The 57,671-nt window shown below is 41.4% G+C and carries 55 protein-coding genes, 3 pseudogenes and 1 other annotated feature (1 of these 59 cut by a window edge); of the genes and pseudogenes, 11 read left to right on the forward strand and 47 right to left on the reverse strand.

The window, feature by feature from the left end; all coding sequences use genetic code 11:
* From OMHG_RS11820 to OMHG_RS11845, 6 genes are all read right to left on the reverse strand, one after another.
* The coding region (locus OMHG_RS11820) for a YfcE family phosphodiesterase (protein ID WP_010651072.1) at positions 1-309 on the reverse strand (309 nt) is incomplete at its 3' end.
* 24 nt (positions 310-333) lie between these two features.
* Positions 334-927 carry an XTP/dITP diphosphatase gene (locus OMHG_RS11825; protein ID WP_010651073.1) on the reverse strand — a complete coding sequence of 198 codons (594 nt, stop codon included), beginning with the start codon at positions 925-927 and terminating at the stop codon, positions 334-336.
* A gap of 10 nt (positions 928-937) precedes the next feature.
* The gene (gene rph, locus OMHG_RS11830; protein ID WP_010651074.1) at positions 938-1,693 is read right to left on the reverse strand and encodes a ribonuclease PH; all 756 of its coding nucleotides are present in this window, start codon (positions 1,691-1,693) and stop codon (positions 938-940) included.
* Between the two features lie 175 nt (positions 1,694-1,868).
* Positions 1,869-2,936, reverse strand: a complete 1,068-nt coding sequence (locus tag OMHG_RS11835) for a GerMN domain-containing protein (protein WP_010651075.1) — start codon at positions 2,934-2,936, stop codon at positions 1,869-1,871.
* Between the two features lie 90 nt (positions 2,937-3,026).
* The gene (gene racE, locus OMHG_RS11840) at positions 3,027-3,851 is read right to left on the reverse strand and encodes a glutamate racemase (protein WP_010651076.1); all 825 of its coding nucleotides are present in this window, start codon (positions 3,849-3,851) and stop codon (positions 3,027-3,029) included.
* Positions 3,852-3,872: 21 nt separating this feature from the next.
* On the reverse strand, positions 3,873-4,319 hold the full coding sequence (locus OMHG_RS11845; RefSeq protein ID WP_390621681.1) for a MarR family winged helix-turn-helix transcriptional regulator: 447 nt from the start codon (positions 4,317-4,319) through the stop codon (positions 3,873-3,875).
* Between the two features lie 314 nt (positions 4,320-4,633).
* On the opposite strand from OMHG_RS11845, the gene OMHG_RS11850 reads away from it, so the two are divergent.
* Positions 4,634-4,858 (forward strand): helix-turn-helix domain-containing protein, encoded by a 225-nt coding sequence (locus tag OMHG_RS11850; RefSeq protein ID WP_010651078.1) that lies wholly within the window; start codon positions 4,634-4,636, stop codon positions 4,856-4,858.
* Positions 4,859-4,908: 50 nt separating this feature from the next.
* On the opposite strand, the gene OMHG_RS11855 is transcribed toward OMHG_RS11850, so the two are convergent.
* From OMHG_RS11855 to OMHG_RS11870, 4 genes are all read right to left on the reverse strand, one after another.
* Positions 4,909-5,349: an acyl-CoA thioesterase gene (locus OMHG_RS11855; RefSeq protein WP_010651079.1), complete on the reverse strand. Its 441-nt coding sequence runs from the start codon at positions 5,347-5,349 to the stop codon at positions 4,909-4,911.
* A gap of 78 nt (positions 5,350-5,427) precedes the next feature.
* The gene (gene sdhB / locus OMHG_RS11860) at positions 5,428-6,192 is read right to left on the reverse strand and encodes a succinate dehydrogenase iron-sulfur subunit (RefSeq protein WP_010651080.1); all 765 of its coding nucleotides are present in this window, start codon (positions 6,190-6,192) and stop codon (positions 5,428-5,430) included.
* Between the two features lie 17 nt (positions 6,193-6,209).
* Positions 6,210-7,961, reverse strand: coding sequence for a succinate dehydrogenase flavoprotein subunit (gene sdhA, locus OMHG_RS11865; RefSeq protein ID WP_010651081.1), 1,752 nt, complete (start codon positions 7,959-7,961; stop codon positions 6,210-6,212).
* Between the two features lie 27 nt (positions 7,962-7,988).
* Positions 7,989-8,609 carry a succinate dehydrogenase cytochrome b558 subunit gene (locus OMHG_RS11870; protein ID WP_010651082.1) on the reverse strand — a complete coding sequence of 207 codons (621 nt, stop codon included), beginning with the start codon at positions 8,607-8,609 and terminating at the stop codon, positions 7,989-7,991.
* Between the two features lie 312 nt (positions 8,610-8,921).
* Between OMHG_RS11870 and OMHG_RS11875 the strand changes: the two are divergent.
* A pseudogene (locus tag OMHG_RS11875) lies at positions 8,922-9,357 on the forward strand (YslB family protein).
* 112 nt (positions 9,358-9,469) lie between these two features.
* Here OMHG_RS11875 and uvrC read toward each other — a convergent pair.
* The 12 genes from uvrC to zapA form a co-directional block, all read right to left on the reverse strand.
* Positions 9,470-11,248, reverse strand: a complete 1,779-nt coding sequence (uvrC, locus tag OMHG_RS11880) for an excinuclease ABC subunit UvrC (RefSeq protein ID WP_010651084.1) — start codon at positions 11,246-11,248, stop codon at positions 9,470-9,472.
* A 117-nt stretch (positions 11,249-11,365) separates the two neighbouring features.
* Positions 11,366-11,680 carry a thioredoxin gene (trxA, locus tag OMHG_RS11885; RefSeq protein ID WP_010651085.1) on the reverse strand — a complete coding sequence of 105 codons (315 nt, stop codon included), beginning with the start codon at positions 11,678-11,680 and terminating at the stop codon, positions 11,366-11,368.
* Between the two features lie 240 nt (positions 11,681-11,920).
* Positions 11,921-12,892 carry an electron transfer flavoprotein subunit alpha/FixB family protein gene (locus OMHG_RS11890; RefSeq protein ID WP_010651086.1) on the reverse strand — a complete coding sequence of 324 codons (972 nt, stop codon included), beginning with the start codon at positions 12,890-12,892 and terminating at the stop codon, positions 11,921-11,923.
* A gap of 33 nt (positions 12,893-12,925) precedes the next feature.
* A complete protein-coding gene (locus OMHG_RS11895; protein WP_010651087.1) occupies positions 12,926-13,699 on the reverse strand; it encodes an electron transfer flavoprotein subunit beta/FixA family protein in 774 nt (257 codons plus the stop codon).
* Between the two features lie 22 nt (positions 13,700-13,721).
* Positions 13,722-14,495, reverse strand: coding sequence for an enoyl-CoA hydratase (locus OMHG_RS11900; RefSeq protein WP_044476929.1), 774 nt, complete (start codon positions 14,493-14,495; stop codon positions 13,722-13,724).
* Between the two features lie 44 nt (positions 14,496-14,539).
* Positions 14,540-15,127, reverse strand: coding sequence for a TetR/AcrR family transcriptional regulator (locus OMHG_RS11905; protein ID WP_010651089.1), 588 nt, complete (start codon positions 15,125-15,127; stop codon positions 14,540-14,542).
* 132 nt (positions 15,128-15,259) lie between these two features.
* Positions 15,260-16,957 (reverse strand): long-chain-fatty-acid--CoA ligase, encoded by a 1,698-nt coding sequence (locus tag OMHG_RS11910; RefSeq protein ID WP_010651090.1) that lies wholly within the window; start codon positions 16,955-16,957, stop codon positions 15,260-15,262.
* A 179-nt stretch (positions 16,958-17,136) separates the two neighbouring features.
* Positions 17,137-17,544, reverse strand: coding sequence for a DUF350 domain-containing protein (locus OMHG_RS11915; RefSeq protein ID WP_010651091.1), 408 nt, complete (start codon positions 17,542-17,544; stop codon positions 17,137-17,139).
* A gap of 80 nt (positions 17,545-17,624) precedes the next feature.
* Positions 17,625-19,970, reverse strand: a complete 2,346-nt coding sequence (locus tag OMHG_RS11920) for an endonuclease MutS2 (protein ID WP_010651092.1) — start codon at positions 19,968-19,970, stop codon at positions 17,625-17,627.
* 48 nt (positions 19,971-20,018) lie between these two features.
* Complete coding sequence (gene polX, locus OMHG_RS11925) at positions 20,019-21,737, reverse strand: DNA polymerase/3'-5' exonuclease PolX (RefSeq protein ID WP_010651093.1); 1,719 nt, start codon at positions 21,735-21,737, stop codon at positions 20,019-20,021.
* A gap of 115 nt (positions 21,738-21,852) precedes the next feature.
* Positions 21,853-22,404: a CvpA family protein gene (locus tag OMHG_RS11930; RefSeq protein ID WP_010651094.1), complete on the reverse strand. Its 552-nt coding sequence runs from the start codon at positions 22,402-22,404 to the stop codon at positions 21,853-21,855.
* A 3-nt stretch (positions 22,405-22,407) separates the two neighbouring features.
* The gene (zapA, locus tag OMHG_RS11935; protein WP_010651095.1) at positions 22,408-22,671 is read right to left on the reverse strand and encodes a cell division protein ZapA; all 264 of its coding nucleotides are present in this window, start codon (positions 22,669-22,671) and stop codon (positions 22,408-22,410) included.
* Between the two features lie 126 nt (positions 22,672-22,797).
* On the opposite strand from zapA, the gene rnhC reads away from it, so the two are divergent.
* Both rnhC and OMHG_RS11945 read left to right on the forward strand, forming a co-directional pair.
* Positions 22,798-23,724, forward strand: coding sequence for a ribonuclease HIII (gene rnhC / locus OMHG_RS11940; protein ID WP_010651096.1), 927 nt, complete (start codon positions 22,798-22,800; stop codon positions 23,722-23,724).
* Positions 23,725-23,763: 39 nt separating this feature from the next.
* Positions 23,764-24,461, forward strand: a pseudogene (locus OMHG_RS11945) (uracil-DNA glycosylase).
* Between the two features lie 155 nt (positions 24,462-24,616).
* Here the strand turns inward: OMHG_RS11945 and pheT are convergent.
* From pheT to OMHG_RS11960, 3 genes are all read right to left on the reverse strand, one after another.
* Positions 24,617-27,046, reverse strand: a complete 2,430-nt coding sequence (pheT, locus tag OMHG_RS11950) for a phenylalanine--tRNA ligase subunit beta (RefSeq protein WP_010651099.1) — start codon at positions 27,044-27,046, stop codon at positions 24,617-24,619.
* Between the two features lie 28 nt (positions 27,047-27,074).
* Positions 27,075-28,109, reverse strand: coding sequence for a phenylalanine--tRNA ligase subunit alpha (gene pheS / locus OMHG_RS11955; protein ID WP_010651100.1), 1,035 nt, complete (start codon positions 28,107-28,109; stop codon positions 27,075-27,077).
* A 369-nt stretch (positions 28,110-28,478) separates the two neighbouring features.
* Positions 28,479-29,216, reverse strand: a complete 738-nt coding sequence (locus OMHG_RS11960) for a TrmH family RNA methyltransferase (RefSeq protein ID WP_010651101.1) — start codon at positions 29,214-29,216, stop codon at positions 28,479-28,481.
* Between the two features lie 100 nt (positions 29,217-29,316).
* Between OMHG_RS11960 and sspI the strand changes: the two genes are divergently transcribed.
* From sspI to OMHG_RS19250, 6 genes are all read left to right on the forward strand, one after another.
* Positions 29,317-29,541 carry a small acid-soluble spore protein SspI gene (gene sspI / locus OMHG_RS11965; protein ID WP_010651102.1) on the forward strand — a complete coding sequence of 75 codons (225 nt, stop codon included), beginning with the start codon at positions 29,317-29,319 and terminating at the stop codon, positions 29,539-29,541.
* A 304-nt stretch (positions 29,542-29,845) separates the two neighbouring features.
* Entirely contained in the window at positions 29,846-31,351 is a 1,506-nt protein-coding gene (locus OMHG_RS11970) for a DUF6583 family protein (protein WP_010651103.1), read from the forward strand.
* A gap of 146 nt (positions 31,352-31,497) precedes the next feature.
* Entirely contained in the window at positions 31,498-32,676 is a 1,179-nt protein-coding gene (locus tag OMHG_RS11975) for an ABC transporter permease (RefSeq protein ID WP_161603063.1), read from the forward strand.
* Positions 32,673-33,806, forward strand: coding sequence for an ABC transporter permease (locus tag OMHG_RS11980; protein ID WP_010651105.1), 1,134 nt, complete (start codon positions 32,673-32,675; stop codon positions 33,804-33,806). The genes OMHG_RS11975 and OMHG_RS11980 overlap by 4 nt, the downstream gene beginning before the upstream one ends.
* Entirely contained in the window at positions 33,799-34,470 is a 672-nt protein-coding gene (locus OMHG_RS11985) for an ABC transporter ATP-binding protein (protein ID WP_010651106.1), read from the forward strand. Before OMHG_RS11980 ends, OMHG_RS11985 begins: the two co-directional genes overlap by 8 nt.
* Before the next feature lie 64 nt (positions 34,471-34,534).
* Positions 34,535-35,173: a lytic transglycosylase domain-containing protein gene (locus tag OMHG_RS19250; RefSeq protein ID WP_010651107.1), complete on the forward strand. Its 639-nt coding sequence runs from the start codon at positions 34,535-34,537 to the stop codon at positions 35,171-35,173.
* 111 nt (positions 35,174-35,284) lie between these two features.
* On the opposite strand, the gene OMHG_RS11995 is transcribed toward OMHG_RS19250, so the two are convergent.
* The 4 genes from OMHG_RS11995 to OMHG_RS18360 all read right to left on the reverse strand — a co-directional run bounded on the left by OMHG_RS11995 (position 35,285) and on the right by OMHG_RS18360 (position 38,300).
* Positions 35,285-36,268, reverse strand: coding sequence for a ring-cleaving dioxygenase (locus tag OMHG_RS11995; RefSeq protein WP_010651108.1), 984 nt, complete (start codon positions 36,266-36,268; stop codon positions 35,285-35,287).
* Between the two features lie 218 nt (positions 36,269-36,486).
* Positions 36,487-37,563 (reverse strand): M42 family metallopeptidase, encoded by a 1,077-nt coding sequence (locus OMHG_RS12000; protein ID WP_010651109.1) that lies wholly within the window; start codon positions 37,561-37,563, stop codon positions 36,487-36,489.
* Positions 37,564-37,615: 52 nt separating this feature from the next.
* The gene (locus tag OMHG_RS12005; protein ID WP_010651110.1) at positions 37,616-38,101 is read right to left on the reverse strand and encodes a dUTP diphosphatase; all 486 of its coding nucleotides are present in this window, start codon (positions 38,099-38,101) and stop codon (positions 37,616-37,618) included.
* Between the two features lie 31 nt (positions 38,102-38,132).
* Positions 38,133-38,300: a dsRNA-binding motif domain-containing protein gene (locus OMHG_RS18360; protein ID WP_154648234.1), complete on the reverse strand. Its 168-nt coding sequence runs from the start codon at positions 38,298-38,300 to the stop codon at positions 38,133-38,135.
* A 78-nt stretch (positions 38,301-38,378) separates the two neighbouring features.
* Here OMHG_RS18360 and OMHG_RS12010 point away from each other — a divergent pair, with 78 nt between their 5' ends.
* Positions 38,379-38,771 carry a hypothetical protein gene (locus tag OMHG_RS12010; RefSeq protein WP_010651111.1) on the forward strand — a complete coding sequence of 131 codons (393 nt, stop codon included), beginning with the start codon at positions 38,379-38,381 and terminating at the stop codon, positions 38,769-38,771.
* Between the two features lie 25 nt (positions 38,772-38,796).
* Here the strand turns inward: OMHG_RS12010 and OMHG_RS12015 are convergent, their stop codons facing one another.
* The 18 genes and pseudogenes from OMHG_RS12015 to mdh form a co-directional block, all read right to left on the reverse strand.
* A complete protein-coding gene (locus OMHG_RS12015; protein ID WP_010651112.1) occupies positions 38,797-39,387 on the reverse strand; it encodes a TVP38/TMEM64 family protein in 591 nt (196 codons plus the stop codon).
* Between the two features lie 89 nt (positions 39,388-39,476).
* Positions 39,477-39,755 carry a DUF1294 domain-containing protein gene (locus OMHG_RS12020; RefSeq protein WP_010651113.1) on the reverse strand — a complete coding sequence of 93 codons (279 nt, stop codon included), beginning with the start codon at positions 39,753-39,755 and terminating at the stop codon, positions 39,477-39,479.
* Positions 39,756-39,876: 121 nt separating this feature from the next.
* On the reverse strand, positions 39,877-40,233 hold the full coding sequence (rplT, locus tag OMHG_RS12025; RefSeq protein ID WP_010651114.1) for a 50S ribosomal protein L20: 357 nt from the start codon (positions 40,231-40,233) through the stop codon (positions 39,877-39,879).
* A gap of 65 nt (positions 40,234-40,298) precedes the next feature.
* A complete protein-coding gene (gene rpmI / locus OMHG_RS12030) occupies positions 40,299-40,493 on the reverse strand; it encodes a 50S ribosomal protein L35 (protein WP_010651115.1) in 195 nt (64 codons plus the stop codon).
* A 45-nt stretch (positions 40,494-40,538) separates the two neighbouring features.
* Positions 40,539-41,042: a translation initiation factor IF-3 gene (infC, locus tag OMHG_RS12035; protein WP_010651116.1), complete on the reverse strand. Its 504-nt coding sequence runs from the start codon at positions 41,040-41,042 to the stop codon at positions 40,539-40,541.
* 69 nt (positions 41,043-41,111) lie between these two features.
* Positions 41,112-41,238, reverse strand: a sequence feature (ribosomal protein L20 leader region).
* Between the two features lie 199 nt (positions 41,239-41,437).
* Positions 41,438-43,384: a threonine--tRNA ligase gene (gene thrS, locus OMHG_RS12040; RefSeq protein WP_010651117.1), complete on the reverse strand. Its 1,947-nt coding sequence runs from the start codon at positions 43,382-43,384 to the stop codon at positions 41,438-41,440.
* A gap of 377 nt (positions 43,385-43,761) precedes the next feature.
* On the reverse strand, positions 43,762-44,610 hold the full coding sequence (ytxC, locus tag OMHG_RS12045) for a putative sporulation protein YtxC (protein WP_237566194.1): 849 nt from the start codon (positions 44,608-44,610) through the stop codon (positions 43,762-43,764).
* Positions 44,611-45,438: 828 nt separating this feature from the next.
* Positions 45,439-46,365, reverse strand: a complete 927-nt coding sequence (gene dnaI / locus OMHG_RS12050; protein WP_010651119.1) for a primosomal protein DnaI — start codon at positions 46,363-46,365, stop codon at positions 45,439-45,441.
* Between the two features lie 26 nt (positions 46,366-46,391).
* Positions 46,392-47,723, reverse strand: a complete 1,332-nt coding sequence (locus tag OMHG_RS12055; RefSeq protein ID WP_044476931.1) for a replication initiation and membrane attachment family protein — start codon at positions 47,721-47,723, stop codon at positions 46,392-46,394.
* A gap of 31 nt (positions 47,724-47,754) precedes the next feature.
* A pseudogene (gene nrdR / locus OMHG_RS12060) lies at positions 47,755-48,222 on the reverse strand (transcriptional regulator NrdR); the annotation flags it as partial.
* Positions 48,223-48,252: 30 nt separating this feature from the next.
* Positions 48,253-48,645, reverse strand: coding sequence for a hypothetical protein (locus OMHG_RS12065; protein ID WP_010651122.1), 393 nt, complete (start codon positions 48,643-48,645; stop codon positions 48,253-48,255).
* Between the two features lie 474 nt (positions 48,646-49,119).
* Positions 49,120-50,154 (reverse strand): glyceraldehyde-3-phosphate dehydrogenase, encoded by a 1,035-nt coding sequence (locus OMHG_RS12070; RefSeq protein WP_010651123.1) that lies wholly within the window; start codon positions 50,152-50,154, stop codon positions 49,120-49,122.
* Between the two features lie 365 nt (positions 50,155-50,519).
* The gene (coaE, locus tag OMHG_RS12075; protein WP_010651124.1) at positions 50,520-51,119 is read right to left on the reverse strand and encodes a dephospho-CoA kinase; all 600 of its coding nucleotides are present in this window, start codon (positions 51,117-51,119) and stop codon (positions 50,520-50,522) included.
* 14 nt (positions 51,120-51,133) lie between these two features.
* Positions 51,134-51,961, reverse strand: coding sequence for a DNA-formamidopyrimidine glycosylase (gene mutM / locus OMHG_RS12080; RefSeq protein WP_010651125.1), 828 nt, complete (start codon positions 51,959-51,961; stop codon positions 51,134-51,136).
* 14 nt (positions 51,962-51,975) lie between these two features.
* Entirely contained in the window at positions 51,976-54,615 is a 2,640-nt protein-coding gene (gene polA / locus OMHG_RS12085) for a DNA polymerase I (RefSeq protein WP_010651126.1), read from the reverse strand.
* A 158-nt stretch (positions 54,616-54,773) separates the two neighbouring features.
* Complete coding sequence (gene pnpS, locus OMHG_RS12090; RefSeq protein WP_010651127.1) at positions 54,774-56,138, reverse strand: two-component system histidine kinase PnpS; 1,365 nt, start codon at positions 56,136-56,138, stop codon at positions 54,774-54,776.
* The gene (locus OMHG_RS12095) at positions 56,138-56,830 is read right to left on the reverse strand and encodes a response regulator transcription factor (RefSeq protein ID WP_010651128.1); all 693 of its coding nucleotides are present in this window, start codon (positions 56,828-56,830) and stop codon (positions 56,138-56,140) included. The genes pnpS and OMHG_RS12095 overlap by 1 nt, the downstream gene beginning before the upstream one ends.
* A gap of 309 nt (positions 56,831-57,139) precedes the next feature.
* On the reverse strand, positions 57,140-57,671 hold the 3' portion of the coding sequence (gene mdh / locus OMHG_RS12100) for a malate dehydrogenase (protein WP_044476932.1). 386 nt of this gene lie beyond the right edge of the window; the window shows 532 of its 918 coding nt (coding positions 387-918); its start codon lies off the right edge, out of view — the gene reads right to left on this strand; it ends in the stop codon at positions 57,140-57,142.

A 57,671-nucleotide genomic window follows, 5' to 3' on the forward strand; every position in this document is an offset into this window, starting at 1 on the left:
GCATATTACATCTGCATTTAATTCCTTCGCACGATAGGACAGTCCCATCAGATCCATCTTCACGTTATGAAGGTGACCATGTGTAACGTAAAAAATAAGTCCGCCTATCTCTAAGGTCTGTTCATCGGGATATCTGACATCAAAATCACAGTTACCTGCAACTTTATAAAAGCCTTCCAGTTCCGCTGCATCCATGTCCAGTTCGGAATCTCCACAGTGAATCATCGATTTTACCTGGTGACGTTCTTTTATAGCGTTTAATTCATCTGTTAAACCGTGACTATCGCTTAGAATAAGAACCTTTGTCATAATAATACCTCCAGATCTTCCTCTTTATAGACTATGTATCCAATTTTCTAACTGATTAATCGCGTTTTTGCGGTGGCTGATACGATTCTTCGTATCTGATGGAATTTCCGCCATTGTACTATCAAATCCTTCCGGTACAAAAATCGGATCGTAACCGAAGCCCTTTTCTCCTTTTTCAGCGAAAGTGATTTTCCCTTCACAAAGGCCCTTACGGAAAATGGTTTCTTCTCCTGGAACCGCAACTGCCAGCACACAGATAAACCTTGCCGTCCTGCTCTGTTCTGGCACCTCTTTCATTTCTTTTAGAACCTTATCTATGTTTGCCTGATCATCTTTGGGTTCACCAGCATATCGAGCAGAGTATAATCCAGGTCGCCCATCTAAAGCATCGATCATCACCCCTGAATCATCAGCAAGTACCGGTTTGTTTAAAAGTAAAGAAATCTGTTCTGCTTTCAGTGCTGCATTTTCTTCAAACGTTGATCCAGTCTCCTCTATATCAGGGATATCTTGTTCCATGTCCAATAAAGAAACAGCTTCAATTCCATACTTTGAAAAGAATTCTCTGAACTCTTTTGCCTTTCCTGCATTCTTCGTAGCGATAATTATTTGTTTCATCATTATTCTCCTAGTTAGCGGTATTTGTTTCTCCAATACGATCAGCCAGGTTACCAATCATTTCTTTTTGCTTTTCCACGATTTGCTGTATGCCCTCATCGGCAAGCTTGAGCATATTCTGCAGCTGCTGATAGGAAAATGTTGCTTCTTCTCCGGTCCCCTGAACCTCTACAAATTCTCCGGATCCGGTCATGACAATGTTCATATCCACATCCGCTTTATAGTCTTCCTCATAATTTAAATCCAATATTTCCGTACCACCTGGAAGCACACCGACAGATATTGCTGCCAAATAATCCTTTACAGGCATCTTCTGGATAGCTTTATTTTCAAGCAGCTTGCCAAAAGCAAGCACAACAGCAACAAACGCACCCGTAATGGAAGCTGTTCTTGTGCCTCCGTCTGCTTGTATTACATCGCAATCTACCCAAACTGTTCTTTCTCCTATTTTATCCAAATCAACAACAGATCGTAATGCACGGCCAATCAGGCGCTGGATTTCCATCGTCCTGCCACTGACTTTCCCTTTCGATGATTCGCGAATATTGCGTTGTGCAGTCGCGCGCGGCAGCATGGCATACTCTGCTGTAATCCAGCCCTTTCCCTGTCCGCGCATAAATGGCGGAACCCGGTCTTCTATGCTGGCATTGCAAATCACCTTTGTATTCCCAACCTCTATTAACACAGACCCTTCCGGATGATTAATGTAATTTGTTGTCATTGCTATTGGTCTTAAGCCATTGATTTCCCGTTGATCGTTTCTCATAGATAATTCCTCCTCATTGTACATTCATTAGCTTATCATATTTTAAACAAAAGCAACATGATGATACATGCATTATGAGTGGAAGTATTCGGTTCAGCAGCTCGATTGGATTTCATTTGCAAACCGCCTGACAGATTCCAATAAAATATGAGGCTGAACATGTCAGCCTCATCCTTTAGAGTTTTTCCGTTGGTGTAAAAGTCTGTTTTGTTACTGGTTCGGTGTATGCTTCACCATTTTCATTGACTAGTTGGTCCACGTTTTCAACCTTTACATCCACTGCATCGACATTCCCTTGCTCTGTTAACGTTCTTACGATGGTCTCCATTACTTCATCCGCAATTACGGGCTGTTCAGAATCCTTCAAGATCCCCTCATTAAAAACCAGTTCAAGTACGCCATCATTCAATACCGGTTCACTGGCGAGCAGTGTTTCTGTATTGAATACGTGCAGTACATTGGCAGTGAATCCTGGCCCGTCTATAAGGGCCTGGACAATTGAGCTGAATTCACTCTCTCCATCGGCTTGGATATATTGGGTTACAGGAACATAATACCGATTTTCATCGTGTTCTGCCGGATAGTACATCGTGACGGCTTTACTGTCCACAAGATCCAATATATCTGTATCGGTTATGTTAATGCCATTTGCTCGGGAGTATCCTTCATTGATAGGTGTTCCGTTGACAGGCATCTCATTTAATTGATTTCCATTGATCCGAACCATAACCTTATTAACATTTTCAAATTGGGTTAAGGTATGTGTCATTGCTTCCAAAATTTTAAGCTCTTCTTCTGCTTCATAGTTCTTAAATTCCTCCGAAAAGTCGACTATCATCGTCCCATCTTCCTGCAGGTTCATGCCCAATACCTCTGTGCCCTCCGGCAATACAGCCTGAAAACCGTTTGGAAGGATTGGTGTCACTGGACCGCCCTTTACTAAGTATTCCATTACTTGAGAAGCAACTTCATTCCCATTTGGAGCAGGCAGTTCAAGGGTCTGTGATGCGACCATTCCATTTGAATCGATTAAGAATAATTGCCTGGGAATCGTTTCAGCCGTTGTTTCGCCATCGTTACTTGCCTCTTCTGTACCCTCTTCAGATATATTCTCTAAATCATTTACTGCTTCAGCATTCTGCGGCGGATCAATGTCTTCCAATGATTGTTCTCCCTGAAAACAGCCTGATAGAATTACCGAAATACTGATTGTACCAACCAAAAGCATTCCTCGCTTGTGCATGCTATTACCCCCTACGATGGTTTGTACTACTATATATACGAGCCTACTTAGAAAATAGACCAACCAATGCAAAAAAATCAGGCACCTTTTTTAAGATACCTGATTTGGGGTGATATTCGCTTTTTTGATGGTAAGCATATGGAAGTTTGCCTCTTTAAAAATGCTCCTTGATATTTCGATAAAAATATTTAGATCGCCTGTTGCATAAAATTCGTGGACAGGAGGCAGTTCTGCTTTATTCAACAGATGATGTACATCTAAAATCGCACTTGTTTCCCGAGCCGTCTCTTCACTGGAGGAAATGATTGTCACCTTTTCTCCAATCACTTTCTGAATCGTGTCTTTTAATAATGGATAATGGGTGCAGCCCAGTATCAATGTATCCATTTCCTTATGTTTCTTTAAAGGAAGCAATGAATCAGATATGACATCAAGGGCGTGTTCACCAGATAATATCCCTTTTTCTACCATCGGCACGAATAATGGGCATGCAAGGGCTGTTACATGTATGTCCGTCTTGATTTTCTTTAATGCATAACTATAGGCACCACTTCGGACAGTACCTTCCGTTCCGATAATTCCAACCTGATTATTTTTGGTGAAATTAATTGCTGCCCTTGCCCCCGGCTGAATAACACCAATTACCGGAATGTCCAGTTTTTCCTTCAGGTCATCAAGGGTAAAGGCGGTAGCGGTATTACAGGCAATGACCAGCATTTTAATATCTTTCGTCAATAGAAAATCGACCATTTCCCAAGTGTACTTTTGTACTTCCTCTTTTGACCGTGGGCCGTATGGGCATCTTGCTGTATCCCCAAGATATATTAGTTTTTCTTTTGGTAACTGTCTCATCAACTCATGTGCTACGGTTAATCCACCAACACCTGAATCGATTACGCCGATTGCTCTATCCAAAACGATGTCTCCTCTTTGCTGTTATTTTGCTTTGTTTTTATCATCGACTAATTTCATTTCGTCATATAGGAAATCCAATAGATGGTTCAAAGAATCTTTTTCTTCATCAGAGAACCTGCTTAGAACTTCACCAAGGTATTCCTGCCGTTTTTTGATTACTTCACGGATGATTATTTTCCCTTTGTCCAAGAGATGGATTCTGACAACCCTTCTATCATTTGTGTCACGAACTCTTTCAACAAGCTCATTTCTTTCCATGCGGTCAACTAGATCCGTTGTTGTACTAAAAGCAAGACTTATTTTATTGGATAGCTCCCCAATCGTCAGGTCGCCCTCCTCCAATAACCATTGTAATGCAACAAATTGCGGTGATGTGATAGGATAATTATTTAAAATTTTCCGGCCGTTTTGCTTAATGATTCCGGAAATATAACGAAGTCTTTTTTCCATTTTATTAATGGATTCCATTGTTGCATCTTTTTCCAATGTGTTACCTCCTACTTATTCCTTAACGAATAGTTTAACATATTTTGCTGTTTTCCATATAAATTTATCGTTTCAGCTTTTGCCACAGTATATTCATAGAATATTGATTTGGTTTGCCAGCAGCAAATCGGACATTTCCCATTTGCCCGACCCGAAGAACAATAACTGTACAACCGCAGTACAATGGGAAATTTTCATAGAAATGTGCGCACTATTTCCCGGACTTTTCATAAGCTATATTGACTAAATAATTTCCCTTCATACTGCAGCTCTATAGAGCAAGGAGGGGGTAACATTTGAAGGACAACGAGTATAAGCCGAAGCAATTATTAACCAAACGCGAAAAAGAAGTGTTTGAACTATTAGTACAGGATAAGACAACAAAAGAAATAGCACAGGAATTGTTTATTTCCGAAAAAACTGTCCGGAACCATATTTCAAATGCTATGCAAAAACTGGGAGTCAAAGGACGGTCACAAGCCGTAGTTGAGCTTCTTCGCATGGGGGAATTAAAGCTCTAAGAAAACCGACTTCCCTTTATAGGGGGTCGGTTTTGTATGTGTTCATTCAGTTACTTGAGAAGCAGCTTTTTCATTTCTTCTGTAAGCGGGATTGGCCTGCCTTGCTCAGGATTAATATAAACCACTCTTCCCCGCCCAGTTAAAGCAATTTCCCCGTCTCCTTTGACAACCATATAATGGAGATCAAAGGAAGTATTCCCGACCGCTGCCGTTTTTACATAAACCCGCAGCATATCCGTAAAATAAATCTGCTGTAAATAATCACACTGGAGATCTGCCACAATGATTCCCTGTTCATTATTATTCATATCCAGCAGAATCCCTAGTGAACGGATATAATCGATACGCGCTTCTTCAAAGTAGATAAACGGTGATACATTATTGACGTGACCATACATATCTGTTTCGGAAAAGCGGACTTTGACAGGAATGTTAAAAGAGAACTCAGAACGCCATGTATCCATATCATCTATGTAGCTGATCGTTTTCATTTGACTCCCCCTGTTTATGTTGAACTAAAAGGCCCTTACCTGAGCAGGAAAGGGCCTTTTGCTTTTGTCATCTGTTCTTTAGTATCCATTATCGCTTCCGAAGAAGTTCTTGAAAGCCTGGATGTTCGTTGCACGATTCATCGCTGCAATAGAAGTTGTTAAAGGAATTCCTTTAGGGCAAACCTGCACACAGTTCTGTGAGTTACCGCAGCCATCAATTCCTCCATCCTCCATCAGTCCTTCAAGTCGTTCACTTGCATTCATTTCACCCGTTGGATGCGCATTGAACAAACGCGCCTGTGAAATGGCAGCAGGGCCGATAAAGTTCGATTTGTCATTTACATTTGGGCAGGCTTCCAGACAGACGCCGCACGTCATACATTTCGATAGCTCATATGCCCATTGGCGTTTCTTCTCCGGCATCCGTGGTCCCGGTCCCAAGTCATGTGTTCCATCGATCGGAATCCAGGCCTTTACTTGTTTCAACGCATCAAACATCCGTTCACGGTCAACGATTAAATCCCGTACAACAGGGAATGTCGACATTGGTTCTAGACGAATTGGCTGTTCCAGCTGGTCAACCAATGCTGCGCAGGATTGTCTTGCAGTTCCATTGATGACCATGGAACATGCTCCACAAACCTCCTCAAGACAGTTCATATCCCACATTACCGGAGTTGTTTTTTCTCCTTGTGCGTTTACTGGATTTTGCCTGATTTCCATAAGTCCTGATATGACATTCATATTCTGTCTATATGGAATTTCAAACGTTTCCTCATAAGGAGCAGAATCCGGGCCGTCTTGTCTAGTTATAATAAAGGTAACTTTACTTTGTTCAGCCATTTTCACTTACTCCCCCTTTAGTGTTTTGTAGTGTAGTCACGTTTACGAGGCGGAATTAAAGAAACGTCCACTTCCTCGTAATTAAATACCGGCGACTGTGTTGCTGCGTCAAATTCAGCAATTGTTGTTTTCAGCCATTCTTCATCATTACGCTCCGGGAACTCCGGTTTATAATGGGCACCGCGGCTTTCATTGCGATTATACGCACCGATAGTTATCACACGGGCAAGATGAAGCATGTTTTTCAATTGTCGGGTAAACATGACACCTTGGTTGCTCCAGCGGGAGGTATCATTGATATTGATTTGATCCCATCTTTCAATGAGTTCTTTGATTTTCTCATCGGTTTTCAGAAGCTTTTCATTCTCACGGACAACAGTAACATTATCTGTCATCCATTCTCCTAGTTCCCTATGAATCTGGTAGGCGTTTTCTGTACCCTCCATGCTCATTAACTGTTCGAATTTGGCTGTTTCCTCCTGCTCGCGTGATACGAAAACATCATCTGACATATCATCTACGTGAACATCCAGACCATCAATGTAGTCAATCGCTTTCGGTCCTGCAACCATTCCACCATAGATTGCCGACAATAGCGAGTTGGCTCCAAGACGATTGCCGCCATGCTGTGAGTAATCACATTCACCTGCTGCAAAAATACCAGGGATGCTTGTCATCTGATTGTTATCAACCCATAGACCACCCATGGAATAATGCACGGCAGGGAAAATTTTCATTGGCACCTTGCGCGGGTCTTCGCCAACAAATTTCTCATAGATTTCGATGATTCCACCCAATTTAATATCCAGTTCCTTCGCATCTTTATGTGAAAGATCAAGATAGACCATGTTTTCCCCATTGATACCGAGTTTTTGATTGACACAGACATCAAAGATTTCGCGTGTTGCGATATCACGCGGTACGAGATTCCCGTATGCCGGATATTTCTCTTCCAGGAAATACCATGGCTCTCCATCCTTATACGTCCAGATTCGGCCGCCTTCACCCCGCGCCGATTCACTCATCAGACGTAATTTATCATCACCAGGAATTGCGGTTGGGTGAATTTGAATAAACTCTCCATTGGCATATTTTGCGCCCTGCTGGTACAGGATACTTGCAGCAGAACCAGTGTTGATCATTGAATTTGTTGATTTACCGAAGATGATCCCTGGTCCGCCGGTAGCAAAGATGGTGGCATCTGAGCGAAACGCTTTAACCTCATGCGTTTTAATATTCTGCGCGACAATCCCTTTACCGACACCATTGTCGTCAATGACAGCCTGCAGGAATTCCCAGCCTTCATACTTTGTGACAAGACCTTCTACCTCAAAACGGCGAACCTGTTCATCAAGAGCATACAATAACTGCTGCCCTGTAGTTGCCCCGGCATATGCAGTACGATGCATTTGGGTTCCTCCAAAACGACGGAAATCCAACAATCCTTCCGGTGTACGATTAAACATTACGCCCATACGGTCAAACATATGTATAATCCCCGGCGCTGCATCACACATAGCCTTTACTTGCGGCTGGTTTGCCAGGAAATCACCGCCATATACTGTATCATCAAAGTGTAACCAAGGAGAATCTCCTTCTCCTTTTGTATTTACTGCGCCGTTAATACCACCTTGAGCACATACAGAGTGAGAGCGTTTAACAGGTACGATAGAAAACAAATCTACTTTAACGCCTGCCTCGGCTGATTTAATAGTAGCCATCAATCCGGCTAGCCCACCGCCGACAACAGCGACTTTACGATTATTCATTTTGTTTGCTCACTCCTTCTCTTTCTATTAAACACCGTACGCAAATTGAATCAGTGTTCTGACACCTAAATAGCTGACAACAAAAAATACGACGAGACAAAAATAAGTCGAAATCCGCTGTGATCTTGGAGACTGTGTCAAGCCCCATGTCACAAGGAAGCTCCATAATCCGTTCGCGAAGTGGAATACAGTAGAAACCACACCGATCAGATAAAACCAGAACATAATAGGGTTTGTCAGAATGCCTTCCATTAAACTATAGTTGGCTTCTGCATTGCCCAAACCAATTTGGACACGGGTTTCAAAGACATGCCATGCAATGAAGATAAGCGTCACGATACCTGTGATGCGTTGCAGGATGTACATCCAGTTACGGAAAAATCCATATCTGCCAGTATTGTTTCTTGCAGTGAAAACAATATATACCCCTAGTATGGCATGAAACAAGATTGGCAGATAGATAACGAATATCTCCAGCAGCAATACAAATGGAAGCCCTCCCATAAAACCTGCCGCTTTATTAAAACTTTCTTCTCCATACACAGCAAAATGATTCACCGTAAGATGCTGAACAAGGAAAATACCGATTGGTACAACACCTAAAAATGAATGCAGTCTTCTGTAGAAAAACTCACGATGCTCTGCCATGTTTACCCCCCTTAATCATTTCATATTCTTTTAGTTATGTAGACTATCAAAAAGTAAAGCGCTTTTATAATTCAATAGCGTAACTTTTTAAAATAGCACAAATTTGTAACATATTTATTGTACTTCTTACTCCTAAAAGCGTCAAGAAAACAAAATTTGATTTTTTCGGAGTGACAAATTATAATCTAGCGAATTAATCATAGAATACTTGATAATTCCCTGATTTATATAGATAATGAAATTAGGGAAAAACAGATTACACTTTTAAATTTCACTGATATACAATGGCTTTACTGGAAAGGATGAATTAGGATGTCAAAAAAGCAACAATCATTAGATATTACACACTTAGATGAACTTCATACCACGGGAGCTGGTTATGACATCCTGCGTTATGTTGGCTTACCGGAATTGCTCGGACAGGAGAAAGATACACTGTCATATTTCATAGGGAAAAGTCTTGCGAGAAAATTTGATATGAAAACATTGGAAGATATCTATCTGATGTTTGAAAAGATGGGCTGGGGCAAGCTAGAGCTCGTAAAACAAAAAAGAGGAATTTATCTTCCATCTTTTATCCGATTCAGTTGTACTTCGGCTGAAAGCTCCATTTGAAGTTGATTTTCGTTTGGAGGCCGGTTTTTTAGCCGAATCGGTACAGCTGACTGAAGGTATTGAATGTGAATGTGTGGAAGAAATCAATCACAGAATCAATCAGGTAGAGTTTACGGTAGTATTTACCCGCTGATTCTGGCATTCAGGGCGCCGCAAATAAAACAAGCGCCGAAACCGCCGGCTTAAATGAAACTGCACCCCAAATTGTCAGCCTTATACAGCCAACAATTAGAGGTGCAGTTTTTCTATTCCTGTCTATTTAAATGGTTTAAAATTTCATTGGCTGTATTTTTCGGTATACCCAGCTTTGTGATATCTGTTACATTTGCCTTTCTGATTTCATTTACCGATTTGAAATGGGTAAGCAGAAGCTTCCTTCGCTTCTCGCCAATCCCCGGTATTTTATCCAATTCGGATTGAAACAGGCTTTTCCCCCTTAGCTGTCTGTGAAAGCTAATCGCAAAGCGATGCACTTCATCCTGTATACGCTGCACGAGATAAAACTCCTGTGATTGTCTCTCAAGCTGGACGATAACAGGCGGCATCCCAAACAGCAATTCACTTGTTTTATGCTTATCATCCTTTGCAAGCCCTGCAAGCGGAATGCTGAGTCCCAGCTCATTTTCCAGTACATCAAGCGCTGCAGACATTTGGCCTTTCCCGCCATCCACAAAAATAAGATCCGGCAATGGCAGATTTTCTTTCAGTACTCTACTGTATCTTCGACGAATTACCTCCCGCATTGTTTCATAATCATCCGGACCTTTAACATCTCTGATTTTATACTTCCGGTATTCTTTTTTATTCGGTTTCCCGTCTTCAAAGACAATCATCGCTGAGACAGGATCCGTACCTTGTATATTCGAATTATCAAATGCCTCTATTCGATGAGGCATTTCAATGTTGAGCCTTGCCCCCAGTTCTTCTACTGCCTTTATGGTCCGTTCCTCATCTCGCTCGATCAGCTGAAATTTCTCGTTTAAAGCAATCTTGGCATTTTTGGTTGCCAACTGCACCAGCTCTTTTTTGCGTCCTCTAAGTGGTGTGTGCACATTGATTTCCAGAAGTTTTTCAAGTATCTGATCATCCGTACCAATCGGCACAAGAATCTGTTTCGGTTTGATATGATTTTCATGCAAATAGAATCTGCCAATAAAGCTGAGAAATGTTTCTTCATGATCATCAAAGAATGGGAATACAGAAACATCCCTCTCTATCAATTTCCCCTGCCTGATAAAGAAAACCTGGATACACATCCAGCCTTTATCATAGCTGTAGCCAAATATATCTCTATCTACAAGGTCATTCATTGTCATTTTCTGCTGAACCATTACCGATTCGATGTGCTGAATTTGGTCTCGTAGTTCTTTCGCCCGTTCGAAATTCAACTGTTCACTCGCCTCAAGCATTTTCGCTTCGATATTTTTGCGTATATCTTTATATCCACCGTGAAGAAAGGAGGCTATTTCCTGGACGATTCGATGGTATTCAGCCGCAGTCGGAGGTTTTTCACTGCATGCCATGCATTGATGCATATGAAAATAGAGGCAAGGCCGTCCTGGCGGATTATTGCATTTCCTTAATGGATATAACCGATCAAGCAGCTTTTTTGTTTCCCTTGCGGCTATAACATTGGGATATGGACCAAAGTACTTCCCCTTATCCTTTCTAACCTTTCGGGTAATCAGCAGACGCGGATGTCTCTCCGATGTGATCTTAAGATATGGATAGCTTTTATCATCCTTTAGCATGACATTATATTTCGGATCGTGTTTTTTAATCAGATTCATTTCCAGAATCAATGCTTCCATCTCTGAAGATGTCACGAAGTACTCGAAGTCCTCTATTTCCTGAACAAGACGTTGTGTTTTACGGTCATTCGCTCCTCTGAAGTATGACCGAACCCTGTTTTTAAGCATCTTGGATTTGCCAACATATATTATGGTGCCATGTCTGTCCTTCATCAAATAACAGCCAGGCTGTGCTGGCAGTATCGCCAGCTTCCCCTCAATTTTTTCATTCATAGTTATGTCAATTCCTTTTATTTCTTCAAAAATCCCTTGTTACATCAGCAACAAGGGATTTTCTAGTTTCTTCATATTATACACTTTTTAAATAAATTACCAAAGCTTTTGTACTTATTAGGCGTGCTTATTGATTAGATCTGTCAATGCTTCCTTTGGTTGGAAACCGATTACCTGATCAACAACATTGCCATCTTTAAACAATAGTAAAGTTGGAATACTCATAACACCGAATTTACCGGCAGTTTCCTGATTTTCATCAACATCCAATTTTACGATTTGTACTTTTTCTTCCATTTCTCCATCAATTTCTTCTAAAACCGGAGCGATCATTTTACAAGGTCCACACCATGGAGCCCAGAAATCAGCTAATACAAGGCCTTTAGAAGTTTCATTTGTGAAGTTTTGGTCAGTTACATGTTTAATAGCCATTATCTTATACCTCCTAAAAATCAATATTAAGTGAAGCTTAGTATGAGTATATCATCGTACGTATATACTTCCTAATAGTTTGCTTGATAATACAAAAATCCGCTCCCCGACCTGTCTTTGTTCAAACGGTCGAACATGCAGCAAAAAAGACCTGATCCTGAGGCGCTCCAGAAGTTAGATCGTTCACTCTTGCTTCTGGGGCAGTAACCTCGCTTTCATCAGGTCTTTTTGCGGCTCTTGTTATTTCAGCTGTTTGATTTCTTCTATCAATAGAGGAATTACCTCAAATAAATCCCCGACAATTCCGTAATCTGCTACATTGAAAATATTGGATTCCGGGTCTTTGTTGATAGCGACAATTACTTTCGAATTGGACATGCCCGCAAGATGCTGAATAGCCCCGGATATACCGACCGCAATATAGAGATCAGGTGTTACGACCTTTCCAGTCTGCCCGATTTGCAATGCATAATCACAGTATTCGGCATCACATGCACCACGGGAGGCTCCAACCGCACCGCCCAATACATCAGCAAGTTCATATAATGGTTTGAACCCCTCTGCACTTTTAACTCCGCGTCCACCCGCAACAATTACACTGGCTTCCGACAAATCGACACCTTTTGATGCTTTACGAACGACTTCTTTTACGACTGTACGAATGTCAGTGACATCAACATCTTTCACACTCACATTTCCTGTACGGGATTCATCCTTTTCGAGCGGGGCAATGTTATTTGGCCGGATGGTTACAAAGGTCATTCCACTTTTGATGATTTTCTTCTCAAAAGCTTTTCCCGAATAGATTGGCCGGACGAATACCGGCTGATCTCCGCCCGATTCAACCGCTACCGCATCGGAAATAAGTCCTGTCTGCAGTTTACCTGCCAGCTTAGGTGTTAAATCCTTCCCAATGGATGTATGGCCCATTACGATACCGGCCGGTGATTCTTCATGGATAATTGCCAGGATTGCTTGCCCATAGCCTTCAGATGTATACGTTTTCAAATTTTCATGCATAACTGTGGTTACTCTATCTGCTCCGTATTGTATCAATTCTTTTGCCAAACCTTCCAGATTTCCATCCCCAACCAGGATACCAACGATTTCTGCCTCTGAACTGATCTGCTTTGCGGCTGCGATAGCTTCAAAAGAGACATTACGAAGCTCGCCTTCCCTTACTTCCCCAATAACCAATAGTTTGTCACTCATGTTCATGCTCCTCTCACTGCACCTGTATGTCTTTTATAAAACTTTCTTTTCATTTTTTAGCAATGAAACCAATTCTTTAACCTGCTCTTTCATTTCCCCTTCCAGAACCCTGCCTGCTTCCTTTTCAGGTGGGAGGAAAATCTCTAAGGTTCTCGTTTTGGCCTCTACATCATCTTCATCCAAGTCCAAATCATCAATCTCAAGTTCTTCCAGCGGTTTCTTTTTCGCTTTCATGATTCCGGGCAGTGACGGATAGCGAGGCTCATTTAGCCCCTGCTGGCAAGTAACAAGCAATGGCAGGCTCGTCTCAATGATTTCTGCATCACCTTCAACGTCTTTTTCCAGCAGCACCGTATTTCCGTCAATTTTCAGGCTTGTAATCGTTGATACATATGGAAAACCAAGAATTTCGGCAAGTCTTGGGCCAACCTGACCGCTTGCTTCATCAATTGCGACATTCCCCGCAAGGATAAGGTCGGCATTCTTATCGTCCAAATAGGCTGCAAGTATTTTAGCTGTCGTATACTGATCGCCTTCTTCAAGGTCTTCTTCCGTATTGACCAACACAGCTTTATCTGCTCCCATTGCCAAAGCAGTCCGCAGCTGTTTCTCTGAATCCTCATCACCGATTGTTATGACAGTTACTTCACCGCCATGGATATCCCGCTGATTGATCGCTTCCTCAATCGCATATTCATCGTAAGGATTAATGATAAATTCAACACCATCATCCTCAATTTTTCCGTCAGAAACAGAAATCTTTTCCTCTGTATCGAAGGTCTTTTTTAATAGTACATAAATATTCATCTGGCATCCTCCTTAACTCTTTCTATTTATCTTGGAAATTTGGCTTTCGTTTTTCCAGAAATGCATGGACTCCTTCTTTGGCATCTTCTGAACCGAAGATATCACCAAATGCCTTTGCCTCTGCTTTGATGCCTTCGGAAAATTGTCCTGTTTTCGCAAATGGAATCAGATTCATGATTTGTTGGATGGCAGGTTTACTCTTAGCTGCTATCTTTTCTGCCAGTTTAACGGATTCAGCAATCAGTTCTTCTTCGCCAGCGACACTGTTTGCGAGGCCGCATCTAACCGCTTCTTTCCCGTTGATTGGTTCCCCTGTAAGTATCATCTCATAGGCTTTGGCTGTTCCAACATAACCAGGCAATCGCTGTGTCCCAGCAAAGCCCGGTATAATTCCGAGTGTCATCTCAGGCAATCCCAGTACTGCACTTTCCGTTACTATACGGATATGGCAGGACATTGCTAGTTCAAGACCTCCTCCCAGCGCTGCACCATGGATTGCAGCAATAACCGGAATCGGAAAGGCTTCAATCCGATCAAAGAGCTCCTGCCCGTTCCTCGATAGCGACTCGTAATCGGAGGAATGCTGCAAATTTGTGAATTCTTTTATGTCCGCACCAGCAGAGAAGAACTTTCCTTCACCATGCAGTACAATAGCTTTCACCATTTTATCCTTTTCAATCAAATCCAGTTTTTCGCTTAAGTCGTTCAATAGTTTACTTGATAATGCATTCGCCGGCGGACTCTGGATAGTTAAAAATGCAATCTCTTTTTTTGCTTCATATGAAATAGTCCCGATTATCTTCCTCTCCCCTCTATTCCTTTATGAATGGATCTTTTCCATTATCTTGCAGATGATAATGCGCCTGTTAATAATGCATGGACCTCCGGAACCTGACTGATCAAATCGTACTTTTGTTCTTTCATTACCCAATTTGTAACAATCTCATCTAAGGTACCAAATATCATTTGCCTAACCAGTCGGACATTCAGATCGGATCTGAACAGTTTCTCCTCCATTCCTTCTTTAACAATACTATCGATTTCTTTTAAATAAGGTTTCAGTACTTTATTGATTTGAAGACGAAGCGCATAATTGGATTGCCTTAACTCCAATTGTGTGACGATGGCGAGGTCATAATCCGCTGACAGCTGACTGAAATGCATTTCAATCAGCGTACGTAATTTTTCCTCTGCATTTTGTTTCTTACTTGTGGATTCAGCAATCTTTTCAATAAACTGCCCCATTTTCTCTTCAAATACGGATACAAGTACATCCTCCTTATTTTTAAAATAAAGATAGATGGTCCCATCTGCAACACCGGCAGCTTTGGCAATCTTGGAAACCTGTGAACCATGGTAGCCGTTTGCAGCGATTACTTTGACGGCAGCTTCGATAATCTGATTGTATTTCGGTTTATTATTTTTCATGATTTTCTCCTTAGATGAGTTCAAACTTCTAAAAATGAGTGAATAGTCATTCATAAATTAATTGTATCTTCAACAGATAATTCTGTCAATATTAAGCATGTCCTATTTTCTTTTAAAAAAAGAGCACGGGGCTCAAACGGTCTTGGTGGCTTCCAGCTTCTTCGTCTCTTCATCAACCAGTTTTCTTCTTAAAATCTTACCTACCGCTGTTTTGGGCAGTTCATCCCGGAACTCATATATCCTCGGAACCTTGTAAGCGGCAAGCGCTTGCCTGCAATAGTCATTAAGTACTTCTTCCGAAATCATGAAGCCCTCCTTCAAAACGATAAATGCTTTGACTGTTTCTCCGCGATATGGATCGGGAATTCCGGCAACAACAGCCTCTTGAACAGCTTCATGTTCATATAGCACTTCTTCCACTTCTCTTGGATAGATATTATATCCCCCTGCTATAATCATGTCTTTCTTGCGATCGACGACAAAGAAATAGCCTTCTTCATCCATATAGCCAAGGTCTCCAGTAAATAACCAGCCATCTTTTAAAACATTTTCTGTCTCTTCCTTGTTGTTCCAATACCCTTGCATGATTTGCGGCCCTTTAACCGCAATTTCTCCCACTTCTCCCACTTCCGCTTCCGTTCCATCTGAATCCATCTTAAAGATTTTGCAATCGGTATCCGGCCATGGAACTCCAATACTTCCATTCACCCTGTTTTCCCAAACAAAATTCGCATGTGTTACTGGCGAGGATTCCGTCAAGCCATAGCCTTCAACAAGTTTACCGCCGGTTATCTCCTCAAACTGTTCCTGCACCTCCAATGGGAGCGGTGCCGATCCACTCAGACATGCTTCAATGGAAGAGAGATCATATTTTTTTATATCAGGATGATTCAATAATCCCACGTAAATGGTTGGTGCACCAGGAAACAAGGTCGGCTTTTGCTTTTCGATTGCCTTCAGTACATCAAGTGTATTGAACTTCGGCATCAGTATCATTTTAGAACCTTGCTTAATCGAAAAGTTCATCACGGTTGTCATCCCATAAACATGGAAAAAAGGCAATAGACCTAGTACGACTCCCTGCCGATCATTTGTCTTATATAGCCAGGATTCGCACATTTGCACATTTGCAGTCAGGTTGAAATGTGTCAGCATTACTCCCTTGGGATGTCCCGTAGTGCCTCCCGTATATTGCAGCAATGCAAGGTCCTCTTCCGGATTGATCACAACTTCCAGATAATCCTCAGAAGATTTTTCCATTAATTGCTGCCAAACATGTGTATCATTGCTTGCCTCTACTTTTATGACCATATTGTATTCTTTTTTCTGGATAAATGGATAGATAAGATTTTTCGGAAAGGGAAGATGGTCTTTTATGCCGGTAACGATTAAATGCTGAAGGGACGTGTTCAGTTTTACTTTTGATACTCTAGGAAGCAAAATATCCAAGCAGATGATTACCGTCGACTCTGAATCGTTCAATTGATATTCCAGCTCACGTTCCGTATATAGCGGATTCGTCTGAACAACAATTCCGCCTGCCATCAGAATACCATAATAACTGATTACTGCCTGCGGAGAGTTTGGCAGCATTATCGCCACCTTATCACCTTTCCTTACCCCAATTGACTGTAAATAGTTCGCCATTTTCTTAGAAAGTGTATACAATTCACCATAAGAAATTTCTTTACCCATAAAATGAAGCGCTTTCTTTTTCGGATAGCGTGCTGCGCTTTCCAAGAGATACGAATACAATGGTTTCTTATCATAATGCAGAGACGGGGGTATTTCACTCGGATAATGATTATGCCACTTACGGATGAAGTCCATTTTACATTCCTCCTTATAGTTATACTATAATCATTATACCGATTAATTTCTATTTTTTGAAATTTTATTAATTTTTATTTCAATTACAGCAAGTAAAAAATTCCTACAACCATAAAAACGATTGCTACAACAAGCAGAATCTTTGCTAAACGATCCAATACCATTGTCTATTCCTCCCTCTAACCAATGCTCGCGCCAATTACAAATGCTAAGCCGGCAGATATCATCATGGAGATGAAGCCAACCGCATTATTTCCTTTGCCGATTTCCTCATCGATTTTCATGAATGGTGTTAGAAATTCGAATATCAAATAGCCAACCAGCAATAATATATAGCCGAATACGCCCCAGCCAATAGATTGAAGCAGTGTATCGTTGTGTTCTATCGAATAACGGAAAATCGTTGCAATACCAAATATCTTCCCGCCTGTTGCCATCGCAACTGCAAAATTCCCTTTTTTAATTTCTTCCCAGTTCTTATATGATGTCAGCAGTTCAAATATAGCGAGAAAAACAAGTGTGCAAAGTATAACCACACTATAGCGGGCAGCAGTTACAACAATGATATTTTCCCAAAACCCTTCCACTTCAGTCATCCTTTCCCAGTACATTATGTAGTTTCTGCCCCCACGCGGGAGCAGAAGTTATTTCAATTCGCTTCAAAAGCCTATCGGAGTTCGATTACAGTAACCCCGCTTCCACCTTCATTGCTTTCTCCAGCCTTTGCTGAAGCAATATGCGGATGGCGTTTTACGTACTCCTGTACCCCTTTGCGTAAAGCCCCTGTCCCTTTTCCGTGGATAATGGATGCTTTGGAGTAGCCCGCGAGCAGAACATCATCGATATATTTCTCAAGCTTTAACAATGCATCTTCATAACGCTCCCCCCGCAAATCAAGTTCAGCACTGACATGGAAATTGGATCCTTTTATCGTTGCAACGGGTTTTTGAATGGTTTGTTTCTGTTTACCCAATAATTGCAGGTCGCTTCTTTTGACCTTCACTTTCATAATTCCGACCTGTACCATATACTCATTGTCACTTACCTTTTCCAATACCTCGCCTTTTTGATTTACAGTCAATAATTTAATTTCATCTCCAGGTTTAAGGTTCTGCTTTTCTTTCGCCACCGGTTCTGTCTGCTTCGATTGCTTTCTGGAGAGATTCGGCTGCGCTTCCTCGAGCATTTTCTTGGCTTCGATCCACTCGTGTTCCTTTAAAGTAACATTGGTTTTCATTTGACGGATCTCATTCACAATCAACTCTGCTTCTTCGCGTGCTTGCGACAATGCCTTCTCCGCTTTTTCCTCTGCCTTTTTATAAAGGGTTTCCTTTTTCTGTTCTAACTGTTTCCATTCTCTCATAATCTCTTCACGAAGTTGTTCACTTTCCAGCAAAATTTCATGTGCCTGCTCATAATCTCTCTCCGCATCAAGCTGAGACTTTTCCAAAGAAGCGATCATGGTTTCCACACTTTTAGAATCTGCTCCCACAAGACCCTTCGCTCGATCAATGATTTGTTCATCCAGTCCCAGACGCTTGGAAATTTCAAACGCATTGCTTCGCCCCGGCACACCTATCAATAGTCTATAGGTAGGCTTCAATGTTTCCACATTGAACTCTACGGAAGCATTCACGACATTTTCGCGATTATAGCCATATGCCTTTAATTCAGGATAATGCGTTGTTGCGATAACCCTCGCCTCTCGGGAAACCACTTCATCCAAAATGGACATAGCGAGAGCAGCTCCCTCCTGCGGGTCTGTTCCTGATCCAAGTTCATCAAACAGAACAAGTGACCTGTAATCTACTTTTTTGATAATATCCACAATATTTGTCATGTGTGAAGAAAATGTACTCAAATTCTGTTCGATTGACTGTTCATCACCGATATCTGCAAATACTTCTTCAAATACGGCCATTTCACATCCGTCCAGTGCCGGGATCTGTAATCCGGACTGTGCCATTAATGTACATAGTCCAATCATTTTCAGAGTGACCGTTTTACCGCCTGTATTCGGTCCCGTAATTACAATCGATGTATAGGTTTTTCCTATTTCCACATCATTTGCGACAACCTCATTTATGGGAATTAAGGGGTGTCTGGCCTGCTGCATTTTAATATAGCCCCGGTCATTTATCTTAGGTCTTGAAGCTTTCATAAGATTGCCCAATTTTGCACGTGCAAACATAAAGTCAATCTTTCCCAGCACCGTTACATTCTCATACAAATCCCGTTCAAAGCTAGCAATATGTTCACTGAGCTCTTTAAGAATCTGTTCAATTTCCTGCTGTTCCTTGCTGATTGCCTCATGCAGCTGGTTATTTAAGTCCACAACAGCCTTCGGTTCCATAAACAAAGTCTGGCCGGAAGAAGACTGGTCATGAACGATTCCGCCTATTGTTCCTCTATATTCCTGCTTGACTGGCAGTACATATCGGTCATTCCGTATGGTTACGATAGCATCTGAAAGCATACTGCTATTGTTTCTCGTATAACTCTCAAGCTTTTCCCGGATTCGGTTTTCATACGTACGGATTGAACTCCTGATACTGCGAAGTTTGGCAGATGCGCTGTCCATCATATGTCCATGGTCATCGATACAGCTCTTAATATGCTGCTCAAGCTCTCTTAGTGGTGTAATTCTATCCACTAATTCTTCTAAAACAGGCAGCTCCGGTTCCTCCAGATTCTCAATAAATGCCTTTACCTGTCTGCCGCCGTAGACAGTGTTGGCAACATCCAGACATTCTTCACCTGACAGAATACCCCCTATCGCACTGCGCTTCAGACTCTCCCGGATATCCGTAATTCCTCCCAGCGGAATGGCTTTATCCAAGCGGACAATCGACGCTGCTTCATCTGTCTCCTGCTGCAGCTGAATGACTTCAGCCAAATCGGTCGATGGCTTTAATTGGGATACCTGGTCTTTGCCAAGCGACGTTGCTGCTTGACTATTCAGTTGTTCTATTATTTTTTTGAATTCAAGTACACGGAGAATCCGTTCATTCATTCTTATTGCTCCTTTAACTATTAACTAGTCTTCATCATAATAATCCGATTATTTATTTCGATTAAAGTAATCCATCAGCTTCTCTTTCGTCCATGTATTCATGACTGTTTCTTTTTCAATCCAGCCTTTTCGCGCAACACCGACACCATATGCCATATGATCAAGCATTGGGTAGCTGTGTGCATCTGTATTGATTGCCAATGTGGCACCGGCTTCCTGAGCTTTCCTTACCCAATCCGAAGAAAGATCCAGACGATTCGGGTTAGCATTGATTTCCAGAGCTGTGCTGGTTTCCTTCGCTTTTTCAATCAGCTTATCAACGTCAACCTTATAACCAGGACGCCTTCCAATCAATCTCCCGGTTGGATGTGCGATAAGTGACACATACGGATTTTCCAGAGCAGAATATAACCGTTTCATTATTTTCTCTTCAGATTGACTGAAACTGGAATGGATAGCTCCAATCACGTAATCCATTTCACGGAGGAACTCATTTGAAAAATCCAGTGTCCCATCCGGCAGAATATCCATTTCCACACCGGCAAATATATGAAAATCGTCAAATGTTTCATTCAAAGCAGCGATTTCCTCATGCTGTTTTCTTAATCTCGCTTCATCCAGTCCATTTGCTACGCGAAGGTATTTGGAATGATCGGTTATAGCCATATAGGAGTAACCTTTTTCTCTGACCCGCTTCACCATTTCTTCAAGCGACTGCGCACCATCGCTCCATGTTGTATGCATATGAAGGTCGCCTTTTATGTCCTTTAGTTCAATCAGCCGTTTCTCCGCTTTAAATGCTTCAATCTCACCTGTGTTTTCTCTTACCTCTGGCGGAATGAAAGTCAGATTGAAATGCTCGAAAAAATCCTTTTCCGTCGAAAAAGTGAGCACTTCATTCGTATCCTCCACTTCAACACCATATTCGCTGATTTTTTCGCCGCGCGACTTCGCCAGCTGTCTTAATGCTACATTATGATCCTTTGAACCAGTGAAATGATGCAGAGTCGTTGCGAATTCATCTTTTGAAACCAGTCTGAAATCAACATTGATATCATATACTTCCTCAAGGGTCACAGAAACCTTCGTATCCCCCTTGGCTATAACATCTTTTATGTCCGGAATTGCAAGCAGGCCATCTCTTACCGCTGCAGGATCTGAAGTGGCAATGATGAAATCAAGGTCTTTGATCGTTTCCCGCATTCTCCGTAAGCTTCCCGCACGAGAAAATGCGTCAATCCCGTCCATTTCTGTAAGATATCCTTCAATCTTTTCAGCAACAGGCAGCATAATTGCGATTGGCAGCCGTTCTGGTCTTTTGCCTGCTTCCTCCAATGCCGCTGCAATTTTCTCTGCAGTTTTCTTCCCAAAACCCGCAAGACTTTCAACTTTTCCGCTGAGACAGGCTGCCTTTAGTGAATCAGCATCCACAACTTCCAGTTCTTGATATAGCTTGGACAGTTTTTTGCCTCCGAGACCAGGAAGGTTCAACAAAGGAATCAATCCAGGAGGTACCTCCTCTGTCAATGTTTTCAGGGTTTCCGACTCTCCCATTTCAACAAATTCCTCAATTACCGCACTTGTCCCTTTTCCAATTCCTTTTATTTTTGTAAAATCATCTATTTCGGACAATGACCTGTCATCGGTTTCAAGTGCCTGTGCTGCTTTTCTATATGCGGATATTTTAAAAGGATTTTCTCCCTTCAGCTCCAAATACACTGCTATTTTTTCAAGTAATTTTATAATATCTTTTTTATTAATTGCCAATTTATTAGCCTGCCTTTCTAATCTATAAAAAGACTGATCCATGGTGGTTAAATACAATTGTATATCACATACAAGGTATCCCCTACTACAATGAATCAGTCTTTTGAAATACTATCTAACCTTGACTGCCTTCTATATAAGTAAACCATAGATCAAGGATTTTCTCAGAGAAAAACGGTGTCTGTTCAATAATAAACAATGCCATGGATGAATTGTTTATCGCGTTCTGAATGGCTTCCACCGGTGTCAGTACCAATATATAAAGTATAATGAACATAATTAAGTACACTTCCAGAAATCCTAAAATGGCACCAAGCAATTTATTTACCGAATTTATAATTGGAATCGATGCGACAAAATCAAGCATAGAAGCGATAATCTGCAATATAATTTTCACCGCAAAGAAAATAATGGCAAATGCGATGGCATTATAAAATGCTGTTTCAAGCGGCATCGCCTGCAGGAAATCAGCCCAGGCACTTTCATTCGACAATTCAGGATAGGGAATCCAAAGCGCCAATTCAGCTCCCAGTTCATCATAATACATCACAGCAACAATAAATGCCGCAATGTAACCGATCAAGTGAATCAATTGTAAAATAAAACCTCTCTTTAAACCCATTAAAAATCCAAAAATCAAAAATAAAAATATAATCAAACTCAACATATCTTACTTATCCTCTTTCTTTCTAAGCGATCCCAGCAGTGTTGCGTAATCTTCTTTTAGTTTCAGGTAATCGTTCATCGTATTTACAGCGGTTAAGACTGCTAGACTAGCTGTATCCAACTGTTTATTCACATTATGGATATCCTTCATCTTTTGATCTACAAGGCTTGCAACAAGCCGCACATGGCTTGCTGATTCTGTTCCTATTATCGTATATGTTCGATTATGTATATCCACTGTTATGCGCTGCTTTTCGCCCTGGCTCATGCTGCTACCTCCTGCCGACAAAAAATTCTCCACTTAATAGTAACATGAAGTTCTTGCAAAAAGAAGTATTTCATTATGTTTGCCATTTTGCTATAGTGACTATAGGTAATGAATGGAGAGATACTTATGGGACAAGAGGTACACGTATTGCCTATGCAAACAATCAAGAAAATGCAGGTACATTATCAAGCAGCACTGACTTCAACACCGGCCGGAGCTGTTTTTCGTGCCAAAACCCCTGCAGCGGTCATTACTGCTTACAAGTCCGGAAAAGTCCTGTTTCAGGGAAGTTCACCTGAAGCAGAATCCGGTAAGTGGAGTTCCATACCAGCACAACCGGGGCAAAAGAAAACAATAAAGAAAACTGCAAGCTATGCACCTGAACAAAGTCTTTTTACAAGCAGTCACATCGGTTCGGATGAAGCTGGAACCGGTGATTATTTCGGCCCAATTACCGTGGCAGCTGTCTATCTTGACAAATCACAGATTCCTTTGCTGAAAGAACTTGGTGTTAAAGATTCAAAGAACCTGACAGATCCTGTCATTTCAAAACTGGCAAAAGAAATCGTCAGGCTGCAGATACCGTATTCATTGTTGGTGCTGCATAATGAAAAATACAATCTGCTTCAGAAAAAGGGATGGTCACAAGGAAAGATGAAAGCGATGCTGCATCATCACGCAATCCGTAAGCTGCAAAAGAAAATCGGCAATGCGGAGCTTGAAGGAATCCTGATCGACCAGTTCTGTGAACCAACCATATACAGCAGACATATCGGGTCCGAGAAACAGACACTGCCGGATAAAACCTTTTTTATTACAAAGGCTGAGAGTCATTCCATCGCTGTTGCAGCTGCATCCATTATCGCAAGGTCGCGTTTTGTGAAGGAAATGGACAAACTATCTGGAATCATCGGTCAGGAGCTGCCAAAAGGAGCTTCCAGCAAAGTGGACCAGGCCATTGCAGGCATTATCCGGGCTAATGGCCATGATATCCTGAACACCTGTGCCAAAACACATTTTGCAAATACAGCTAAAGCAACTAAATATCTGTAAATCGGGTATACACATTAATAAAAACAGGAATGAGAGATTATGGATAAACATATTTTAACTAACGATTGGGCTGAATTGCTGGAGGATGAGTTCAGCAAACCCTATTATCTTGAACTTCGCAGCTTCCTAAAAGCAGAATATCGCACCCATACCATTTATCCTGAGATGGATAATATCTTTAATGCACTGCACTACACGCCGTTTCACAGCGTCAAGGTTGTCATCCTTGGACAGGATCCCTACCATGGACCAGATCAGGCACATGGTTTGAGCTTTTCAGTGAAGCCCGAAGTCAAACTGCCCCCCTCACTGAAAAACATATTTAAAGAATTGCAGAACGACCTCGGCATCCCCATGCCCAGTCATGGTTATCTGATGTCTTGGGCGAGGCAGGGAGTTCTTCTGCTAAATACAGTATTGACCGTAAGAGCGCACCAGGCCCATTCCCACAAGGGAAAAGGCTGGGAAAACTTTACCGATCAAGTAATTGCTGCTCTGAACAAAAAACAGACCCAGTCATTTATATGCTATGGGGCAGCGCTGCACAAAGCAAAGAAAAACTGATTGATACGTCCAAACACTATATTATCCGATCTGTACATCCAAGCCCGTTATCAGCACACAGAGGATTCTTTGGCAGCAAACCTTTTTCCGAAGCCAATCAACTGCTGAAAAAAATGGGGAAAGATCAGATTGACTGGGAGCTTCCAGAAAAAAATGAGATTAAAAAAGCATAAGTGGAAACCCATTCCAGGGCCTGCTTATGCTTTTTCTATTTCTGCAGACAGTAAAGCAATTTGCTGTCTCCACTCCTTACAGACACCATCTGCAATGCATTTCGATTATTCTCCCACTAAAAATATAGGCATTCCCCAAGGAGAATGCCTATTTATTATGATCTTACGTACGCTCCAAATTTTTCATTTACTGCATGAAGGATATGCTGATATGATTCTTCCACTTCATCATCCTTCAATGTTTTATCCGGATGCTGATAGAGCAGGCTATAGGCAATTGATTTCTTGCCTTCCTCAAGATTTGCACCTTGATATACGTCAAAGATTTCCACTTTATTGACAAGCGGCGCACCAACTGACTCAATCAGTTCTTTCACATCCCCAGCATGGATTCCTTCATCAAGGATAAAAGCAATATCACGGGCAACGGAAGGATACTTCGGAATCTGAGTGTAGGAAGGCACATCCTCAAACGCTTCAAATACTGCTTCCAGGTTGATGTCCATTACATAGGTTTCTTTCAGGTCAAGTTTCTTTGCAAGGGAAGGATGCACTTGTCCGATAAAGCCAACTGTCTGCCCATTCATTTCCAGTACTGCACTGCGCCCCGGATGCATATCGGCCAGTTTTGCCTGACGGAAAGCCACGTCAAGTTCCAAGTAATCAAACAGTCCTTCAACGATACCTTTTACAACGTAAAAATCAACTTCTTTCTTTTCCTGCTGCCAGGAATGGTCAACCCATTTGCCTGTTAGTGCTGCTGAAAGACGCAATTTCTCATCCGGCTGTTTGCTTATCTCTGATTCACTTGAAACGAAGACAGTTCCCACCTCATAAAAACCCAGATTCGCTTGGTTTCTCGCATTGTTATAGGAGAGTACACGAAGAACTTCCGGCAGTACACTTTGACGAAGATATTTATGTTCTTCACTCATCGGCATTGCTAGAGAAACTGGTGATACTGCCTTTTCCTTGATCTCTGGTGAAATCAATCTGTCTATATTTGCTGCATCTGTCAGCGAATAAGTCATCGTTTCTGACAGACCAGTGCTTTGAATGTATTTATTCACTTTTCGCTTCAGCGATTGTCTAAGTGTTAATGCCCCAGCCTGTGCTTCACCTTGCGGCAGTGTGAATGGTAAATTGTCATAACCGTAAATCCTTGCGACTTCTTCAAGCATGTCTTCAAAGATTCCAATATCGCCGCGTCGTGTCGGCACTTGGACAGTAAATATATTCTCTTCCTGTTTAAAATCAAACTTTAGTTTTGTCAGGACAAGGGCAATATCATCTGCAGACATGTCCGTGCCAAGGCGGTCATTGATACGCCAAGTATCTACTTCAACTATTTTTTCACTGCGATCCAACTGATCGAATTCTGCTGTACCTGCAGCAACTTTACCATTTGCATATTGCTGCATTAACAGTGCGGCACGGATACCAGCATTTTTGACCCTGTTTGGATCAATTCCTTTTTCAAAACGTGTACTGGACTCGCTTCGCAGCCCCGTCTGCTTGACAGTTCCTCTTACAGACGCGGAATCGAAATACGCCGCTTCCAGCAATACATTTCTTGTTTCAGCTGTAACTTCAGTGCTGGCTCCGCCCATAACGCCTGCCAATGCAACCGGTTCTGTTCCATTTGTAATCACAAGGTTTGCCTCTGTCAGGGTGCGTTCCTGTTCATCAAGTGTAACGATTTTCTCACCCTTTGCAGCACGTCTGATTACAACCTTATCCGATCCGAACTTATCATAATCAAAAGCATGCAATGGCTGACCATATTCCAGCAGCACATAGTTTGTAATATCAACAACATTATTGATTGGACGGATGCCAGCAGCCATCAGATAATTTCGCATCCATAGCGGTGATGGTTTGATTTCCACATCTTTAATGACGAAGGCACCGTAATAGGGATTCAGATCGGCGGCTTCTACTTCTACAGAAACAAAATCTTCTGCTTCCAATTCTTCTGTTATGTTCACAGCCACATCAGGCAATTTGACCGGCTGATTCAGAATGGCACCCGCTTCATATGCGACACCTAGCATACTAAGAGCATCGGCACGGTTTGCCAGTACATCCAGCTCCAGAATGGCATCGTTCAAATTAAGCAGCTGTTCGGCACTTTCGCCGACAACCGCATCGGATGGGAACACAAAAATCCCTTCAGCAATTTCAGCCGGGACATATTTTTCTTCAATGCCAAGCTCCTTCAAAGAACAAATCATTCCATTGGATTCAATTCCTCGCAATTTCACTTTTTTAATCTTAAAGTTTCCCGGCAGCACTGCACCCGGTTTGGCAACAGCGACCTTCTGTCCTCGAGCAATATTTGGTGCACCACAGATAATCTGCAGTTTCTGATCACCAACATCCACCTGACAGAGATTTAACTTGTCGGCATTTGGGTGCTTTTCACATGACTCTACATAGCCGACGACCACATCCGTACTTTTTTCTGCTACATATTCCACACCTTCAACTACAATGCCGGACTTCGTAATTTTTGCGGCAAGCTCTTCAGGCGTAAGATTTCCAAGATCAACGTAATTTTTCAACCAATTATATGATACTAACATCTTTAGCTTCCTCCTCTTTGAAATGTTCTTATGCGTGGTGATATTGCTTAAGGAATCGGATATCATTTGTATAGAACTGACGAATGTCATTCACACCATATTTGAGCATGGCAATCCGCTCCGGCCCCATTCCAAATGCAAATCCGCTGTATTCTTCAGGATCGTATCCTCCCATTTCAAGTACTCTCGGATGGACCATTCCTCCACCAAGGATTTCAATCCAGCCTGTTCCTTTGCAGACATTGCACCCTTCTCCATTGCATACCTTGCAGGAAATATCCATTTCAACAGATGGCTCTGTGAACGGGAAGAAACTTGGACGCAGACGAATTTCACGGTCTTCTCCGAACATTTTCTTGGCAAATGCATCCAGCGTCCCTTTCAAGTCGCTCATACGCACATTTTTATCGACATATAGACCTTCTATTTGCGTAAACTGATGGGAATGGGTTGCATCATCTGTATCACGGCGATACACCTTGCCGGGACAAATCATTTTTACTGGCTTCTCCCCTTTGAATTCTCGCATCGTACGTGCTTGTACAGGTGATGTATGAGTACGCATCAACAATTCATTGGTAATATAAAATGTATCCTGCATATCGCGTGCCGGATGGTTCTTCGGCAGGTTCAGTGCTTCAAAATTATAAAAATCGGTCTCCACTTCCGGACCTTCTCTAATTTCATAGCCCATACCGATAAACAGGTCCTCTATTTCCTCTACAATATTTGTCAAAAGATGGGAACCACCAACCTTTACCGGTCGGCCTGGCAGCGTAACATCGATCGTCTCTGCCTGCAATTGCTGCTCCAATTCAGCCTGCTCCAGCTTTTCTGTTTTTTCATCAAGGGAAACGGTGATTGCTTCCCGCACCCGGTTGGCAATTTCTCCAACTGCGGGACGTTCTTCCTTGGATAATTTCCCCATACCGCGCAATACACCAGTGAGGGAGCCTTTCTTACCAAGGTATGCCACTTTAATATCCTGAAGTTCTTTCATATCCTCTGTCTGGTAAATTCTTTCCAGTGCTTCTGCCTGAATTGCCTCCAATTGTTCTTTCATTGCTTCATTCCTCCTTGAAATTATGTAAATAAAAAAAGCCTTCATCCCTAAAAAGGGACGAGGCTATTATTTCGCGGTACCACCCTTGTTGACAGCTTTGTGCATGCAAAAGACATACAGCTACTGTCCAACTCAAATCTGATAACGGATCTGCATCCGGAACACCTTTACATATAGCTAATGAGAAGCATTCGCTTTAGCTATATGGTCCAAGTGCCTGCTCCAGAGTGAATGGTCAGTATTTGATACGATAGAAATGCTTTCAGTCGAGACATTTCCTCCCTGCATCGTTCTTAATACACTGACAGGCTCCTTCTACGCTTCCATATAATATCTACATTATAGTTAATTTTTTGCATGGTTGCAACATTATCTTTTCAAATGATACATCAGGATTCCGGCCGCAATGCTGACATTAAGCGATTCTGCCCTTCCATAGATCGGTATTGTCACCGACTGATCGGCAATTTCTATCAATTCCGGCTGTACACCGGCACCTTCATTTCCAAGGATGATCGCCACTTTCCCATTAGGTGAGACTTCTTTGTAATTGACTGCATTCAATAGAGCGGTTGCCCATACCGAAAAGCCTTCCTGTTTAAGGACTTCCACTTCCTCTTTAAGTTCTGCATGGTAGATGGGAATATGGAAAAGGGATCCCTGTGTGGAACGGATCACTTTATCATTATAAAGGTCAACAGTGCCCTCACCGATAATAATTCCATCCATACCCGCTGCATCGGCAGTACGGATGATTGTTCCCAGATTACCGGGATCCTGTATGGAATCAATGATGAGAAAATGGTCGCCATTGCGGTCCTTTGGTTCTTTGATTTCCATAATAGCAAGAACGCCTTGCGGGGAAGGAGTTTGTGAAATATATGCCATGACATTTCCGCTTACTCGTTCAACTCGATATGCTTCTGTCCAATCGGGAAGTTTGATATCCTCCTGTGCAATAATCTCTACTATCGTCCAATCACTTTTTGACGCTTCCTCCAATAAATGGAAACCCTCCACAATAAATGTTCCGCTATTTGTTCTCTCTTTACGCTTATGCAGTTTTTTCAAGGCTTTTATTTTTTCATTTTTTACTGAGGTAATCATATTTTTCATCCTTATCCATTATTTCTATCTGTATCATACATATTTTAGCCACCCTTGGTCAAACTATCTTTAGTTTATAAAATGACAAGGAGTGTCCTAGATGGATCTAAATTTAAGAAAAGCGATTTATTCCAACATTGCCACAAACGATCAGCAGCAGCTGGAAGCAACAATTGTGGATGCCATTCAAAATGGTGAAGAAAAAATGCTTCCTGGGCTTGGTGTGCTTTTTGAATTAATCTGGCAGCAATCCGCTGAAGAAGATAAAAAAGAAATGATTGATGCACTGGAGCAAGGTGTTAAGCAATTACCTGATGCTCATTAACAGATGAATAATGTCAAGGATGGTTGTTCCGGCAGCCATCCTTTTTTTCTTCCAAACACAGTATTGCTGCATCCCCTCTCCCTTCCCATCCTAAAAACCGATTTAAATGTAGCCCAATTTGACTACTAAGTTTTTAAATGATATAAAAAATTGAAACAGTTTTTATTATATGTTACAGAAATTTATAATACACTTGTTAAAACGAAGGAAAAGAGAGGGGAAAATTTGTGGTAGAATCTGGTTATAACCAAAAGAAAAAGGGGTATCCAAAGGCATTATTGCACTTATTGCAGGTGTAATCGTATTGGCCGGCGGCAGTGCTGCAGCCTTTATGTACCTGAATGCGTCGCCAAAGGCATCTTACTTTCTTGCAGAGAAAAATACGTTGGAATACATGACGGATCAATTTGAAAATCGCTATCAGCCTGAATTGGACTGGTACGAAAAGACACAACAAGAAAAGACTGCTTCGACAATCGAGCTTTCCGGATCCTATAATGACCCGGCAGCAGTTACTGGATATGGAATGGACCCAGCAATGTTTATCAATAACTCCAGCATCACCATTGATGCACAGTCTGATATGCAGAACCGACAATTGTATACTGGGCTTTCTGCCAATATAGGCGGTATGGAAGTAAGTGATATTGAATTCTTTTTGGATGAAGAGAAAGTAATGCTTGGTCTGCCATTCATCGAAGAAGTCCTTCAGTTCAACGATGAAGATCTCGGCCCACTTTTGCAGGACATTGACCCAAACCTGTTTACTGGGGAAGAAACACTTAACCTCGAAAGTCTCTTCGATTCTGCCCAGGGTGTACTGCCTGAAGAGGATCTGGAATACCTGGAGGAAGAATATATGAAACTGATCTATGATGAACTTCCAGAAGAAGCCTTTACTAGCAGTGATGAAACGATTGACGTTAATGAACAATCGATTTCGGCCGAAAAAATTGCCCTTGATTTAAGTGAGCAGGAGCTGAAGGATATAATGAAGACTGTTCTGGACAAGATGGAAAATGATGATAGATTAAAAGAAATCATCAAGGAACAGGCTGCTGCACAGCAATTCGGCAATACGATGTATATGCAAAACGACCTGGATACATTAATCTCTGATTTCGACACGGCGATTGCAGATATGAAAACTGGACTGGAAGACTTCCGTATTCCGGATGGTCTGAAATCAACTCTATGGATACATGATGATAAGATAGTGCAGCGTGATTTCTCTATCGAGATGGGGCCAACTGCTGAAGAACTGGGTTTGTTTACGATAAAAGGTTCGCAGCTGCTGACGGAGACCAATCAATTCTTTAACTATGATTTCTCTTTCTCTGATGCTTATTCAGATGGCACGGTGAATCTTGCTGGAGACCTGAACTGGGAGGATGATCAGGCAAAAGACTCTATCAAGATAGCGATGGAAGATCTTGAGCTTTCCTATGAGGGTTCTGAAACGCTTGAAGATGGCTCACGAGAATTCGACAGGACATTTACACTTCAGGAACCGACCAGCGGCGGCGGAAGCCTCTTATGGAGCGGGAATGCCAGCTATGAAAATGACCAAATGAATTCGGAACACAACTTCTCATTGGAGACTCCCGATATCAGTCAGGATATGATCTCATTCAATATTATTAGCGAAGGCAAAACAATCGATTCAGTAGAGTCACTTAGTGAAGACAATGTCAAAAATATTGGCGGCATGTCTGCAGATGAAATACAGCAATATATCGAAAACGACATAACACCAAGCTTCCAGCAATGGCTATTCGGCATACTGGCCGGCGGAGGATTGGGATTCTAAAGCAGGATTCAATCGTCATTGCCTAAAACTGCCGCAAAGAAAACGTTTGACTTAAATTGTTTGCTATCTCTTTAATTCACATAAGAAACGAGTGTGTCACGATGCATTTCATGAAGCAGCTATTCTTATTCACCCAAAATCATCTAATGCAGCTTAGGAGGAAGTGGTTATCACTTCCTCTTCTTTTCATTTTCCCTGCAGTCATTGTCGGCCTTGCTGCAGTCATCATCATCACCCTGTTCTCCCCTTCTGAACAGGATCCGATTAAGATAGGGCTTGTTGACCATGATCAGTCTTCGGAAACGAAATTGGTCACTCAATTAATAGAGGAATCTTCACAATTAGGTTCCTACCTTACCATACAAAATATGACAGAAAACGATTCGAAAAACGCAATCACCAAAAATGAAATCAGCTCCTACCTCATTTTTCCTGAAAATTTCACGAATCATCTTTATCAGGGGGAATCTGTAGAATTGCCAATTGTCGGAAATCCGGATCAGCCAATCGAGAGTTATATGATCAATGAGCTGATTGAGAGTGTAACGAGGCATATAGGCGCCTCACAGGCCAATATTCTGACGATTAATTATTATGCCAAAGACCTCGGGATGGAGGATGAAGCGCGCAATGATTTTGTTTACCAGCAATTCCAGGAATTTTTATTTTATGCGCTTGGCCGTGAGCAAGTAATCAATCAAAAAGAGATATCCAACATGGCTACCTCTTCCCCGCTCTCCTATTTCTTTCTGGGTGGGTGGTATATTATCACAACCGTTTGGATGCTATCTATCTATCAATTGCTCACAAAAGAAAATCCAGTCCGTCTGAAAAGCAGAATGAGACTATACGGTGTAATAGATTTACATCAGATCCTGGCAAAAATCTTGGTAACATTAGCCACCTGCAGCCTCTTTTCCATATTGTCATTATCTTTTCTTTCTTCTGTTTTTGAAGCTGACATTGTGCTGCAGGATTATGTGAGGATTTCATTGGTGACTGTACTTTACAGCAGCTGTTTTCTCCTTAGCCTTGGCATTCTGGAATCACTGTTTGATTCCCAAAGGATTCGACTGCTGGCCCAGTCACTATTGACCATCATTACCTTGCTTCTGAGCGGCTCTATCGTTCCTGTCATCTATTACCCATTATGGATTCAAGAGCTCCTTCCTTATCTCTTTTTCCATGAAGGGCTTTACTGGCTGCAGGAAATTATACTGCATGACAGACTCTATGCCGACTTTACTCCATTATTGTTAATGAATGCTGCGGTTTTCTTGATACTTTGCGGCATCTCACTTTGGAAGGAGCGTGCAGCGATATGATATCGATTATCCATACACGATGGACCCTTCTGAAGAAACAATGGCGATCCCTGCTCTTCTGGCTGCTGCTGCCAATTATTGCAACGGTTATTATCATTCATATCACAAGCTCCATTCAGGAGGATAGCAAGATACCGGTAGGGATTGTGATGGAGGAGCATACTTCCATGGCTAAGAAACTTGCAGAATCATTGCAGGATTCCCCATTGATAGAAGTGGTCAAAGTGACTGAACAGCAGGCCCGCACGATGATTGAAACCCATGATCTTGACAGTGCCTTCATAGTGGAAAAGGGCTATGCGGAGCAGATCCAGAGAGGAACCCGCAATCATTTGATTACAGGCTATAGATCTAACCTGTCATTTGCCTATACACCTGTAAGCGAAATGGTTATGTCATATGTACAGCAGGATGCTGGGAAATCACGGGCAGCCCATACTATCATTACGCTCGCCGAAAATCTGGAAAAGGGTAGTCCGTTTACCTATTCTGAAATCATTGCGAAGATACAGGACGTCCAGGAAAACGAGAACCTGCTCCGAACAGCCTTTTCCTTTGCAGATAATAGCCACGCACAGCATCATAATGAATTTACTCTATGGAATATTTGGGGGCTATGGGCAATTTTCAGCGTTCTCTCTTCCCTGATGCTGTCCGATTGGATCATCAAAGAAAAGAATTCCGGTCTCCTGCCGCGCTTTGCCTTTATTCGTTTTACCCATAAAAGCTACCTATTACAGAATCTGGGCTTCTATATAATGATGCAATTACTGTTTGATCTGTTGGCTGTCATAGCTTTTCGGATACTTCTTGACGAAACCTTCAGCTGGGGGTTTCTCGCTGCCATGGCTATGTTTCGCTTACTATGCAGTATAGGATCTTTTCTGCTGGCATTGCTTTTTAAAAATGTATATTTATATTACAGTATCAGTTTTGCCATTGTATTGTTTTTGACCATTGCAAGTGGTGCTGTACTGCCAGTCGAGGGACTGACAAGCCGATTGAACTGGCTTGTTCACATAAATCCGCTCCATCCCTTTTTAAGTCAGGAGTTTTGGAATCCATGGCTGCTGATTTTATTCTCTATCACGAGTATTTGGTTTTTTAAAGGAGAGAAATGGAATGCTTAGTGTACAATCGCTAACGAAATCATATGGAAAAAAAGAAATACTGAAAAACCTGTCCTTCAACGTACATAGCGGTGAAATCGTCGGGCTGGTCGGGGAAAATGGTGCAGGCAAATCTACTTTGCTCCATATTCTGGCCACCTTGAAAAAAACGACAAATGGAGAGATTTTTCTTAACGGCCATGCCTACAGCAGCAGTAACAGCAATATCCGCAAGCAGATTGGCTTCGTCCCCCAGGATATTGCACTTTGGGAAGACTTAACGGTTGAAGAAAACATGATATTCTTCGAAAAATTGTCCTGGATAACAAAAGATAAGCAGCAATTACAGCAGCTTTGTCTCGACATGAATCTGGAGAAATGGAAGGAAACCGTAAATACATTATCTGGCGGCATGAAGCGCAAGCTAAACCTTGCTATCAGTCTTATACACGACCCACAGGTACTGCTCTTGGATGAACCGACAGCAGGAATCGATTTAAAATCACGGAAAGAGATTGCAGCTTACCTTAAAAACCTAGCAGAAGAGCATCATAAGATCATTATCTACACGTCACATGATGTTGATGAAATCAGCAGTCTCTGTGACCGCGTTTTATGCATTGGGGATGATTTATTCTATAAAGAGATCCTGGAGGCTGCTGGTAAACATGTTGTCACATTTTAGTATTGCTTATCCACAGGAATAGTCGTAAAATAAGATGTATAAATATGGAAAGGAGCGATGTCAGATGGAAATAGGGAATATACAGCAGATGATGCAATATCAAGCAATGTCTGGCATGACAAGCAACTCCGCTTCTGCAAGCATGTCTGGAGCTTCTGGATCTATTGGTTTATCGTTTCAGCAATTATTACTCGAAAAAATCAACGAAGCCCAGAGACTATCAAATGTAAATTCGTCAATACAACATAACACTTCTTATATAAATTCATTTATAAATCCGATAGATGGTCCTGCTTCAGGATCAGTCACTGCTAATCCGATTCCAGATACAGAATTTGATATGCTTATCTCTGATGCCTCCAAGCAATATGGTGTAGATGAAAATCTTATTCATGCAGTAATCAAAAACGAATCGAATTACAATGTTATGGCAAAAAGCTCTGCAGGTGCTCAGGGGCTAATGCAGCTAATGCCCGCGACCGCTGCCGGTCTTGGCGTGGCCAATTCCTATGATGCACGTGAAAACATAAATGGCGGGACTAAATATCTAGCTCAAATGCTCAACCGCTACGATGGCAATATTCAGCTGGCACTTGCCGCATATAATGCCGGAGCAGGCAATGTGGAAAAATACCAGGGTATTCCTCCATTTGAAGAAACCCAGAATTATGTTTCCAAAGTAATGAATTCCTATCTTGCCTAAAGATGCAAGGAATTCCTCAACCCGGTTCCCATTTTTCATGCAGAAAAGGCACTTCAGGACAGCCTAATCCTAACAAAAGCGCAATCCCTCTAACGGGATTGCGCTTTTTGCTCATTCATATTCTTTTTCGAATTCAATGGTACTTCTGATGGTATTGATTGGGCGAACAAGCTCTTCAATCTTATCGCGTTTTGGTTCCAGGAATGGCGGTAATGATAGACTTTCTCCCAACGTTTCATATGGCTCGTCCCCCATAAATCCCGGTCCGACTGTAGCAAACTCAAACAGGATCTGTGGTGCAATCTGTGAATATAAGGACCCGAAGAAGAAGCGGTCGACAAATCCAGAGGTCTGAAATCCAAAGCTGTGCATACGTTCCATCCATTGGTCAAGCTCTGCACGATTTTCCACTGCGAGTGCTGCATGATGCACTGTTCCATATCCCTGTCTAGCCATTGGCATAACGGTATTATGCTCCACAATGATTTGGGCACCATTCCCGCCCTGACCAACTTCAAATAAGTGGAAGGACCCTTCCTTTGCAATCTCTTTATATTGCAGGACTTTCTCAAGCACTTCCTTAAAGTAATCGAATTGGGCAATCCGGACAAAAATAGGTCCGAGGCCAGTGATCGCATATTCCAATGGAACAGGTCCATTCTTCCATGGCGTACCGGATGCAATGCCTGAATTGTTTTCATCTGATATCAACTGATATTGCTGATCATCAAAGTCTGCAAATGGTAATGTTTTAGTCCCGAATTGTTCCTTTATGCCGGAGTGTTTAACTTCCAGGCGGTCAAATCGTTTCACCCAATACGCTAATGCAGCATCACTTGGTACACGTAAAGATGTTCTGGAGATTTCATTCGTTCCATGGACTCCCTTTGGAATCCCCGGAAAATCGAAGAAGGTCATATCTGTCCCGGCATTCCCCTCATCATCTGCAAAGAAAAGATGATACGTTTGGATATCATCCTGATTCACTGTTTTTTTAACTAATCGCATTCCAAGAACAAATGTAAAAAATTCATAGTTTTTCTCGGCACTGCTTGTAATCGCAGTCACATGGTGCATTCCTTGTATACTATTCATTTGATATTCCTCCAGTACATTTACTTTAATTAAGATATCTTTAATTAATTATAAATATAGCATGATAATGTGTTGCTGTCAATTAGGATCAATCATTTTTGTTCTTGATAATACCGGGCAAATTGGCAATATAGCAGAATCTCCGCGGAACTGGCTTTTAGAGACATTTTTTCCTTTGCAAAAAAAGACCAGCATATCATTATGCTGGTCAATAAATATTAGGCCAATACTAGGCTTTTCACTGTATCTGAATCCATCTTTCTAATCACTTCGACTATCAACTTCACTGCATTTTCAAAATCATCGCGATGGAGAATTCCTGCATGTGAGTGAATATAGCGCGTTGCAATTGTGATGGATAATGAAGGAACTCCATTACCAGTGAGATGGATGGAACCTGAATCTGTCCCTCCACCAGCAATGGTTGCAAATTGATATGGAATATCGTTTTCTTCTGCCGTTTTGACTACGAAGTCACGAAGCCCCTTATGCGATACCATGGAAGCGTCATATAGGACAATCTGCGGTCCTTTGCCCAGTTTACTGTCTGCTTCATTATCCGATATTCCAGGTGTATCCCCTGCTATCCCGACATCAACGCCAAATCCAATGTCAGGCTGAATCGTATGGGTAGCAGTTTTTGCCCCGCGCAGGCCAACCTCTTCCTGGATTGTTCCTACACCATAAACCACATTAGGATGTTCCTGGTCTTTTAATTGTCTTAACACTTCAATAGCAATCGCGAGTCCAATCCGGTTATCCCAGGCCTTCGCCAATAAAAGCTTCTCATTTTTTAACGGAGTAAATTCAAAATAAGGTACAACAGAATCACCGGGTTTTACACCGAATTCCAAAGCTTCTTCCCTGCTGGATGCCCCAATATCAATGAACATATCCTTGATTTCATATGGCTTTTTCCTTGCATCTGCCGATAGGACATGCGGTGGTTTGGAGCCAATCACTCCAGTCACATCTCCCTTGCTCCCCATAATGGTAACACGCTGGGCAAGCATAACCTGGTTCCACCAGCCGCCTACTGTCTGAAAGTATATAAAACCTTTGTCATCAATCCGGCTGACCATAAAGCCAACCTCATCCAGATGACCTGCAATCATAATTTTTGGACCATCTTCCTTACCGATTTTTTTCGCAATGGAACTGCCAAGATTATCCATCTTCATTTCGTCAGCAAGCGGGCTGATATATCTTTCAAATACTTCCCTTACTTCTTTTTCATTTCCGGGAATGCCCTTTGCATCCGTTAGATCTTTAAGCATTGTCAATGTTTCATCCATATGTATTGCCTCCTATTTATCTATTCATTAGCCATTTTGGTTATTGCTGCCATCAATATCCAGTGTTCTGCCTCTCATAATTTATCTCATTCTTCTTCATATATGCATGCTGGATATCCGATTCTGTGAAACCGAGGATATTGCCGAGCTGAAGAAACTTTCCAAAAAGGAGATTGTAGTTGTTCTGGGTCGCTTCGCCCTTGAATTGGACCGCTGCTGCAAATACTTCATTAAATTGTTCTGTTTCGCTGTTGGAAGAAGCTTCAAGCTTATCTGAACGATAGCTTAAACCTTTCTCTAGCCCAAGTGATAGAATGAAATGAACGCCATCGACATACTCTTCCAGAATGACCGATTTCTCATTTGCGGGCTTCTTGCTCCAGAATTTAAAGCATCTTGTTTCATTGGCAAGTTCCCCTATTTCCACAAGTAAAGCCAAATATTTCTCTTGAAAAATGTCTACCCCTCTCAAATCATGATTGTTTTCAATATATGTATCCAGTTGCTTTTGCATTGTAAATAATTGATCCCAGTTCAAAAATTTTCACCACCTGTATTCTTTTCTTTAGTCAGTTTTGTCCAATCCGATCATGGACTGTGACATAACAGCAATTGCGCACTTCCGCTGCGGTAGCCGCTTTCAGCGAAGCAAGCATACTCTGGTTCTGTGTACCGTTTACCATTACCTTGAAGAGAAAACCAGCCTTATATACAGTACCTTTATTTAATTGTATCATGAAATTTTAAAAAAAGTGAAACCTATGCATTTTCTGATTCGTATGAATAAAAAATAGGACAAACAGGAGGACGATGGAATGATCGTAATCTTATTTCGTGTGTTGATTATTATTGCACTGGTTCTCCTCGTCTATACGGGGATAAGATATATTCAAAATCCAGAGAGACGGCTGATGATTGCTAAGAACTCCAATGAATTCTTTTTCCTCGACGATACAGATGATAATAAGAAAAATCTGCAGCTTGTCTATAAAAGCTGCCTCTTTGAAGGTGAAAAGTATCTTGGAACAACCGAGGATTCCTTTGAGGTCGTTGACATTCATATAACGGTCCGCGATCCTCTCGAGCTCCGCGGATTCACGAGAGATGACCTATACTACCTGGAGAGAGAAATTCTGCTTCACTATCCGTATGCCAAAATCACATGGAAGCATCCGATCGATAAGCTTATTCTCACAGAGATAGATTGAAACGCAAAAACACCCCTCTATTGTTTCATAGACGGGTGTTTTGCGTTTCGTGCAGCGGAAAGAAATCCTGCCATTTAATAATGATTTCCTTCCTTCTTAAGATATAAATGAATGGTAACAGGACAATCAGAAAAGCGAAGATATAGAAAGGGGTAAGATGTGAAAGCCAACCGCCAATAGACGTATAAATCAAAGCAAATGGAATGTTGGATAAAAAAGATGATTTCATATATTCCTTGAAACCTGATGAAACCTCAATCAAACAAAGAGACAGAAGATGAAAATGTATAAATGGAACGAGCCTGAGCAATGTGACCTGCGAGGTAGTCAATTCAGAATGCTTCCCCATCAATTTTTGCTTTACTTGAATAAGACGATTTAGCGACTTCGGCATCCAGCCAATCATTGTATAGAACAGAATACTGGACAGTGTTATTCCGATGATCGAATAGACACTGCCTGCTACAGGTCCAAAAAGAACTCCACCTGAGATGCAGATAAATACTACCGGAAGAAACAGCATCGGCCGCAATAGGTGAAACACAATGAACAGCAGTGGTGAAAACAAGCCTCCCATCTCGATAAACGTCATAAGATAGTTTCCGAAAAACTCCATAATCCACCTCCTCCGTCCCTACAAGCAATTAAAAATCCCAGCGGCAGAATTATGTCTTTCGGTACATGTATATGACATGAGACGAGCCTTTATGACATAAAAAAGAAAATATAGGTAAACGAGATAACATTGATGATAATGAAGATTGGCATACCAATTACAAACGAACGGTGCTTTGTTTTATGCCGAAACAAATTCATGCCAGCATAGGTCCCTAATGCACTCCCAAGGATGGCCAATGCCCAGAATGTACGCTCCGGTATCCGATACTTCTTTTTAATTGCCTTTTGCTTATCAATATACATCAGCAGGAAACCAACAATGTTTACACCGATAAGATACATTATAACTGAATTAAATTCTTCCATGGTTTTCTCCTATTCTTTGACTATGTAATCATATCTTGATAAAAAGGACCAAATCCAAACTCAATCTGGATTCGGCCCTTCAAAATAAATCAAATAATAATGCGGTCATTGCTTTACGTTCTTATTTAAGAGCTTCTTTAGCCTGACCAACTAGTTGTGTAAATGCTTTTTCGTCATTGATTGCTAGATCTGACAGCATTTTACGGTTGATGTCAATTCCTGCAAGTTTTAGACCGTGCATTAATTTGCTGTAGGAAATATCGTTTAAACGTGCAGAAGCATTGATACGTGCGATCCATAGTTTACGGAAATCACGTTTTTTCTGTCTGCGGTCACGATAAGCGTATTGACCTGATTTCATTACTTGCTGTTTTGCAACTTTAAATAGAGTTCTCTTTGAACCATAATAACCTTTTGCTAATTTAAGGACGCGTTTACGACGTCTGCGTGTTACTGTTCCACCTTTTACACGTGGCATAATAATTCCCTCCTAGTACAATTTATACAATTGTAAATCCGAATTTAATCGTTAATTTTTTTTGCTTATTTTGGCAGCATTGCTTTGATGCGTTTATAATCGCCCGAAGACACTATTGCACCTTTGCGCAGCTTACGTTTTTGCTTTTGAGATTTGTTTGCAAACATGTGACTAGTAAATGCATGAGATCTTTTTAATTTTCCGGAACCAGTTCTTTTGAAACGCTTAGCAGAACCACGGTGAGTTTTCATTTTTGGCATAATAATTTCCTCCTCTTACTGATTGTTCATCCAGTAAATGATTAATTACTTTTCGTTGATTGGAGCGACCATCATAAACATATTACGGCCTTCCATTTTTGGTTTTGTTTCGATCGTTGCGATATCTTTCACTTCATCAGCAAAGCGATCTAAAACTTCACGGCCAAGCTCTTTATGCGTAATGGCACGTCCACGGAAACGAACCGCGGCTTTCACTTTATCGCCTTTTTCAAGGAATTTACGAGCGTTCTTCAATTTCGTTTCAAAATCATGATCGCCGATTCCAGGTGTAAAGCGAACTTCTTTTACGTTGATTACTTTTTGTTTCTTACGTGCTTCTTTTTCTTTCTTTTGCTGTTCAAAGCGGAATTTACCATAGTCCATGATACGACACACTGGCGGTTTTGCGTTTGGAGCAACCATTACTAGATCCAGGTTGCGTGTTGTTGCAATTTCCAATGCTTCCTGACGTGTTTTAACTCCAAGCTGATCACCATTTGAATCGATAAGTCGTACTTCTCTAGCACGAATCTTCTCATTGACATTCATATCCTTGCTAATAGCCAGCCACCTCCAAATATTTTTGATACTGATCTATCATTGACAAGCAATTTTTTGTGAATTAAAAAAGTGTCGGTACATGATGCACCCACACGTCTCCAATAACTTATAAAAAAGAGTTGGAACCAGTTAACTGCCCTTTCGGCGTCAATCAGGTGAGAAGCGGGTGCTTCTACTTGTCTTCAGATCATTTAATTTTTCAACTTTATAAGTATACCATCATCATAAACATATGTCAAATAAGTCTTATATGTGCCTGATATACATCGTTACTTGGAATACAATAACACGTTTTACCTAAAAAGAAAAGCGTAAAAAGGAAAAGCAGCATATAAAAGGAGGACTTTCCCTTCCATATGCTGCAGTATTTCCCGTAATAGAACCTAGCTATGTGATTTCTTCTCGGCAATCTCTTTGTTTATCAATGCCTTAAATTCGTCATAGGAAACCGTTTCTGTCTTCTGTTCCCCGTAGCGGCGATAGTTTACAGCGCCTTCCTCAATTTCCTTATCTCCAAGCACGATGGCAAACGGTATTTTCTGTGTCTGTGCTTCACGGATTTTATAACCGATCTTCTCATCACGCTCATCAAGTTCTACCCGGATACCGTTCAGGCGGAGATCCTCTTCCACTTTTTTCGCATAATCAAGGTGAACCTGTGGCGATACAGGAATCACTTTCACCTGTACAGGAGCAAGCCACGTCGGGAATGCACCTTTATATTCCTCAATCAGGAAGGCAACAAAGCGTTCCATTGTGGAAACTACGCCACGATGAATGACGACTGGGCGATGTTCTTTCCCATCCTCACCAATGTAAGTCAGATCAAAGCGTTCCGGAAGATGGAAGTCAAGCTGAACAGTCGATAGCGTTTCGTCTTTTCCAAGCGCCGTTTTCACCTGTATATCCAGTTTAGGACCATAAAACGCTGCTTCCCCTTCTGCTTCCACATATTCCAGTTTCATATCATCCATCGTTTCTTTCAATGTTGCCTGTGCTTTTTCCCACATTTCATCATTATCGATATATTTCTCTTTATCTTCCGGATCACGATAGGAAAGACGGAAATAGTAATCGTCAATGCCAAAGTCCTTATAAACTCGCTGCACCAATTCAACTACACGAATAAATTCCTCTTTCAGCTGATCCGGACGAGCAAAGATATGTGCATCATTCAGTGTCATGCCGCGCACTCTCTGCAGGCCTGCAAGTGCGCCGCTCATCTCATGGCGGTGCATAGTACCTAGCTCAGCAATACGTACAGGCAGCTGTCGGTAACTCCATAAATTATTTTTATAGACCATCATATGATGCGGACAGTTCATCGGACGCAATATCAGCGTTTCATTGTCCATTTCCATAGGCGGGAAGATGTCATCCTGATAATGGTCCCAGTGTCCGCTTGTTTCATACAGTTTCTTGCTCCCCAATACTGGTGTATATACGTGGTCATAACCTAAACGTTCTTCAAGATCGACAATATAGCGTTCAATATTGCGCCGGACAGTAGCACCTTTAGGAAGCCATAACGGAAGCCCTTGGCCAACCTTTTGGGAAACGGTAAACAGATCCAGTTCTTTACCTATTTTTCGATGATCGCGTTCCTTGCGCTCCTCAAGAATGCGCAGATACTCATCCAGTTGCGCCTGCTTCTCAAACGCTGTACCATAGATCCGCTGCAGCTGCTTATTATTGCTGTCGCCGCGCCAGTATGCACCAGAGATGCTGAGCAGCTTAAATGCCTTGATTTTGCTTGTGGAAGGTACATGAATGCCCCGGCAGAGATCGAAAAATTCACCCTGCTCATAAATGGTTACCTGCTCATCTTCCGGAATCGCGTCAATCAGTTCCAGCTTCAGATTATCACCAATTTCTTCAAACCTTGCTTTTGCTTCGTTCCTGGATACCTCAACACGCTTAATTTCCAGATTTTCATCGACGATGCGTTTCATTTCCTTTTCAATCTTTGGCAAATCTTCCGGTGTGAGTGTATCTTCCATATCGATATCATAATAGAACCCTTCTTCAATAACGGGTCCTACACCGAATTTAACGTTTTTGTACAGACGCTTGATTGCTTGGGCAAGCAGATGGGCTGTCGAGTGACGAACCACTTCCAGTCCTTCTTCATTTTTATAGGTAATGATTTCAATCTTGCCGCCATGATCAAGTCCACGGCGCAAGTCGACAAGCTCGCCATCCAGTTTAATTGCCAATGCCTGCTTTTTTAATCCTGGAGATATGGATGCCGCAATTTCTTCTCCCGTAGTTCCAGCGGCAAATCCTTTTTCGGCGCCATCAGGAAATACAATCTTAATTTCTTCTGCCATTTCAATCTCTCCTTTAACCAATAAACAAATTTATACAAATTAAAAAACGCCCACCCCTCTGCACTTCATGCAAAGGGACGAGCGTTGGATACATCGTGGTTCCACCCTAATTCCCGTATAAATACGGCTTCATTAATCTTTAACGCAGACGATACGCTGCCCATTACTGCTATTTCACAGGCAGAGTTCAAAGGTGGTAATTACTTGTCAGCATACAGAAAGCTTTCAGCCGGTGACTTTCCTCTCTAGCCTATGCCAAAGTTCAAATAATCATGTCCTTATCATTACTTTTTCATCAACACTTTTGCGATTGACGTTTTTAATAAGTATTTAATCAGTATTATAGACCCACAAATAAGGAAAATCAAGTCCAATTATCAATCATTTTTTATATAATTAGAAAAAGGAAAATTGCTGATAGGTTCAAAGTCTACTTTCTCCTGGAAAACATTAATTACCGTCAAAGTTTTTGGCTCCGATGGGTCATCACCATAAATCTTCAGTTTCTCAGGGGCCATCGCAATAAGCGGCGCAAGATTGAATTCATTATCATGGAGCCCAACAATATAAAGCGGCTCCTTTTTCATCATCACCCTCAATTCGATATTTGACAACCGCTTACCGTTCTGTTTATAGAATGTAAATGTATTCCCCTGTAAAATATGGATCACAGGAAGACCGGGCTCCTTTTTCATTACATATGCCCGCAGCATATCGACAAACGCCTGATGATCTTCTTCCCGTTTGAATTCATCGATTGCCAGCCCCACAAAATAAATGAGCTGGTCCTTGAACGGCTTCAAACGGAAATTAACAATCGAATCGAAATGAAATTCAAAGTTCTCTTTTAAATTAGCAATGAACAAAGACTTCAAAAATACCCGCTGGTCCTTATTCTGTCTCATTCTCCTGCACTCATCATCATCCCCCGTAATGATCCAATGCGTCAAATCATGAATACGATCAATCTCCTCATGATCTCTGTAATAATAATAATCTTTAATGATCCGCCTTATCGTCGAACCTAACCGATGTTCCATAAAAACCTCTGCCATCGTACCTGCAATCACATCCATCAGTTCATTCAATGGCAGCTGTTCCTTGAATTTCAGATGATTACCCCATTTATCATCTGTTTTCCAATTTAATTCAATCTGTTTATGCTTTCGAAACAGATTTTCACAAAAACTAATCACTTCTTTATCTGACTCGAAAAATAATTCCACCAATAATTATCACCCTCATCCACGACCAAACTGTTACATTATATGGACAAACTAATGAAAAAATGAATAAATTCATAAACTAGCATGTACTTTCATTAGTAGGTTTGGCTAAGGAAATTGATAGGGTGCGGGTGCGGGTGCGGGTGCGGGTGCGGGTGCGGGTGCGGGTGCGGGTGTAGTTGCTCGATTATTCCGCGCTTTCCCCGGGTTTTTCCGCGATTCTCATGTTTATTCCGCGATTCTCCCCATTATTCCGTGCTTCTCATGATTATTCCGCGCTTTCCCCGGTTTTTCCGCGATTCTCACCATTATTCCGCGCTTCTCGGGATTATTCCGCGGTTCTCCCCATTATTCCGCGCTTTCCTCGATTATTCCGCGCTTCTCGGGTTTATTCCGCGCTTCCCCCGGTTTTTCCGCGCTTTTCATGTTTATTCCGCTCTTCCTCCGGTTTTTCCGCGCTTCTCGTGATTATTCCGCGCTTTCCTCAATTTTTCCGCGATTCCTGGGTTTATTCCGCGCTTTCCGCGATAATTCCGCGGTATCCCCCGGTTTTTCCGCGCTTCTACCCATTATTCCGCGCTTCTCGTGATTATTCCGCGCTTCCCCCGGTTTTTCCGCGCTTCCCATGTTTATTCCGCGGTATCCCCCGGTTTTTCCGCGCTTCCCCCCATTATTCCGCGCTTTTCGGATTTATTCCGCGCCATCCCTGATTATTCCGCGATTTCCCCCAGTTTTTCCTTTCCGTGCTCCAATCGAGCTCTCTTCGCTGCCACTTTATGTTTAAACGAAAAAAGCCTGAGAGATATTCTCAGGCTTCAGGAACTATATTTATAGTCGGCGGTTATGTCCTTCTATTTTTATTTCTTTGCTTACTTGCTTAATCCGTTCTATGATTCTTCCTGCTTTTACTGTTTCTACACCGCTTTTAGTCGATGCTAGCTGGAATTCCAATTGATCAAGATCATAATTGGACGTAAAGAAAACGGGCAGGCGTTCCATCATCCGGTATTGGAGAACAGATCCGAGAACTTCGTCTCTGAACCAGGCCGACTGCATTTCTGCGCCTATATCGTCGAGCATCAAAACGTCCGCTTTCTTAAAGTAATCAATTTTGTCATTAAATGAGTCGTCCTTGAAAGAAGCTTTTAGTTCTCGTACAAATTCAGGCATATAGATTAGTGTTGATGAGATGTTGAAATTTTTCAATTCATTGGCGAGAGCACCTAATAAATAGGTTTTTCCGACACCAAACTGTCCATAAAGATACAGGCCTTTTCTTGGAAGCTCTGTTTTTGCCTGATCCAAAAAGTCCAATATTTCAGCGATAGCCTGAATTCTTGTTTCATCATTCGTTATGTCAGATAGTCGTGCCTGGAGAATGTCTTTCGGCATATGCAGGCTTTGAATCAATTTTTGCTGCTCCTGTGCCTTTTCATGCATGATTTTACTGTGGCATTTTTCATAGGATAATCGGATTTCATTATTTTCCACATGCAGGACCGGTGAGTATCCGGGCAGCATATTTTTGCATGATTCAAATCCCTGGCATTGATTACATTGCTTTGACTGTGTTTTATATTCATACAGTTTAATCAGGCTTTTATCTATCTCCTGCTTTGTCAATTGTGGATTGAGCGACAGGAACTCTCTGATTTCCTGGTCTTTTAATACTTCATTTTTTATCTTTGTGTAATTTTCTTTGAAATTTTCATTTGTTCGCATCCATGATTTCAATGCAGATTGTATAGGTTTCAATTCAACCATCCTAACACATGATCAGATTAGTTTCCGTTCGAATATTGTCTCAATCGCGCAGCAATTTTTTCCTGTTCCTTGGTCATATTAGTGTTTTTCGAAACTGCAGGCTGTATTGTCTGTTTATGTTTTCTTTCTTTAAACCAGTCAGGGATAACTTCTTTGGAAACCTGTTTCTTATTATACGTCGTCTTACGCTTCATATCTTTCTGGAACTTGTCCTGTTCTTTCTTGGCAAAAATCATCGCTTCTTTTGCTGATTTGATATTGGCACGTGACCAATGGCTGGCTATCTTATCGAGATATGCCTTAGATAGTTTCATGTTCGATTGCAGCAGAACATAATGTATCAATACATTCATGACCGGTGCTGGCAATCCTTGGGTAGTCATCACTTCGCGGATCGCTTTCATATCCTGCTCAGAAGCATGATTGCCGCTTGAAAGATCTTCGAGAAGCTGTTTCGGAGAAATGGTCTCCAATTCTTGAATGAGCATTTCTTCTTTCGTGGTCGGTACAGGTACAGGCTCTTTTGTCATAGCGGTGACATTCTCTGTCAGCCTGATTTTCCTATTGTTATTTTTCGCCTGAAATAAATCGTGACAAGCGCCTTTGAATTCTTCAATATCGAGTACATTTTCATCTGTTAAAGCCCACAATACTGATTTATCGATTTCATGGGTTTCCAGGTCGTAAAGCACCATCATTTGCGAAATTATTCTCCTGTTTTCTAAAGTCAGCACCTTGCCGGAAGGAATCATCCGCTGTTTCAGCATTTGTTCCATCCATGTGAAGTCCATCTGAATCTCTTCTGTGGATGGTTCTTTTTTCGGAATCCCCCTTAAAGCTTCTGCTGACGGCTGGAATGTTTGGAAGACATCACTGAACGATGCAGTAATATTTTGACCGCGGTCATGCCTGGGCCTCTTCATAAAATGGTTTTTCAGCATATTGAATTTCTGCTCACCGATATGATGATAGAGCAGCTGAGAAAGCATTGCATCCTTAAAAAAACTGTCAGGTGAAAATGGGCTTTGCAGCTCATATGTATACAGATCATTTGATTCCCAGCTCTGTTTATAGGTTTTTAGCAGCCCAATCCCTTCCAGCTTCAACCTGGATTGATAGATCTGATCCAATGGCAGATTCAAATAATTCATCAGTGTGTGATGTGTCTGGAGTGACGCTTCCTGCTGCAGTCCGATCTCGTGCAAAAGGGTCTGATAAAGAGACATAGCCTGTATCCCGATCAATGGCTGGTATAAATGTGTCATAGACTTTTCATAGCCGACCGGCAAATTTTCTTTTTGCATAACAAGATAACCGTCCACCGGCAAGATTTGTCCAATATAATTCATGTTTTATCACACCCTTTTGTACGAAGTAGAAATCACTTACTTTTTTATCTGTGTTAATAATGTCTTTCAGCTCGTCCAGAAATACTGTAATGTCTTTAAATTGACGATATACAGAGGCGAAACGAACATAGGAAACTTCATCGACTTTCGACAGTCGCTCCATAACCATTTCTCCAATATCATTACTGGAAACTTCCGATGAACCAATGTTACGCAGTTCTTTTTCCACATCTAGTGCCAGTGCCTCAATTGTTTCAAGTGGAACCGGCCTTTTTTCACATGCTCGAATAAGGCCTCTTGTCAGCTTCTCACGGGAGAATTCCTGTCTGACCCCATCTTTTTTTACAACAATTAAAGGGACTTCCTCCATACGTTCAAAGGTTGTAAAACGGAATCCGCATTTTTCGCATTCCCTGCGTCTTCTAATTGATCTTCCTTCTTCTATTGGACGGGAATCCAATACCTTCGTATTCTTATTTTGGCAATTAGAACATCGCAAATCTGATCAACCCCCCTTCATCCTGACTTTCTAACGATTCTTTTCTTTTATCTGTGGCAGCTCTTTATTTACCTGCGCATATAAATTATTGATTACCTTGGAACTATATCCGAAATCAAATGGCAATATCGTTTCAGTTGTAACAGAGAAGTCAATAGCAGTGGAAAAAGGGCGGACCATGATTACCGTTGCCACAATAAATACCTTCTTGCCTCTTTTGCTGATAACGCTTATTTCCCCGTGTTCAGCTGATGTGGCGTTTATAGCAAATTCCGCACTGTTCGTGAAGTAATTTGTAAGCATTGCCATTGCTTTATCTTTACTGGTTTTATAATAATGTGTTGTTAAAGATGGGTCCCAGTGACGCTCCCCGGTCTCCGCATGATTGTTAAGATATTTCTTTAGTGTACTGCCAAACGACATTTTTCGCACCCCAACCCGCAGTATGCTTATCTGCATATATTATTTATTATTTTAACATGTTTCGTGCAAATCCTCTAGTTGATAAATTAAAAAGCAGATAGACATTAAAAAATCCGCTGCATTTCCAGCAGATGCAAAAGATTTTATCAATTCTACTGTGCTGTATACTAAAATCGTTTTCTTTACCCTGTTGTCGGGCACCAGACAGCCAAGCCGCCAGTCAGGATTTCACTGTGCCAAAAAGACACCTGTTCCGGGATAATGCCGAACCAGATGTCTTTTTAAATGAAAATGGAGACTGTTTTCTATGTTGCTTTCATGTTACGCCTTTTACAGTCATTGTTATATTTTAGGCTGTTCAGTTGATGTAGCTTGGTTATTCAGTGAAAAATGGTTGCAGTACAATGTCAGCATATCACAAAACTCTTGATCTATCATTGTGATGATAGAATTACAATTGGATGTGGGCAGCGATCAGGATGGAACTTCTATCTCGCGTCTTTGCAGCTGGCTCCCGACCAGTTTTGTCAGGTCCAGAACACGTTTGGAATAACCCCATTCATTATCATACCAGGCAATTACTTTAATTTTGTTCCCATCCATTACAATTGTTGATAGTCCATCAATAATTGCCGAATAATCGCTTGTTGTATAATCGATTGATACCAATTCTTCCTCCGAATAATGAAGGATACCTTTCATTTCATTTTCGGAAGCAGCCTTGAATGCCTGATTCACATCTTCAATCGTTACGGATTTTTCAACATCAACCACTAAATCTACCAAAGACACATTCGGTGTAGGCACGCGTAATGACATTCCATGAAGCTTACCTTTCAGATGCGGCAAAACTTCACCTAAGGCCTTTGCAGCACCTGTTGTTGTTGGGATGATCGACTGTGTGCATCCACGGGCACGACGCAGATCTTTATGTGGGTTATCCAGGTTTTTCTGATCGTTTGTAAAGGCATGAACGGTTGTCATTAAGCCATTGATAATAGAGAAATGATCATCAAGCACTTTTACCACTGGTGCGAGACAGTTCGTTGTACAAGAAGCATTGGAAATAACATCATCTTCCTCAGCACTGTAGACATTTTCATTGACACCCATCACAATCGTTTTATCCACTTCCTTGCCAGGTGCTGTGATGATAACCTTCTTCGCACCTGCTTTCAGATGTAAACCAGCACTGTCTTTTGTTTTAAATTTTCCTGTAGCCTCAATAACTAAATCGATATCCAGAGCCGCCCAAGGAAGTTTTACCGGATCTCTTGAATTCACAATTTTTATCTTTTGCCGATTGACTTCAATTGCATTGCGAAGCGCTTTCACTTCTCCGGAAAATTTTCCATGAACACTGTCATATTTTATAAGATGTGCAAGTGTTTCAGGAGGGTAACTCGCATTGATTGCGACAACTTCTAATTGGTTATCTGCAACTGCTTGACGAAACACCATTCGACCGATTCTTCCAAATCCAGTTATGGCCACACGCGTCTTATTCATAAGATACTTATTCCTCCCATATATGTTATACTTTTAATCGATTTTATCGTTATTAGTATAACATATTTGATTTGGATGTGTCCTTTATTTCCCACTAATTAATATATTTTTATTTCTTAAAAAACATTCTTTTCTTTCTATATAACATAAAAAAATCCGGAAAATGAATTCATCATTTTTCCGGATTTGATTAAAGCTCTGCGTTTTCTGCGGACTCACGCTATGCCATGGGATGACTTACATCTACTTGCTTTTTCCCTCGCACCGAGGAAACAATCCATCGAAGAGCAATTGAAGAATACAGGTGCATTTATAGGTGTTTTGTATATGTCCTCCTAAGCCTTCAGTAAAGTGGAGACGCTGTATTAAAGTATCTGCCAATCCTTCAACAGCTCTTCTAACTGGCTGCGGGATTCTTTGATAGAACCATTGTTATCGATTACTGCATCCGCCATCCTTACTTTCTCTTCTATAGGCATCTGTGACCGAATCCGCTGCCATGCCTCTTTTTCTGTATAGTTATCTCGTTCCATCAGCCTCTTCAACTGAACTGTTTCGTCAACAGATACAACAATTGTCCGGTCGGCAAAATGGGATAATTCACTTTCAAATAATAACGGAATGTCCAGCACAACACATTTGACACCGGCGTTTAGGTAAAAGTCTCTACGTTCAAGCATTCTTTCACGAATTGCTGGATGAACAATCCCGTTCAGAAGTTTCCTCTTCGATTCATCAGCAAAAATTATCTGCCCTAAAGCTGGCCGGTTTAGGGATTTATCCTCCCTTAAAATCGTTTCTCCAAATGTATCTACAACCTGTTTGTAGGCTGTCTGACCTGGTTCCACAACCTCTCTGGCCAATTTATCTGCGTCAACTACTGGAATGGAATAATCATCAAACATCTGTGATACCGTGCTTTTTCCGCTCGCGATACTGCCAGTTAACCCAATGACTAGAGACATTTCTTTTCACCTCTTCAGCTTTTTTGGCAGGTTGGGCAAATATGGGTTCCCCGCCCTCCGACTTTCATTTTTGTTATTTCGGTACCGCAATTTTTGCAAGGCTTTTGATCCTGTCCATAAACAAATAATTCCTGTTGGAACATGCCCATGTCTCCCTGACTGTTCACATAGGAACGGATAGTAGTTCCTCCGGCTCGAACCGCATCCTTTAATGTTGCAATAGCCTGCTCCTGAATCAATTTGATCTCTTTTTTCGTCAACTTGCTTGCCCGTTTAAGGGGGTGTACCCCAGACTTAAATAGTGTTTCATCAACATAAATATTACCTAGTCCGGTAACGATTGTCTGATCAAGCAATGCCGACTTAATAAAACGCTCCGTTTTCTTTAGTTTTTGATAGAAATAATCAAATGTAAAGGCGTCATCAAACGGATCCGGACCTAACTGATTCAGTGGCTTATTCTGAAATTCCTCGCCTTTTTGAAATACATGCATCGTACCGAATTTCCTTACATCATTATAGCGAAGCTCTTCCCCATCCGTAAACGTAAAAATGACATGGGTATGTTTCTTAACAGGTTCGATCGATCGATGGACAGCATACTTACCTTCCATTCGCAAATGGGAAATCAGTACATAATCATCCAGATAAAACAGCAGGAATTTTCCTCGCCTTGACAGCTTCCTGAAGCGCTGTCCTTGGAGCATCATTTTAAACTGCTCCGTATCATCGGGTTTTTTGATAATATTTGGCCAATATACGTCGACTTGCTTGATCGTTTTATCCAATATAAACCGTTCAAGCGTGTTTTTTATAGTTTCTACTTCTGGTAATTCGGGCATGGTTTTACTTCTCCTTATTTCGCATCGAACCAGCTGTTGCCGTATTCATAGTCCACTTTCAACGGTACATTCAGATTCACCGTTTTCTCCATCATTTCCGGTACGATTTCCTTCAATTTATCAAGTTCTTCCTTTGGTGCCTCCAGAATTAGTTCATCATGTACCTGCAGCAGCATTCTCGACTCTAATTTTTCATCTTTTAACTTCCAGTGCAAATCAATCATTGCCTTCTTGATAATATCTGCCGCACTGCCTTGGATAGGTGTATTCATGGCAGTACGTTCCGCAAAGCTGCGGAGATTGAAATTACGGCTGTTGATTTCAGGCAAATACCTTCTTCTGTTCATCAATGTCGTTACATAACCTTTATGCTTTGCCTCCTGAACAATCTCGTCCATATATAATCGAACACCCGGATAACTATCAAAATATCTTTCAATGAAATTCTTCGCTGCCTTTCTGGTGATTCCAAGATTCTGGGAAAGTCCATAATCGCTGATGCCATAAACAATACCGAAGTTCACTGCTTTAGCTTGCCTTCTCATATTTGAGGTCACTTCATCTTTCTCCACATGGAAGACATCCATCGCTGTCTGTGTATGGATATCCAGATCATTCTGGAAGGCGGCAACCAATTTTTCATCATTGGCAATATGCGCGAGCACCCTCAGTTCAATCTGGGAATAATCGGCCGCAAACATAATCCAGTCTTTTTTAGCTGGTACGAATGCCTGTCTGATTTTCCTTCCTTCCTCCAGACGGATTGGGATATTTTGCAGGTTGGGGTCAATCGAACTTAACCTTCCTGTCTGAGTCAGTGCCTGATTGAACCGGGTATGGATTTTCATGGTATCCTTTTTAACGACCTTCAGCAATCCTTCTATATAGGTGGACTGCAGCTTTCCAAGCTGACGGTACATTAGCAGCTTGGGAATAATTTCATGTTCATTCTGCAGCTGTTCCAGAACATCCGCCGCTGTCGAATAGCCGGTTTTGGTCTTTTTGATAACGGGCAGCTTCAATTTATCAAATAGGATTGGCCCCAGCTGTTTGGGGGAATTCAGATTAAAGCTTTCTCCTGCAAGTTCATGGACTTCTTTTTCCAGAGTGTTTAGCCGTTCTTTCAGATCTGCTCCCATTTCTTCCAGCTTGCTGATATCCACCTGCACTCCAAGATGCTCCATCTCCCCCAGTATCAAGGCAAGGGGCATCTCCAGTTCTTTCAGCAATTCATATTGTTCATTGGCCCTTAACTGTTCTGACATTTCATCCTTTAGAGCAAATAATGCTGCAGTTTTTCTTACAACATGTTCTGCTACTTTTTCTTGTTCCGGTATCTTTTGCTTTGCGCCTTTGCCATACACTTCCTCGTCAAACAGGACATCATTTTTTCCCATCCGGCTGCTGATTGCCGGAATATCATGACTGTTTTCTGCAGGGTTGAGTAAATAGGAGGTTAACAGCATATCGAAGGAAATACCTTGAATATGTATACCGTTTCTCAAAAGAGCAACCATTGTCTTCTTAGCATCGAAGACACTTTTGGTTTTTGCCGGATCTTCTGCCCATTCTTTGAACGCGTCTGATTGAAGGGCAGTTACTGTAGGTATAAAATATGCCTTTTCCTTGTTGACGATGCCGAACCCTTCTATATCGGACTGATGGTAATTTTCTCCAACCATCTCCACAACTAATGATTCATCTCCAGTGAACATATCCGTTTTTACTTCCTCCGCAACAACAAACGATATCTCTTTCATTATTGTACTTTCCTGTGCTTCCTCTTCCGATTCGCCTGTAATCCGTTTCAGCAGTGAAAGGAAACCGAGATCCTTGAAAACAGTACTGACCTTTGTCTGCTGATATCCCTCATAAGCGATATCATCAACCGATATTTCAATTGGGGAATCACGGTCAATCGTTGCAAGCTCCTTACTCATAAAGGCATCTGCTTTATGGTTTGTCAGGTTTTCCTTTAATTTCTTTCCGCTCACTTCATCGATATGTTCATAAACTCCATCAAGTGTCGTGTATTGTTTTAACAGCTTGGTTGCTGTTTTTTGGCCAACCCCCGGAACACCAGGAATATTGTCGGAACTATCCCCCATCAATGCCTTTAGATCAATGATTTGCTCTGGTGTGATTTCCATCTTTTCAACCATATATTCCGGTGTGTATTTCTCAATATCACTGATGCCTTTTTTGGTAACATGAACGGAGACGTGATTGGAAACAAGCTGGAGTAAGTCCTTATCTCCAGAAATAACCGTTACTTCCCATGCTTCATTGTTCCCTTGTCTGGATAGTGTACCAATAATATCATCTGCTTCATATTGATCCAGCTGATAGTGCTTAATATCAAATGCATCAAGCAATTCCTTCAGCACTGGGAACTGTTCCGAGAGCTCTGGTGGTGTCTTTTGACGACCTCCCTTATACGCTTTATAGGTCGCATGCCGAAAAGTCGTTTTCCCCGCGTCAAATGCCACGAGCAGATGGGTCGGCTTCTCCTCTTCCAAAATCCTTAATAGCATTGTCGTAAATCCATAGACTGCGTTTGTATATACACCCTTATCATTATTCAAAAGTGGCAATGCAAAAAATGCACGATAGATAATACTGTTGCCATCAATTAACACCAATTTTTTTGACATTTGGTTATCCTCCTGTATATATGATTCCATAACTCATTTTAGCATTCTATAGTAAGAATTGAAAAAATAAAGTATAGTTCCGCCATGATCAATAAGTCACTCTATACCAAAAATCATGGTCCATAAGCGAAAAGCACCCTCAGTAGTCCTGAGGATGCTTATTTCGGTATATAGACGTGGATGGTCGTTCCCTTATTGACTTCACTTTCAACCTCAATTTTCCCTTCGTGCACTTCAACAATATGTTTGACTATCGCAAGTCCCAGGCCGGTTCCGCCAGTATTCCTGCTTCTGGCCTTATCCACACGATAAAATCTCTCAAATATTCTGGGGATTGCTTTTTGTTCAATTCCAAGCCCCGTGTCGGCTACTTTGATATGGACATAGTCTTCAACCTGGCCGAGATGAAATTCGATATTACCATTTTCAGGTGTATAGTTGATGGCATTATCCAATAGGTTGATGACCACCTGCTTCAGCCTTTCCTTTTCAGCCTTCAGGATTATATCGCAATCGACATCGATCGAGAAATCAAGATGTTTCTTTTCTGCTTTATGTTTTAAAGCAGGAAGGACTTCATCAATCATTTCCCCTGCCCGAAACTTGTTTAATACCAGGCGGAAGTCATCTCGTTCGAGCCGGGACAATGACAGCAGGTCTTCAATCAATAATTGCAACCGATGACTTTCACTATGGATAATGGTCAGAAATTCTTTCGTCACTTCTTCATCCTTCGTCCCATTTTCGAGCAATGTTTCAGAAAAGCCCTTTATCGATGTAATAGGCGTTCTTATTTCATGGGAAACATTTGCAACAAAGTCTTTTCTCGTTTTCTCAAGCTTCTTTAATTCCGTTACGTCATATAGGACTAAAACCGCCCCTTTGAGCAGGTTCCGATCGTTAAAAATGGGAGCACCGATGATCTCGATGTACCTCTTTTCCAGTCCCGCCCTATGGACAAAGACTTCTTTCATGTTTCGTTCATACAAAAATGTATTCTGGACCGTCTCGTGAAATTTTTCTATCTCCAATACATTGTAATACAGATATCCCTTGTATTCCTTCTCTGTCTTACCAAACATGGAAATGAATTTCCTGTTCACGAGATGGATATAGCCTTTCTCGTCAATCAATACAAGCCCGCTCTGCATATTATCAATCAACGTCGATAATTGTTCGGATTGCATTTGTTCATGCATGGAGATTTCACTCATGCTTCTTGCAAGTGTGTTGATTTTTAGACTGAGCTCACCAATCTCCTCACTTGCAGAGCTATGGAATCTTGCGTTGAAATTGCCTTTGATGATTTCATTAATCGTATGGGTGGCTTTGCTGATCGGTTTCACGTATTTAGTGAATAAAAGTGACAGCACAATAAGTAAAAATATGATTTCAATGATCAGCATAGAGATCAAGATGAAAATATTTGCATCGGATTGCCAGATGATAAATCCGCTGGCACCTATACTAATCACTATTGCAAAGATATATGGTATTAGAGCTTTGGAAAACAAATCTTTCATCAAGTCGGATCCTCCAGTTTATATCCAAGGCCCCTTACGGTTTTGATGTATACAGGTTTTTTTGAATCCGGTTCTATTTTTTCTCTCAAATGACTGATATGTACATCAACTATTCTGGTGTCCCCGACAAAGTCATAGTCCCACACACTGCTTAACAGCTGATCCCTTGAAATAACTTTCGCTTTATTCTTGGCGAGATGAAACAATAGTTCAAATTCTTTCCTCGTAAATGTTATCACTTTCGAATTCATTTCTGCCTCATATCGTTCCGGATAGATAAACAGCTCACCTATTTTCATAGAACTAAAATTATCTTCTGCGGCTTTTTTGCTTCTTCTTAGAATGGCTTTTATTCTTGCAATAACTTCTTTTGGACTGAAGGGCTTTGTTAAATAATCATCTGCCCCCATTTCCAGTCCTAACACCTTATCGAATTCTTCGTCCTTTGCAGTCAGCATAAGGATTGGAGTCTCTATTTTATTCATTCTCAATGTTCTGCAGACCTCTATACCGTCCATTTCCGGAAGCATAAGATCCAGAACGACTAGATCATAGTCATTATTTTCGCATTTTACAATGGCTTCCCTGCCATCATATGCAACGTCCGTTTCAAAACCAGCATTTCCTATATTATAATTTAATAGAGTAACAATCGGTTTCTCATCGTCTACAATCAAGATTTTTTGGCTCATCATTATGTACCCCCATCTGCAACAGCAATTATTATTCAAACATGCTTAACATTATCTTATCATTATTATCCTTACACGTGTATGGAATACAGAAATGTAAATAAAATTTTACGTTCTTGTCCATCAAGACTAGTCGCTATTTGGGTGATACCGTTGCAAGAGCTCTCCGTTGATTGGAATAGTATCGTGTCGATGCTGAAATTCCGCTGTCACTCGGATTATATGGCAAATCAAATAAACATATAAAAGTTACGATTATCAAAAATCTCCGGCTACGAATATCGTAACCGGAGATTTATGGAAAGATATTCAGTTTAAAACGCGGAGTACATTTTTAACAGACTCGGCAGATATATCCAATGCTGCCTTTTCTTCGTCCGTCAGCTGTAATTCAATAATTTCTTCTATCCCTGTACCTCCAAGGATAGTAGGCACACCAAGATAAATATCGCGATAGCCATATTCCCCTTCAAGAAATGCAATAGATGGAATCACACGGCGCTGATCTTTAAGGATTGCTTCAGCCATTACAGTTAGTGAAGCTGCCGGAGCATAGTATGCACTTCCATTACCAAGCAGATTGACGATTTCACCGCCGCCTGTTCGTGTACGCTGTACAATTTCTTCCAGGCGCTCTTTTGAAATCAAGTTCTCAAGCGGTATTCCACCAGCATAAGAGTAACGGATTAATGGAACCATATCATCGCCATGACCACCGAGAACAAATCCCGTAATATCTTTAACAGAAAGGTTTAATTCTTCCGCTACAAATGTTCGAAAACGAGCTGTATCCAGTACACCGGATTGCCCGATAACGCGTTCTCTCGGTAAACCCGATTCT

The organism is Oceanobacillus massiliensis str. N'diop (assembly GCF_000285495.1).
Lineage (GTDB): Bacteria > Bacillota > Bacilli > Bacillales > Amphibacillaceae > Oceanobacillus > Oceanobacillus massiliensis.

Bases quoted from the DNA above. Each gene is read 5' to 3' on its own strand.
- OMHG_RS11870 (WP_010651082.1), bottom strand. From the start codon at position 8,609: ATGGCAGAGCATCGTGAGTTTTTCTACAGAAGACTGCATTCATTTTTA.
- uvrC (WP_010651084.1), bottom strand. From the start codon at position 11,248: ATGAATGAAAAAATTGAGGGGAAGCTGGCGATACTGCCAGCACAGCCT.
- infC (WP_010651116.1), bottom strand. From the start codon at position 41,042: ATGAATGTCAATGAGAAGATTCGTGCTAGAGAAGTACGACTTATCGAT.
- OMHG_RS12020 (WP_010651113.1), bottom strand. From the start codon at position 39,755: ATGGAAGAATTTAATTCAGTTATAATGTATCTTATCGGTGTAAACATT.
- OMHG_RS12015 (WP_010651112.1), bottom strand. From the start codon at position 39,387: ATGGAGTTTTTCGGAAACTATCTTATGACGTTTATCGAGATGGGAGGC.
- OMHG_RS11835 (WP_010651075.1), bottom strand. From the start codon at position 2,936: ATGCACAAGCGAGGAATGCTTTTGGTTGGTACAATCAGTATTTCGGTA.
- coaE (WP_010651124.1), bottom strand. From the start codon at position 51,119: ATGTCTCTAGTCATTGGGTTAACTGGCAGTATCGCGAGCGGAAAAAGC.
- OMHG_RS11975 (WP_161603063.1), top strand. From the start codon at position 31,498: ATGCAGCTTAGGAGGAAGTGGTTATCACTTCCTCTTCTTTTCATTTTC.
- rpmI (WP_010651115.1), bottom strand. From the start codon at position 40,493: ATGCCAAAAATGAAAACTCACCGTGGTTCTGCTAAGCGTTTCAAAAGA.
- trxA (WP_010651085.1), bottom strand. From the start codon at position 11,680: ATGGCTATTAAACATGTAACTGACCAAAACTTCACAAATGAAACTTCT.
- rph (WP_010651074.1), bottom strand. From the start codon at position 1,693: ATGAGAAACGATCAACGGGAAATCAATGGCTTAAGACCAATAGCAATG.
- OMHG_RS11985 (WP_010651106.1), top strand. From the start codon at position 33,799: ATGCTTAGTGTACAATCGCTAACGAAATCATATGGAAAAAAAGAAATA.
- thrS (WP_010651117.1), bottom strand. From the start codon at position 43,384: ATGGCAGAAGAAATTAAGATTGTATTTCCTGATGGCGCCGAAAAAGGA.
- OMHG_RS11980 (WP_010651105.1), top strand. From the start codon at position 32,673: ATGATATCGATTATCCATACACGATGGACCCTTCTGAAGAAACAATGG.
- OMHG_RS12010 (WP_010651111.1), top strand. From the start codon at position 38,379: ATGATCGTAATCTTATTTCGTGTGTTGATTATTATTGCACTGGTTCTC.
- zapA (WP_010651095.1), bottom strand. From the start codon at position 22,671: ATGAGCCAGGGCGAAAAGCAGCGCATAACAGTGGATATACATAATCGA.
- rnhC (WP_010651096.1), top strand. From the start codon at position 22,798: ATGGGACAAGAGGTACACGTATTGCCTATGCAAACAATCAAGAAAATG.
- pheT (WP_010651099.1), bottom strand. From the start codon at position 27,046: ATGTTAGTATCATATAATTGGTTGAAAAATTACGTTGATCTTGGAAAT.
- OMHG_RS12065 (WP_010651122.1), bottom strand. From the start codon at position 48,645: ATGTCGTTTGGCAGTACACTAAAGAAATATCTTAACAATCATGCGGAG.
- OMHG_RS11905 (WP_010651089.1), bottom strand. From the start codon at position 15,127: ATGAAAAATAATAAACCGAAATACAATCAGATTATCGAAGCTGCCGTC.
- OMHG_RS11920 (WP_010651092.1), bottom strand. From the start codon at position 19,970: ATGAATGAACGGATTCTCCGTGTACTTGAATTCAAAAAAATAATAGAA.
- OMHG_RS11825 (WP_010651073.1), bottom strand. From the start codon at position 927: ATGAAACAAATAATTATCGCTACGAAGAATGCAGGAAAGGCAAAAGAG.
- OMHG_RS11855 (WP_010651079.1), bottom strand. From the start codon at position 5,349: ATGAAAACGATCAGCTACATAGATGATATGGATACATGGCGTTCTGAG.
- OMHG_RS11890 (WP_010651086.1), bottom strand. From the start codon at position 12,892: ATGAGTGACAAACTATTGGTTATTGGGGAAGTAAGGGAAGGCGAGCTT.
- polA (WP_010651126.1), bottom strand. From the start codon at position 54,615: ATGTCAAAAAAATTGGTGTTAATTGATGGCAACAGTATTATCTATCGT.
- OMHG_RS12000 (WP_010651109.1), bottom strand. From the start codon at position 37,563: ATGGATGAAACATTGACAATGCTTAAAGATCTAACGGATGCAAAGGGC.
- OMHG_RS11895 (WP_010651087.1), bottom strand. From the start codon at position 13,699: ATGAATATTTATGTACTATTAAAAAAGACCTTCGATACAGAGGAAAAG.
- sdhA (WP_010651081.1), bottom strand. From the start codon at position 7,961: ATGAATAATCGTAAAGTCGCTGTTGTCGGCGGTGGGCTAGCCGGATTG.
- OMHG_RS12055 (WP_044476931.1), bottom strand. From the start codon at position 47,723: ATGAATTATATTGGACAAATCTTGCCGGTGGACGGTTATCTTGTTATG.
- OMHG_RS11995 (WP_010651108.1), bottom strand. From the start codon at position 36,268: ATGAATAGTATACAAGGAATGCACCATGTGACTGCGATTACAAGCAGT.
- OMHG_RS12095 (WP_010651128.1), bottom strand. From the start codon at position 56,830: ATGAGCCAAAAAATCTTGATTGTAGACGATGAGAAACCGATTGTTACT.
- OMHG_RS19250 (WP_010651107.1), top strand. From the start codon at position 34,535: ATGGAAATAGGGAATATACAGCAGATGATGCAATATCAAGCAATGTCT.
- OMHG_RS11930 (WP_010651094.1), bottom strand. From the start codon at position 22,404: ATGTTGAGTTTGATTATATTTTTATTTTTGATTTTTGGATTTTTAATG.
- sspI (WP_010651102.1), top strand. From the start codon at position 29,317: ATGGATCTAAATTTAAGAAAAGCGATTTATTCCAACATTGCCACAAAC.
- OMHG_RS18360 (WP_154648234.1), bottom strand. From the start codon at position 38,300: ATGATACAATTAAATAAAGGTACTGTATATAAGGCTGGTTTTCTCTTC.
- sdhB (WP_010651080.1), bottom strand. From the start codon at position 6,192: ATGGCTGAACAAAGTAAAGTTACCTTTATTATAACTAGACAAGACGGC.
- OMHG_RS11960 (WP_010651101.1), bottom strand. From the start codon at position 29,216: ATGATTACCTCAGTAAAAAATGAAAAAATAAAAGCCTTGAAAAAACTG.
- pheS (WP_010651100.1), bottom strand. From the start codon at position 28,109: ATGAAAGAACAATTGGAGGCAATTCAGGCAGAAGCACTGGAAAGAATT.
- mutM (WP_010651125.1), bottom strand. From the start codon at position 51,961: ATGCCCGAATTACCAGAAGTAGAAACTATAAAAAACACGCTTGAACGG.
- rplT (WP_010651114.1), bottom strand. From the start codon at position 40,233: ATGCCACGTGTAAAAGGTGGAACAGTAACACGCAGACGTCGTAAACGC.
- OMHG_RS12070 (WP_010651123.1), bottom strand. From the start codon at position 50,154: ATGAATAAGACGCGTGTGGCCATAACTGGATTTGGAAGAATCGGTCGA.
- pnpS (WP_010651127.1), bottom strand. From the start codon at position 56,138: ATGAAAGATTTGTTTTCCAAAGCTCTAATACCATATATCTTTGCAATA.
- OMHG_RS11845 (WP_390621681.1), bottom strand. From the start codon at position 4,319: ATGGAATCCATTAATAAAATGGAAAAAAGACTTCGTTATATTTCCGGA.
- OMHG_RS11910 (WP_010651090.1), bottom strand. From the start codon at position 16,957: ATGGACTTCATCCGTAAGTGGCATAATCATTATCCGAGTGAAATACCC.